We start from the raw sequence: 57,671 nt of genomic DNA, 5'->3' as shown, positions 1-57,671 counted from the left end.
TTCAGGTAGCGGCTTTGCATCTCCCGCCCCTGATAACGCTCCAAACTCATGGTCTTGGCGGCGGTCGGGTCGGCCAAGTCGGCGACCAACACTTCCGGGGTCTTGCCGTTGACTTGTCTTGCCGCCATCGCCGTACCGCCCAGATATTGAAAGAAGTCGTCGCCGTCCAGTGTGGCGTAAACGTTGCTGGAGCGGCTGTGGATCACCGCGTCGGTGTCTTTCAGAGACAATTTGAACAAATCCACCGCCAGTGTCGCGTCCTTGCTGGCCGCTTCGCCCCAATGGCCGCGACCATAAACATGGTGCATGCGGTTGAAGAACACGTCGGCCAGTTGTTTTTCGTCGCTCCAGGTGTTGGACAGCGGAATCGCCCGGTCCAGATTGGTGCCGTAGGCGCCAGACGGCACGCTGAACAAGCGCGCCGAAGCCATGTCTAGCGCTTCCTCGGCTTTCAAGCCGCGTTTCATCAGCTCGGCCTGGGTTTCCTGGATATGCCGGCGCAACGGATTGTCCGGCTCGTCCTGTTCCTGAGCCTTGGTTTCGGCCTGGTCCAGCAGTTTGATCACCGACGCGAACAAATCCCGGTACAAACCGGACGGAATGATAGTGACATCGACCCGAGGCCGGCCCAGCTTGTCGCGGGCGATTACGTCCACGCCCTGGGTGCGGCCGCGTTCGTCCCAATGCGGTTTCACGCCGAGCAGATGCATGATTTGCGCTTCCATCACGCCTTCATGGCGCGAGCTTTCCACGCCCCACAAATTGAACACCAAGCGCTCCGGATAATGACCGTGCTGCTTTTTAAAGTCGGCGACCACTTGCTCGGCCAGCCGCGCGCCTTCGTTATACACCGCCTCGCTGGGAATCCGCGACGGGTCGAAGCCGTACAAATCCTTGCCGGTCGGCAAGGCGTCCGGGTTGCGCAACGGATCGCCACCACTGCCGGCCGGGATGTAGCGGCCGGCCAGCGCATCGATCAGCGCGTTCATTTCGGCGTTGGCGCTATCGGCAATCAGTTTGGCCGTGGCCTGGACTTTTTGCTTTAAAGCCTCGCCTTTTAATTTCGGATCGCGGGCAACGATGGCTTCGGCGAAGCGCTGTCTGGTGGCTTCATCCGGCGCCTTGCCGAAGGTGTGCAAGCCCATCGGCACCTTTTTCTCGCGGATTTCCTTTAGGTAATGCTCCAGTTCTTCCAACTGGTCGCCGGTTTCGGCCCTATCCATTTTCAGGTCCTTCAACAAGCCCGCTTTACCGGCGATCTGATTGATCTCGTCCAGCCTGATCTTGGCCAGTTGCTCGCTTTTCTGCGCGGCGACATTGTAGTCGTCCAATAAACCCGCTAGTTTGACCAGTTCCGGATTCAAATCGGCCTTGTCCAGCGGCGGCGTCATATGCGAAATAATGGTCGCCATCGCTCGGCGCTTGGCCTGCAAGGCTTCGCCGACGTCGTCCATGATGTAGGGGTAAATCTGCGGTACATCGGTCATCAAGATTTCGCCGGGATCGGCGGCGGTAAAACCGACTTCCTTGCCGGACAGCCATTCGTGCGTGGCATGGGTGCCGAGATGAATCATCGCGTCGGCGCCGTAGCCTTTTTGCAGCCACAGATAAAACGCCACGTATTGATGGTGCGGCGGCATCGTCACATCGTGGTACAGCTTTTTGACATCCTGCTCCCAGCCGCGCGAGGGTTGCGGTGCTAGTAGCAGATTGCCGTATTGCAAGGCTGGCAGAATCAAAAAACGTTGGCCTTTGGCGTCTGTCCAGGCGCCGATTTTGCTGTCTTCCGGTTTGCCCCAGGCTTTCAGCATGGCGGCTTTAAAGGTTTCGGGTAACCCGGCGAACCATTTTTGGTAATCGGCCAGCGGCAACAACACCGCGCGGCCGCTGGCGGCGGCTTCGGCAATCGCGCCCGGTTCCCAGTTGCCCAGATTGATGCCGTGATTCTTCACGGCGGCTTTCAAGGCTGCGCCGTCGGTCGGCGCATCACCCAATTGGTAACCTTCCTGACGCATGCGCTGCATGATGTTCAACAGCGATTCCGGCAGCACGTTCAAATACGAGGCGCCGATGTTTTCCTTGCCGGGCGGGTAGTTGTAATACAGCAGCGCGACTTTTTTGTCGGCGTTGGCGATATGCCGCAACTTCGCCCACTTGTCCAGGCGGTCGGCATAGCGGGCTATGCGTTCGGGGATCGGGGTTTCGCGGACGAAATCCTGGCCGGTAGTTTTGTCGTGTACGGTTTCCTTGCTGGCCACCACAGTTGGGGCGATTTCGCCGGCAAATTCCGGCAAGGCCACTTGCCAAGCCCGCTCCATTACATCCAGGCCGGTGGCCGATTCGGTCCATTGGGCCTGGCTTTGGCTGTTCAAGGCAATGCCGTTTAGCACCGGTACGCCCAAGCGGGTCAAGGTCGGCACGGTTTTGTCCGGGCTGGCACCGATTTTAAGAGCCAACGCGGCGATGGCTTCGACGCGGGATTTGCCGTTGCCGTCGACCAGCATTTTTTCAAGGGTTTTGTCGTAGGGATAACCGAACGCCGGCAACACGTTGTAGCCCTTGGCTTCCAGTTGTTCGGCCAAGGTTTTGACCGTATCGGTCTGGCCGGACAGCGCCGAGGAACGGTAAAACAAAATCGCGATCCATGGCTGACCGGCTTTGAAACCGGCGTACGCTTTTTGGTAGCTGTCGAAATCGGCGAACAATTGCTTGCTGCGCACGTCGAAGGCGCCGATTTCCGGCTGAGCTTGCGGCGGAGCAATGTCGGCCTGGACGTTTTTGAGTTTGGCGACAGCCAAACGAATCATGTTGGCAGCATTGTCGGCGCCACCCGCCGACATATAGGCTTGCAGGTCCTTATCCAGTTGCAGGCCGTAATCGGCGAAATCGGCGTCGTAACTCAAACCCACCGCGTACAGCTTGCCGCCATGCGCGGCGATCTGTTTAAACACCTCGCCGCCCTCGCGCAGAATGCCGCGGCCGGTGATTTGCGCCAGCACCAGATTGGATTGTTGCAATTCGGCCTGATCGGCTTGCGCCAATTTGGAGCTGGAATACACCCGCAACTTGACGCCTTGCAACAGCGGATCATTTTGCAGTTTAGCGGTGGCGGCGACAGCGGTTTGTGAGTCCAGATCGCCGAGAATCAGGCTAAGGTTGAGCGGCGTTTCGGCGAAAGCGCTGCTTGCGGCCAGCCATAGCAGCAGAGCCGGCAGCCAAAGCCAGCACTTATTCCGGTACATAAACCACCTTACCGTCGTTCAAGCGGTACGCAGTACCTAATCGTTCGCCGGAACCGCTAAGTTTGCGGTCGGTGACTTTGGACACTTTGATTTGCGAGCCTTTCTTGCTGACGATTTCCATGGTGCCGTCGGCGTTTTCCTTGGTCATCGTCACGGTGGATTCCGGATTCATCAAATCCAGCATGTTGTAGGCCATGAATAAGGCCACCATCATGCTGACGATGAATACCACGCTGGCGTCGAACAGATTGGCGACGCCGGCAATCGGATCTTCCAGCGGCTCGCTGTTACGATGCAGACTAGAGCGTCTCAGATAGCGCATGGCCGTCCTCCTCGATTGTCAAATCCGGCGCGTCCAGAGTCCGGCTGGCGGCCAGCTCGGCTTGATGGCGCATAGCCGCGAAATCGGCGCGCAGCCATTGCTCGCGCACCAAAGCCACCAGATAGGTGATCACGCCGCAGCCCAAACCGGTGACGGTAGCGGTAAACGCGGTGACCATGCTACCGGCCATGCTGGGAATATTGCCTTGCGCCAAGGCCGCCAGCGAAATCCCCATCGGAATCAAAGTACCCATCAAGCCCAGCGCTGGCCCCAATTTAATGACGAAACGCACCTGATCCAGTTTGATTAATTGCCGATGTTCGTGGGTTTGCAACAGCAACTCCAATTCCACATCCAGCGGCGCGGCATTGGCGCGTTGCTGGCGCCCCAGCGCGACGGCCAGATCGAGATTAAATAAGCGCACGGTACGCGATCCGGCCTGGCGCCGCTCGAGCCATTCCTGGGCCAGACGACCACAGGTGTAGATCGAATACGCTGCCGGCTAGGTGACGATCAGCAATACCGGCAAGTAGAGCGACGACGAGATCATGTAAAGAATTTGTTCTAGCGTATGGGTGAGTTCCACGGCCTTCCTCCTCTATAAAATTGTTGTTGTTTTATTAAAAAATCTATTTTTCTCAAGCGCTTACCCAAAGCCCCATCACCGGTTTACCCAAACGACAGGCAATAGCAATCCGTGGCTCTTATGAACCGTTTTTTTGATAAGGATTGATCAGGCCAGCGGGAGCCGGCCTTGTGCCAGTTATTGCGGGTTAGCCTCCCGCCTTGGGCTTTCTTTACAGCATGGTTCTCTCCACCAACCAGAATGCGCCCATCAAACTGACCGCAATCGAACCGGCTTTCAAAAACTTCTCGGCCGTCTCTATCTTATTATTTAGCCACCAGATCATCGGCAACACGATAGCCGCGACGGCGATTTGCCCGGTTTCTATGCCCAAGTTGAACGACAATAAGGGCAACAAACTCCCGGTATCGCCGGACGAAATATCCATTTCCTGCAAAACCCCGGCAAACCCAAAACCGTGGATCAAGCCAAATCCGAAAGTCAGCCAATGCCGCCCTTTGGGATGGTCGCCGCGGATGATGTTTTCTACCCCCACATAGATAATCGTCGCGGCAATAAACGGCTCCACGAAACTGCTCGGCAGTTCAATCAGATTAAGCCCGGCGCAAGCCAGCGTGATGGAATGGGCAACGGTAAAAAACGTGATGATTTTTAAGGCCGGCCAAAAGCTGTGAGTGACCGCCAACAGTGCGAACAAAAACAGCAAATGATCGTAACCGGTGAGAATATGCTCGATACCCAGCTTAAAAAAATCGCCGAACGCCGCAAACGGAGCTTGGGGGGACTCCGCGGCCACGGCGTTGGCGATTGGTAAACTGATTTGATCGTCGTGTTTGCCCAGCATTTTTTCGCTGAGCGCTTTGCCGTTGGCGTCCCTGACCGTCAAATACTGCTGATGGCCGTCGGGCAGCAAAGCCAAAAACTTCGACTGTACCAACAAAGCGGTTTGCACAGCTCCCGGATAGTGCAGTTCCACCCGCGCATTATTTTGATCGTCAAAGCTGACCTGTCCTGGTTCGCTGGGCAGAGCATCATGGCTATCGATATTCACGCGCAGTTGCTCGGCCAATAGTTTGGCAATAGCCGGCTTGGCCGCTTCGCGCTCGGCTTCGGTCACCTCCGCGTCCAAATCGGCATCCATCGGCGCAAAGGCTTCGATGTCTTGTAAGGCAAAAGTCACCTTGGCATCGAGTTGCGCGGGGTTGATCGTTACATCCAGCGAACTTAGACCGGGTGGATGCGCATAAACCCCGGCGGATTGCAGCGTTAACAACACTGCAATCAAGCTGATAGCCCAGTGGGTTGAAGCAAATTTCATCAGGCTATCCTTAAAAATTGACCGTGATGGTGCCACGCACCATACGTGGCTCGACCGGATGTTTCATCAGGCCGGCGCCAGAAACGCCGTTTGGATAGTTATATTCATAGTTGTAGGCAATATCGTTGCTTTGTGAACCGAGAATATTGAAGATGTCGACCTCGAATTTGTATTGCTTTTGCTTATAACCCGCACCCAAGTTGACGATGTTGGTATCGCCGGCCCAAACCGCGCCGGATTCATCCAGCGGCACGCTGCCGAAGTGGCGGAAACGCAAGGTGCCGAACAGACCGTTGGGGGCTTCGATCAGGGCACCGGCACTAATGACCCGGCCCACGGAATTGGGGATGTACTTATTGGTCGCACCATCCGGTGCTTTGTTGAATTGCGCCGTGGTCAAGGCATAGTCGGCATCCAGCGTCAGCCATTCGGTGGGTTTGTAGTAATTGGTAAACTCGATACCGTAGCGTTGCGATTTACCATTCACTTCGGTCGTTCCGGCATCGCCGACGAACACCAGCTCCTCACTGGATTGCAACCACCACAAGGCAAAGGTGCTGTTCAAACCGGGGATGATATTGGTACGCGCACCCACTTCGCCGCCGCGCGACCAGGCCGCCGGGCGGATGCGCGGACTAACCGCATTGCCATCGGGGTCAAACTCGGTGCCGGTGACCGGATGCACTTGCAGCGTGGTGCCACGCGCGTCGTTGGAGTGATAGCCGTAACCGATATTCGCGAAGTATTCGGTGTTGTACCAGGGACCGACCACCAGACTCAATTTCGGGCTGATCATGGCTTTGCCGCGACTGCCGGAGTTAGCGGCGTTGGTCTCAGCCGTGCCACTGCCGCTGGCCAGCACTTCGACGTCATTATTAATGAAATCGCCGCGCAAACCGGCGATGGTGCGGACTTTATCGTGCCAGTGGGTAGTATTTTTGAAATAAGTACCCACGGTGGTCACACCAACATTGCTCTTGCTGACGGTATTGACGATCTGCCGGGCTGTGGTTTCGTATAGACCCAAGTCCATGATCTGGTCATTACGAAATTGCAGGCCAATGCTGTTGTCCATTTCAAAGCCGAACAGCTTGTTATAGCGGGTGTGTTCGAAATGACCGCCAGTTTGCACGCGGCGTTCGGTTTGCAAAATCTGGTCGCCGTCGCCGCCGCGGGTAAAGCCGCTGAAATTGGAGAACAAATTCAAATCGGTGTAGACCGCGTAGATATTCGCGTCGTTTTTCCAGTTACCGCCCTGGTTCCAGAAGCTAGCCGAAGCGCTATAGCGGTTGGTCTCGCCGCCGTCGGTCGGGTCCATGCTGCCGTACAGTCCGATGGCGCCGCTATCTATTGAGGCTTGCGGAATCTGGTTGGTGGCGGTCCAGCTATTGGTGTAAGCCTTGCCGTTAATCGCCATGCCCCAGTCGCCGCGATCCAGCGTGTAGCGCAACTGGCCGTTGAATTTTTTCGAATCTTCCGGCACTTCCCAGACGCCGTTGTAGAGATTGAATTCGCCGGCATACAGCAAATCGCCATCGCCGAGCTTGTTGGAGTTGGCCACCAGCGTTCGGTAGTAATCAAACGAACCGGCGGTAAATTTGGCAATGCCTTTATCCAACTTGTCCATACTGAACATTTTGGCGTAACCGGCCGCCGAGAAGTCCCCCACTTCCGCGTAATACGGGCCCTTGCCGTATTCCACTTTTTTCACCAACTCGGGAATGATGCTGTTGATGTCCATATAACCTTGGCCGTGGGCGTGGGTAGTCATATTCATCGGGATGCCGTCGACATAAGTCGTGAAATCGGTACCGTGGTCCAGGTTAAAGCCGCGCAGGAAGTATTGGTTGGCCTTACCCGAGCCGCTGTGCTGGGTGGCGATGGCGCCGGGTACTACTTCGACCAATTCGCCGTTACGCGAGAACGGCCGGTACTCAAATTGCTTCTGGCTGACTTCGCCTTGCGAAGCCGACGGCGCAATACCGATCAGATTCTTGCCGCGGCCGTCTTCTTCCACTTGCACCGCTTCCAGTTCTTCTGACTTAGCGGTTTTGACTTTCTTTGTGCTCTGTTGCGAGGTCTCTTGCGCCGTTTGTTCGACAGATTCCGCGTCGGCATTTGGTGCGGCGTTCAGATCCGCACAGGCCAGACCTAAAATAATTTCCAGGCCGATGACCAGGTGCTTCTTTTTGAAATAGGTATTGCAGGATTTCATCTCAGCTCCGGGAGGTATTTAGTAAAGGCGATGGGTGACGCGAAGCGCCGGCAGGGTGTTGCATAAGGTCTTCCTCGATGTGCGTTATTGTTTTAGTTGTTATTGTTTTTGGGGTATTGCCTGGACCGAAATCGGTCGAATTTTCTAAACCGCGCGCTATGAGCCGTTGAACGCCGACAGCGCGAGAATGAACCGGGAGGAATAAACGTGCCGAGCAAAGCGCTGGCTCGGGGAGCGAAAACTGCTTGCTGGAAACCACAGCCGCTAAAGCGTCGGGCTGTAACTCGTTAAATGATTGGGTATTAAAATCGCCGAGGAGAGTGCTGGCGAAAATCGGTTGAAGACGGGGCGCTTCAACAGTGGAAACCGGGGACTTGCGAAGAGTAAAAGAGGTGCTTACAACAAAGAAATTCGAATAGGCAGGCGGCGATGTGCGACCGACGCCACTGCTGGACAAATGCGTACCCGGCGTATGATTGATGTCCGGAAACAGCTGCCTGAAGTGTAAGTTGCCCAGTGCTGCCAGACCATCGAAATCGACGATAGCCTTGAACAGCACCGACAGATTCTGCAAATAAGCGCTCAATGAAGCACTGAGCCCAAGGGTTTGACCGTCCGTAGCGCAAGCCTTTGTCGCCGAATATCCGGCCGGACTACCCAATGCTTGACCGCCCGAAACCGCATCATCCAGCCCCATCGCAGCTACTTGCCGCTCAAAATCAGGCCGCTCGGCCAACGCTCCGGTATTGAATAAGTCCGTCCAGTTGCTCAACGCTGTTGAACTGGTATTCTGATTTAGCGTTGTAATGTTGCCGGTGTCGCTGACCATGGCGTCAGCGGCTCTGGCCATCGCGGCTTGCGAGAATAACAAAGTCAGCAAGCAGGTAACGGTCAACACCACCAATTTAGCCACCAGTATCCCGGCGCCGTGCAGCAACAGCGTCGCCAGCATAAAGCCCAGCGTGTAAGACAACAAACTAGCCGACGTAGATATTTCCTGGCCATGGGCAAAGCCGTGGAAAAACGCGAAAAAGGCGACGATAAAGACGTTGACCTTAGCGCTGAAACGAATTTTGCGGGTAATTAGCACGGCAAACACCGCGCAAGACAATAGGATGATGCCTTCGACACTGGGAATCGTCAGCCCGGCCGCGCCGGCCAATCCGCCCAAGCTCATCACGCCGACAAAAGCCAACGGCAACATCCAGATCGCTTGACCGCGTAATTGCGCGGCCCAGATCCCCACCGCCAACATGGTCAGCAGGTGATCCCAGCCCCCCAAGGGATGACTAAAGCCATTATTCCAACCGATATTGTCCAAACCGCCAGAATTATTGAGCAACGGAAATATCAACCCAAACGCCAAAGCCAGGCACGACGCAAGCCATAAACGGCTGCGGGCTGACTCTGTTAGCTTGGTTTGAAACTGAAATTGCATGAGATTTATCTGGGTTTATCGGTCTTAAAGCTCGATCTATGCGCCACGTAGGACAAAACGGAAAACCATCATACGATAGAAGTCACATTTTTTAAAATTATGAAGATTTAATAAAATATCTTATTATCTTCACCAACAAACTGCTCGTGCCGCTAACTCGGGCCTTCAAGTACGCGGATGAAAGTGGCTGTGAGCATGATCGTGGTGACCATGCTGGTGATGCGACATTGCCATTTTCACCGGCACCAAGTTTAGCGATGCGTGGCGCACACCGGTTTCGGCGGACATGTTGTCTGCCAGCGACCGAATTCGTTGAGTCATGCCGCGCAGGAACAAGGTTTCCATGCAGTCGTCGTGATCGAGATGCACATGCATGGACGACACGACCAGGTCGTGGGCGTTGTGTTGCAGGCTGGTTAGGCGTTCGGCTAAATTGCGTTCATGATGATTGTAGACATAGGACAGCGTGGCGATGCTGTAGATGGCTTCATCCTTGCTTAGGCGCTTGGTTTCGATTTCCTTGCGCAATAAATCGCGTACAGCTTCGGAACGGTTGGAGTAGCCGCGCGCTGCAATCCATTGATCGAATTCGGCGGCCAAATCGTCGTTGAGAGAAATGGTAAAACGTTCCAAAGTCGGCTCCTGTCGTTATTGTTATGGGATCGCCGATTATAACGCAAAGCCCTGATTCACTGGCGTTTACGCCGATATAGATACCCGCCGCACTGCCGGCGCGATTAAAACAACAAGAGGCATTTTTCATGTCCGCCGGACATTACATACACGACAACTTCAGCAAACTCGTCATTCGCAGCCAAGTCGGTATTGCCTTAACACTGCTGTTGATATTAACAGCTTCCGACTTTTGGTATCCGAGCGACTATAGCCTGAAGGCCGGCGTGCATGGCGTGAGCGCTATCCTCGCTGTCGTGGTCGGCACCTATCTTACCCATCGTGCCATTCCGTTGATAAAAGGCATGCACGTCAGACTTGAATCGTTGCGCCACTGGCTGCTGGCCGCCACCCTGCTAAATCTGGCCGGCGCGATTAGCGGCAACTGGATCTATATGCGCTACCGCGGACAGGACGGTCCGCGCGACTGGATATTGGCTCATGTGCCGGCAATTCATAACGTGCTGATGGAATTCAAGGAATTCGTCTCGCTATTCCCGTTTCCGCTGATGCTATTGGCAACCGCGACACTGTACTACTACGGCCTATCGATCCAAATGCGCCGCGACCTGACCCGCTTCGTCGGCATCACAATCCTGGTGTCATGGAGTTTTCTGATGATCGGCTTCGTGGTTGGCTTGGTACTGGCCAAACTGCGCTTTGTTTGACGGTGACCCGCGTGATACATAATCAAAACCAAACCGATTCCAATAACGAGCCCCTCTATTCCGGGCCGGTGGTAGCGGCCAGCCTAGCCCTATTATTGGCATTTTTGACCTTGATGGTCAGCCACCATATTTCGCGATTGTCGCCCGGCCTGGACAAGTTAGTGCATAGCTTCGGCTATTGGATTCCGGGTTCGCAAGGCAAGGGTCCGGACGGCAGCATAGGCTCGTATACGGGCAAGGAAACCCTGGCTATCGGCGTCTGGTTATTAAGTTGGCTGGCATTTCATTTGCTCTGGCGCAAACAGGATTTGGATCTGACGACCTGGACCCGGGTTTTCGTCATTAGTCTGGCGGCGATAACCTTGGGCTTCTTTCACCCCTTATCCGATCCGCTGGTACTGTTCATCGCCGGTTTCTTCGGCCTGCCCTAAGGAAACTCCATGCGTAAGCTTTTAAATCCATTCATCCCGGTGTTGCTGGCATTGGCCAGCCCAATTAGCCTTGCCGAAGGCGTGCTGTTAAAGTCCGACCCCAAAAATAACGCCGAAGTGACCGGTTTCGACGGCACGGTGAAATTCTGGTTCAGTGGTAACGTCGGCGAGCGTTCACCTTCGGTCGTCGTCGTCGATGCCCAAGGCAAGCGGGTGGACAACGGCGATGCCCGCCTAGTCCTCGGCGAACGCCATCGGCTAACCGCCACCACCCAAACATTGCCGCCCGGCGATTACGCCACCCGCTACCGGGTGATTACCGAAGACGGGCTAATCGTCAGCGGGGTTTCCAAATTTTCCATCGTCGCCGAATCGGCGCCCGGGGAGGCCAAACCATGATTCGTATCAGCCGACTTTCCGCTGCTTTATTGTTGTTCACGACCGGCTTGCAACTGGCTATGGCATCGGTGCCGCTGGGCGGTAACCGCAAAGGCGCCAACGGCAGCTACGATCTTTACGGTTGCATGCTGACCAATGACTATTACGTGGTCAATTTTGCCGCCTACCAGATCGATCCTAATCGTGCCAAGGACGACAAATCCGTACCTCAGGCCGAATGCGTCGATCTGCCGCACGTCGGCAAAACTCAGATTGCGATCGATTTGCTGGATCTGGATGTACGCAAGAAGCCGGTGGCATTGAAAATACTACGCGAAGACGGCCAATCCATAGCCGAATTACCGATGGCCGTGGTTAAGCAAGGCGTATTGACGACGACAGTGGATTTTAAAACGCCGGGTAAATACCAAGCCGTGCTGTTCGTCAAGGACGACGACTTGCATACGCCACCGGAGATCAGCGCGCTTCACATGCCGCTGACCGTTGGCTTGCTTGTGGAACCAACGGCCACTAGCGGCAATAGCCTATGGATTTTGGTGGGGTTGCTGGGCGGATTGATAGCACTGGCGGCCTACTTAGTGCCGCGCTGGCTAAAGCCCAATCCAGCTCATACACCGCGTTAACCCCGATTTCGTCGCTCCGACCACAACGGGCCTGCCTGCCGTAACCACATGCTAGGGGCCGAACGAAAAGATGCCGGCGCGCCGCGTATGTCGCGACCGTCGGTAGTCAATACCCTGCTTTCACTCTGTCTTGCAAAGGAACCCCCTATGACACCAATCCGATTTAAATCGACCATACTGGCCGCTTGCGTGTTATCGCTAACCGCCTGTGCCTCCCATCACCACCACGATGAACAGCACGCCGACGCCGGTTTCGTACCAGGCCTGGGTGAAATCATGGCGCAAACCGCCACTCGCCACGCCAAATTATGGTTTGCCGGTCAGGCCGAAAACTGGGCACTGGCGGCCTATGAAATCGACGAACTGCACGAAGGGATGGAAGATGCCGGTAAGTACCACCCCACGCATAAGCAGATCAAACAAGCGATTCCGGAATTGATCGCCCAATATGTCGACCAGCCACTCACAGCGCTGGAACAAGCGATAAACGCCAAAAACAAAGCTGAGTTTATTGCCAATTACGATAAGCTCACCGCTGGTTGCAACGCCTGCCACCAAGCCACCGAATTTGGCTTTAACGTGGTTCAACGCCCCAGTCTCAACCCCTTTGCCAACCAGGCTTTCTAACCAACGGTAAAAGCCAACTTCTGCCGTCATCGAAGTTGGCACACTCGAATAACAGTGGGAGGTATCGGCGTTTTTTGACGTTCATTTTCTTGCCTATCCCTGTGTAAAACGACCCGTTATTTCTTCATCGCGCTATTTTTTCCGGCCTCTTAAATTGTCCACGCCGACCCAGTCGGCGGCGACTTCCGGTATTTTCTTCCGCGCAAAAAAAAAGGGCAGCCTAAGCTGCCCAAACTGCATACATGAAGTATTTGTGTTGTCAAAATGCCATTACTGGAATTTTGTCAGACCGGCAAAGCCTTCTCTGGCTTCTTTAAGTTCTTGTTCTGCCGCAGCAAAATCCGACTTTTTAGCCAATTCTCTGGCTTTTTTCAATTTCAAAACTACTTTGTCGCGTTCGAATTCGAATTTATAGTTGGCGCTAAGTTCGCTGGCGCTTTGTGACGCTTCCTTGATCAACGTGGCTATTTTTGTCGAATCAGCGGACGGAATCGCATCCAAAGCGGCTTGCATATGCGCATCCACTTCTTTCAACACCTCTGGCACGGTTTTGTGGACTTCTTTTGCGTATGTCACGCTGGAAAAGCCCAGAATCGAAACCAGCAGAGTTGATGCGATAAAAATTTTCTTTAATGTCATGTGTTTCCTCTTAGTTAAAATGAAATGTAACGGGTAAAGCAAATTGTCCTGATCTGAGATTAAACGCTACTGAGCGGGCGACTCCTGTGGTTGAAATTATTTTCGAGTGCTTGGCGTGGCTATTTATTGGGGCATCCGGCCGGCCAGCTTAGCCAGTGACATCAAGATACCCAGGTTTACGGCAACGCCGATTGCCAATAGACTTGAAGTCGCCAAAGCGAAGCCGGCCGTATAGCCCAGCGCTTCAACATCCAGCCAAATAGCCAAAGCGTGCACATAACCGTGAAACACCGCGACGGCAGCAATCAGCAGCAACGAAAAAACCCAGTGCAATTTGCGTCCCGACGCCAACAGCAAACCCAAAACCAGCACGCTCGCATACATCAGCGTTTCAGCGTGGGCAATCTCCAACGGGATCAGGGTCAAACCGCCGCCCAGCAACAACATGCACAAGAACAATAACACCTGCCAAACAAACGATTTGCCGCTACCTGTCCGGCAAATCCACATGCCTACCGCGAGCATCGTCAAGATGTGATCGGAACTGGAAAAAGGATGGAGCAAACCGCTGCCAAAACCGACCGATTCTTCGGCCCAATGCAACGGGTGCGCCTGCACAGCTGACACAGACGCCAGCATTACAACTAAAAACCGTCGTAATAATTGTTGCGTCATGCTTCTGTCTCCGATAGCGGCAAGGTTGAGGAATTTTTATAGAAACGCCGCCATCGTAGCAGAAATAAGACGAATTAAAAATATTTCATAACCAAATTAAAATAAAAAACCCTGCCTCTCAAAACTCGTACTTAAACCCTGCCTGCACCAGACGCGACATGCCCGACTGAATACCGCGCACCCGGTCGGTGATGTAGGTGTTGTCCAGCATGTTTTTCAGCGACACGAACAGGGTCAAGTCCTTGCGCACCTTGTAGGAGCTGGCGAAGTTGACCACCACATAGTCGTTGATCTTGCCGTAGCTGCCACCCAAAGCCGCGCTGCTGGTCGGGCCGTTGGGATGGTCGACGCCGCTGTCCAGATTCAGAAAATCGGCGTATTGCTCGCTGACGAAGGCTGCTTCCAAGTGGGCATCGAAACCGGTCGGATGCGAATAGCCCAAGGTCGCGGTCAACAGGCTTTCCGGCGCATACGGCGCGCGCTTGCCGGGCGCGGAACCGAACACATGGCCGCCGGGGCAACTCGCCGGATAGGCGCCGCTGGACAACGGCACGCAGCGGAAGGCCGCAGTGGTCTCGGCGGTCGGCAGCCACATGTAGGCAATCTGCGCATAAGGATTATGGGTCCAGTCGAACACATCGCCGAAGTCGGCCCGCGCCATAAGTTCAATGCCTTCATACAAGGCCTTGCCTTGCGCGACCGGTACGGTGCCGCCGCCGACCGTGCCCAGTACAGTTAAGGAATCGAAGTCGTTGTGGAAATAGGTCAGCTCGGTTTTGACGCCGCGCACCGGTCTGGCCCGGACGCCGAACTCGGTGTTCCAACTGATCTCGGCGCCGACTTCGGCCGAACCGCCGGTATCGTTGTAAACCGCGTCCTCCACTCGGGGCGGCGCGAAACCGCGGTGAATGCCGAAAAACAGCTCGGCGCTATCGATGGGCGCATACGTCATCGCGAACGACGGCAGGATTTCGGCCAGGCTGCTTTGGCCTTGCGTGCCGTTCAGCAAATTCTTGCGCTCATAGCTGACCGATTCGACGCGCACGCCCGGCGTGAAGGTCCAATCGTTCCAGATGAATTTGTTCTGCACAAAGCCGGAATAGGCGTCGACAAAGCGTTCGTTATTCTCGGTCAGTTGACCGTAATTGCCGCCGTTGGGATTGCTGGCGTCGCGTGCATCCGCGGTACTGCCGCGAATCATGCGCCGATATTGATTCTCGAAATGCGCTCGAAAACCGGCGTCCAATTGGCTTTCGATGCCGAACAAATCGTGTTTGGCATGCAAGGTCGGCGCCACGCCCCAGGTTTCGTAGTTACGCAACCGGCCGGAGTTGTAATTACACAAATCCATATCGACCGGAAAACCGTTCTCCCGGTCTTGCACATAAGTGGGGATGCCTCGCCCAACGCACTGGTTCTCGGTCGGAAATTCATTCTGCTGTCGCCACCAGTTGCGCTCGTACGCCGACCAGTAAAAACTGGTTTCCAACGTCACGTCGTTATTAAAACTGTGCTCGTAGGTGGCCGAGGTTGACCAGCGGTCGTTGGTAAAATTGGCGTTTTTGTCCGGATTGTAACGCGCGCCGAGATTGCGGTATTCGGCATCGGTCAAACCGAAGGCCGCACCTTGTTCGTCCTGGTGGTAGAAATCGCCGCGCAGCGTCAAGCGATTACGGGCGTCGAAGTCGATGATGCTTTTTAAGTTGGCGTCGTCCACCACGGCAAAGGTATTGTCGCGGTTTTCCATGCCTTCCTTGTGGATGTAATCGACTACACCGCCGATGGCATCCAGGCCCTGGACGTTCTTGGCCATGCCACCGTAACGGGCGTGACCGTTCAGGTAATCGCGGTTGCCACCGGTAAAGCTGACGAAACCGCCGGGAGTGGTCGGCACTTTGGGGGTCAGATAATTGACCGCACCGTTGATGGTTTGCGGGCCGAATTGAGTCAAATCGGCACCCTTGTAAATCTCGATGCCGTCGTAGCGCTCAATCGGCGGATGGTAGTAGATGTCGTTGTCGCCGTAGGGCGCGAAGTTGAACGGGATACCATCTTCCAGGAACAACACCTTGGTGGAACGGAACGGGTTTTGGCCGCGAAAGGCGATATTCGGCCGCAGGCCAAAGCCTTCCTCGTCGCGCACATACACCCCGGGCGCCTTGCGCAAGGCTTCATTGACGGTAAAGACTTGGTCGCGCTCCAAGGTTTGCTTGTCGATCACCGAGGTCGAACCGGAAAAGGTCGCGGCTTTCTCGACGCTTTCTTCGACTTCGACGCTAGTCAGCGTGTCGACGGCATTCTCGGCTGAAGGCGAATGGGCTTCGGGTTCGACCGCCGCCACGCTCCCGGCCATCAGACCCGCTAGCAAAGCCGGCAATAATCCATGTTGTTTGGGCATATGATTCACTTCGGATTGAATATTGATTAATTGCGCATCCAAACCCCGGCAGGCCGAAACTGAATGCCGGGGCGCAATGTAACCAAGCCTGCTGAATCGAAACTGAAAATCCCGGCGCTTTAAATCCGGTTTTAGCGATGCAACGGCAAACTCACCGTTACCAAAAAGCCGCCCAGAACCTTACTGCGGCCAAAATATATTGCGCCATGGTAGGTGTTGACGATGTCCGACACGATACCAAGACCCAGGCCATGGCCCTGCACCGACTCATCCAGGCGCCGGCCGCGTTGAGTCAGGTAGGCCAGATCTTCGCTTTGACAACCGGGGCCGTCGTCGGCGACCCGAATCACCACCCCGCCTTCCAGCGCCAATTCGACATCAATCCGCTGCTTCGCCCATTTGCAGGCGTTATCCAGCAGATTGCCGAGGACTTCCATCAAGTCTTCCCGGTCGAAATGCAGCAGTTGTTTGGGTGCGGTGACTTGAATGTCCAGCGGCTTGTCGGCGTAAATGGCGCGCAGGGTCTTTTTCAAGGCGATGATTTCGCCATGCGGGTTGAAGCCCGGCGCCGCCTGCTGGTCGCCGGCGATCCGCGCCCGTTTTAACTCGCGTTCGATGCAATGGCGGATGGCTTGGCTTTGCTCATCCAAGCGCGACCGCAAGTCAGGCCGGCTATCGAAATGCGGGTCTTCGCCGGTTCTTAACAATAGCGCCATCGGCGATTTCAGCGCGTGCGCCAAATTACCCATCGCGGTGCGCGACTGTTGCAAGCGGCGCACCACCAATTCCAGCAAATGGTTGATTTCCTCGACCAGCGGCTGGACTTCGGCCGGCACCTCGCTGCCGATATGTTGCCTGCCGCCGCCGGCCACCTGCTCCAGTTCGGCGCGTACCATGGCCAGCGGACGTAGCGCGCGCTGGATGTCCCAGCGCAGCAAGCCGATGGCGCTGAACAATATCAGCAAGGTCAAACTCAAATAGGCAACGCGAATGGCGGTAATGTCGTGGTCGACCGCCGACAGGTCTTCGGCCACGCTGATGTTGATGCGATGCCCGAAACGGACCGCGCCCAAGGTCAAGACCAACAGCGGCGTTTGCTCGGGCCCGGCCGCATGGTACAGCATCGATTGCTCCGGCCCGACGGCCTCGACCGCCAACGGAAAATCCAGTAAAGACGGCGACGGGTAGGCCTGGGCATCGACCTTGACTAAGTAATAGTGGCCGGATAACCGGCGGTTGTAGACCGAACTGATATGGAAACTATTGAAAGCAACTTGGTCGGCGTCGCTGTAGGCCAGAGACTCCAGCAGCGAGTAACCGTCGTCGGCCAGACGGTTAGCCATTTGCTTTTCGGCGGCGCTGCGGATGATCCAGTCGGCAGCGATCCAGTGCAGGATAAAAATCGCCCCCAGCACCGCGATCAGGCCGCGGCCCAGGCGCTTGCGTAAGGACATCACGGCTTGAGACCGAACAGATAGCCCTGGCCGCGCCGAGTATGAATCAAATCGGCGCCGACAATCTTACGCAGGCGTTTGACATAGACTTCCAGCACGTTGCTGTCGGGTTCTGTGGATTCGCTGTAGACGTGTTCTCCCAGTTGCGCCTTGCTTAACACCTTCCCGGCATTCAGCATGAAATAGCGTAACAGCCTGAATTCGATGGCCGTCAGCGGTTGAGCTTCGCCGCCGTCAACCATGGCGGTTTGTTCGTCTTCGTCCAGTTCGACGCCGAACAGCTTTAGTTTGGCTTGGTTGAAATGGTGCACTCGCTTCAGCACCGCCTGCAAGCGGGCCAGCAATTCTTGGGAGTGGAAGGGCTTGCAGACATAGTCGTCGGCACCGGCTTTAAAGCCGTCGACTTTTTCGTGCCACGCATCGCGGGCGGTCAGGACAATCACCGGCATATGGTTGCCGGCGTCGCGCCAGCATTTCAGTACTTCCAGGCCGGCCAGCTTGGGCAAGCCCAAGTCGAGAATCGCGGCATCGTAGGGCTCAGTCGCACCCAGGAACTCGCCCTGCGCACCGTCGGTTGCGGTATCGACGACGTAGCCGGCGCCGCGCAAATCAGCCGCCAGCGGCAAAGCAAAGGCCGGATCGTCCTCGACCAGTAGCAGACGCATAAATGCGTGAGTTACATCGCGTGCATTTTGTAGTCGACGCGGGGGTAATCCTTTTTGTCGCGCGGATCGGCGCTGTCGGCGGTTTCTTGAGCGTTGCGTTGTTGCGCAGACTTAGCAATCATCTGCTCCCAATTCTCGTAACGGGCATATTCCTTGTCGCCGGCCGCTTTTCGCTTCGTAAAATTTTCCTTGCCCAGATCGATCAACTCTTTTGAAGTCTTACCGTCGATGAGTTGCAAGAACTCATCGTTATTCTTGATTTGCTCGCGCAATAACCAATAGGAAACCTCAAACGGCATACGTTCGGCTTCCGGTAAATGTTCTTTGATGTAAAAAACCGACTTCTGCGCAGTCTGTAAACTCCGGGCATTGATCTGATTCGCCTTGCTGCAAGCACCCATCACGCATACCAGCGATGCAATTAACACAATAGCCAAAACTCTCACATTTCCTCCTAATGACTACGCTGTAGCCCGTTCCCGTTCTCACGGATAAAAAATAAAGGACTCACTTTCGGACAAACCTAATCGGCCGCGAATTGTAGCATTATTAAGATAATTATTTTTTTAGTCTTACATCGAATGAAAATAGCGGAGGTTAAGGCGGGATTTCTGTCGGAACTGCCCAGTTGGGCTTTACGGAATTGCCAACGACAAGCCCGCAGGATAGGCAAGCACGGCATTCGATGCTCAGAACATCATAGGCACCTTTGCAAAAAATCCGCTCGGCGTTTGCCTATCTCAACAATAGCTTTTCGCCATCCGGCTTAATGGCACCACTTGAATCTTGCCGGCATGTCCAGCCGAACCGAATGCTTCGTAACGCGCCTGGCAAAGCGCCTGCATCGCATCTCTGGCGGCTTGGTAAATCTTGCGAGCATCCAATTCCGCGGCATGTTCCGGTTGGGCGACAAAGCGGCGAATCGCGCCGGTGGAAGCCATGCGCAAGTCGGTATCGATATTGACTTTGCGTACCCCGTATTTAATGCCTTCCACAATTTCCGCCACCGGCACGCCATAGGTTTCCGGAATATTGCCGCCGTGTTCGTTGATGACTTGCAGCCAGTCTTGCGGCACCGAACTGGAGCCGTGCATCACAAAATGCATATTCGGCAGACGCTGTTGCAAGGTTTTTAAGCGGCTGATTACCAACACTTCACCCGTCGGCGGCTTGCTACATTTATACGCGCCATGACTGGTGCCTATGGCCACCGCCAACGCATCGATTTGGGTTTGCTTGACAAATTCCACCGCCTCGTCGGGGTCGGTCAGCAAGCGGCTGTGATCCGCATCTTGCTGATTTTCCAACGAACCCAGGCAACCGATCTCCCCTTCCACCGACACGCCACAGGCATGCGCCATATTGACCACGCGGCGGGTCACCTCGACGTTATAGGCAAAAGACGCCGGGGTTTTCATGTCCTCCAGTAAAGAGCCATCCATCATCACCGAGCTAAATCCTGATTGAATAGCCTGGGCGCAAATGTCCGGCGATGGCGCGTGATCGCGGTGCATCACCACCGGAATATGCGGATATTGCTCGACGGCAGCCAAGATCAAATGCCGCAGAAACACTTCGCCGGCATAGCGATTAGCCCCAGCCGAACCTTGCATGATTACCGGGCTGTCACAAGCATCGGCCGCCTGCATGATGGCCTGCACTTGCTCCATGTTGCTGATGTTGAAAGCCGGCACGGCAAAGCTGTGTTCCGCCGCGTAATCCAAAAGTTGTCGTAAAGATATTAAAGCCACGCTTGGCTCTCCTTGGCGTTGTTGTATTAAATTCGATGGCGTCTGGCGGCATCTATACCGCCCGAACAAAAAAGCTACCGGCTCACAAGCTTTCCGCGTCGCGGCGAATCAGCCGCTTGTTGAGTGCTTGCCGGCTAATACCCAGCAAACCGGCGGCGACCCCTTGATTGCCTTGGGCGCGTTGTAAAGCTTCGGCAATCAGCGACTCTTCGGCTTCCTTCAGAGTCGGCAAGCGCTCCGGAAAACTGCCGGACGAGGCAGACATCCCGTCCATGACACTAGCATCGCCGGGCATCGGCATTTGCTCGGCAATGGCCTCCTTGAAACTCTGCAAGGACAGTACCCCGCCCTGGCTACGGGCGACCGCATCGAAGGCCATGCCTTCGAGCTCGCGGATATTGCCGGGGAACGGGTAATTATGCAACCACTGAAACAATGCCGGCGGCACGCTGGGCGCGGGCTTGCCCAGGCTGTCGGCGGCTTTCTCCACAAAATGCAGCGTCAGTTGCGGCAGGTCTTCCCGGCGTTCGCGGAGCGGCGGCAGTTGGATATGATGGGTCCGCAAGCGAAAATATAAATCCTTGCGAAAACTGCCGAGTTCGACTTGCCGTCTGACATCGCAATGGGTCGCCACAATGATGCGCGCCCTGCTCTGCCGGGGCCGATCCGCACCTATCGGATAAAACGAACCATCCTGCAATAAACGCAATAGCTTGACCTGCGAAGCGATGCTGAGGTCGCCGATTTCATCCAGAAACAGCGTTCCCTCGCCAGTGCTGGCCAGCAATCCGTCGCGGGCCCGTTCGGCGCCGGTGAACGAGCCCTTGGCGTGGCCGAACAGCGTATCGGAAAACAGCGTGTCGTCCAGGCCGGCGACGTTGACTGCCACCAAATCACCCGCGCGCCCGGACAGCCGATGCAAGGCGCGGGCAATCAGCTCCTTGCCCGCCCCGGTTTCGCCGGTAATCAACACCGGCTGCGGGGAAGCGGCGATGGCTTCGATATAGCGGAAGATGGCAAACATGGCAGGGCTTTGCGTGACGATCTCGGCGAATGCGCTGGGTTCGTGCGGGCTGTTGGTTAGCATCCGCTCTTTCAGCGACAAAAATTCCGCGCGCAACACCCGGCTTTCCACCGCCCGCCTTACCGCCGCCACCAGACAGTTTTGCTCGACCGGCTTGAGTAAATAATCGCTGGCGCCGCTGCGCATGCACTCCACCGCAATCTGCAAATCGTTAGTGGCGGTCATCATGATCAGCGGAATTTCCGGATACTCCGCGGCGATCTGCTCCAATAAGGCTTTGCCGGACAGATGCGGCATGGTCAAATCCAGCACGATTACGCCGATGGGCCGGCTCGCCAGCAACGGCAATACCGCTCGGCTGTCGTCCAGCGTCAGCACCTCGGTAAAACCGGCACTACGCAACACCAAACTGGCGCTGTGCAGCAATTGCGCTTCGTCGTCCACCAACAAAATAGGCAGGTTGCCCAGGTCTTTACATTGCATGATTGTCTGCCATCGCCGGCCCCGGATTAACCTGAAAAATAACCCGCGCACAGGTGCCTTGCCCCGGCTCGGATGAAAAACTTAAGCTGCCGCCTTGGGCGCGCAGCAATGAAGCGCTGATCGCCAAACCCAAGCCGGTGCCGCCATTAGCCTGTTTCGTGGTAAAGAATGGGTCGCAGAGTTGCTCGATATGTTCTGCGGCGATACCGACACCTTCGTCTCGAACTTCCACACTCAACTGCCGGCCGTCATTCAGCAGCTTGGTGGTAACGCTGACGGATTTCTCCGGGTCCGGAAGTGCTTCCAGGGCGTTGATCAACAGATTGACTAGCACCTGTTCCACCTGCTGCGGATTGCCGCGCAGTTCAGGCAAGCCCTCGGCCAAATCGGTTTTGAAATGCCGGGTTTTTTGTTCGATTAAATGCTTCAGTAAAGCCAGCGCCCGCTCCACCACGTCGTTAATAGCAAAAGATACCGGAGCCTCGCTGCTGGGCGGGCGGGCATAATTTTTCAGTTCCGCGACGATGCGTTCGATGCGTTTGGCGCCATCCCTGACATCGCGGATCAACACCGCCGCACTACTACGCATTTCGCTGTAAGGCAAACCGCCCAAGGAAAACTCGCCGGCCGCTTGATAATGCTCTTCCAACACCTCCAGCGCATCGCTCCAAATGTCGGCAAGTAAGCCGGAATTAAACAGAATCAGTTGATTGGGGTTATTGATTTCATGCGCGACGCCGGACACCAAAGTACCCAAGGCCGTCATTTTGTTGGCTTGAATCAGTTGCAATTCTTGCTGGCGGGCAACATCTTCCAAATGTTTACGGGCACTAATGTCGCGGATGATCGCAGTGAAATAGCGCTCGGCACCGCGCGTCCAACTAGATAGCGACAATTCGACCGGAAACCCACTGTTGTTCTGCCTTAACGCTTTCAATTCCCGCATTGGGCTACTAAGTCGATTTGCGCCTTGTGTTTCCTGGATTTGTGCAAAAAAGTCCGGCTGCGGGTTTGCCAACAACTGCTGAAATGGCTGACCGAGAATTTGGTCTGCCGGAAAGCCAAACATCAGTTGCGCGCCTTGGTTCCAGGACACGATATTGCCTTGCATGTCCACGGAGACAATCGCTTCATGCGCCGAGTCGGTAATGGCGCGCAGCCGGGCTTCGCTTTCCCGCAACCAGGATTCGGCTTGCAAGCGCTCGTTGGTTTCTTGTTGCAAATTGGCGTGGGCCTTTCGTAACGCCAGCGTATTCGCCCTGAGCAGGACAAATTGATACAGCAAATACGCCAACAGGACGACGGCGACTAAATACAACGCCAAACGATAGGCTTCGGCTTGTTGCTCCACGCTGCCGCTGTACTGGCGCAGGGCTTGTTGCAAATCATCGACTCGGCTGACGATGGGCTGGGCGATGATCTGCCGCAATAGCGAATCCACTTTGGGCGACACCTCGATAATCAACCGGCCGTGGGCGATCAGCACCCGATAGTCATCCGACTGCGCGGCCAATCCGGCCAGCCGGTCAAGCTCCTGCTTTATTTCCGCGGCCAATTCCGGCTGCGGGCTGTCCATGAAACTAAACATCAAGCGCCATAAATTGCCCAGCTTGGCGGCATCACCCGGCTTCGCGGCAGCGCGCAAAGTTTTACCGATTTCGTCGAAGGACATCACCGAATTACGCAGCAAGGCGTTATCGGATTTTAAGTATTCGATCTGCCCCAAGCGTTCCTGCACTGTTGCCGTTAGCTGATCAGCCAATGTACCCATGAGCCTCTCCGCTTCAGCATTCGCCGGTTGCAATTCGGTTTGCAAACTCTGCGTCAAACGCAAAAGTTCCTGGCCAGCTTTGGTGAGGGCATCGTAGTTAGCCAGCAGGCCGGCGCGGGCCAGCAAAATATCGCGCATCAGTTCCGCATCGCGCAATTCGATGATACGCAACGTGCTTTGCAGGCGGTTACGCCGCTCCAGTTCCGGACTGGCGCTTTGTAGCCAGAGATAGGTCAAGGCCAGCAACAGACCGGCGACGATCAGCCTGGGCCGCCAGGAAATCGCGGTCATGGCTTGGCTGCTTGGCTGGCGACCAAAGCCTTCCCGGCGTATTCCCCGGTCAATGTCTTTAGAAATTTGACGATAGCATCGCGCTGCTTCGCCGCCAGCCGCTTGCCCAATTGATGCTCGGCCATCGTATCCACCGCCGCTTCCAGGGTGGCGGCGCGGCCGTTGTGAAAATAGGGCGCGGTCACAGCGACATTACGCAAGCTTGGCACCCGAAACACGCCGCGGTCTCTGTCGTTGCCGGTCACGCTGTAGCGGCCCTCGTCCACCGGCTCTTGCGGCCCTTGCGGTGCGCCGAATACGCCGAACTTCTGAAATAGATTGCCGCCGATATTGACGCCCTGATGGCAGGCCACGCAGCCCAAGGCCTTGAACAAATGAAAGCCTTCCTGTTCGTCAGCGTCAAGCGCCGTGGTTTCACCGCGCAGAAAGCGGTCGAAGCGGGCATTGGGCGTGATCAAACTGCGTTCGAAATGGCTCAAGGCGTCTACCACATTGGCTTTGGTCAATCCGTCCGGGTAGATTCGGCTAAACGCATCGACATAATCCGGCACCGCGCGCAAACGCTCGATCAACTCCGGCCATTTGGCGTTCATGATTTTCGGATTCAGCATGACTTTTTCGGTGTGAGCTTCCAGCGTGGTGACAACCCCATCCCAATTAAAAAAGTAGTTGAACGAGACATTGAACAAACTGGGGGTATTGCGCAGCCGCGACACCCCGTCCGCCGCTGCGGCGCGGACTTTGCCGTCCATGCCGCCGCTGTCCAGCGGATGACAACTGGCGCAAGAGCGCTGGCCTTGGTCGGAAAGTTTGGGATCGTGAAATAAGCGTTGGCCCAACACCACGCGCGGGGCATCCAAAGCCACTGTGAGCGGCAATGGCGCCAGCGGTTCCGGGGTTTGCGCCCGCGCGGCCATCGTTAAGGCCATCCCCATGCCAACCGCTAAAAAAAGCCCAGCCATACTTTTCTGCGTCATGTTTACGTGTGTCAAAGCGTGGTTTACGAATCCGGTCTTCATTCTATCCTCGATTGAAATCAGGGTAAGGCTAAATTTCGTACTGGATCAACGGCCTTTTCTTTGATTATCACGCTACATTTAAGCTTTCCGTTACCCCCCTGAGACAAAAGTTGCTGAATAAGCCACTCTGTTAACCGCCCTCCGCCGCTTAATGACCGGCATCGCAGCGCTTTCCAGCACCTTTGCTGCAACTTTCGTCGCACCCACCCGCCGGCACAAACAAGGAAAAACCAAATCCTAACTAAATGATTTTAAACATATATTTATAAAAAACTTTCTTGGCACGCTACTCGCATTGTTAGAGACAGAAGCTGCCAGCAGTTTCTTTATCCGAGACCAATTCTCAGCACTTTAACCCTTTTAGGAGTACCGACATGCAAAGCAAATTAATCCCCTTTTTGGCCGTTTCCACCTTGTTCGCCGCCAACGCCGACGCCGCAGCCTTCTCGTTCAGCACCGGCGGTCCGGATTACCGAATCGCCACCGGCGCGCAAGCCGGCGGCACCAGCCGGGAAATAGAATCAGCCGACGACTTCGTACTGACGCAACACACCCAATTAAATCAGGCCACGTTCACCGGTTTGCTCGCCAACGGCGCCACGCTGAGTGACATCGCCAATGTGAATGTGGAAATCTACCGGGTATTTGGTAAGGATTCCGTAAACCCGCCCTCCGGCCGCGTGCCTACCCGCGTCAACTCACCTTCGGATGTGGCGTTTTTGGGCCGCGAATCGGCTGACAACTCCTTGAGCTACAGCGTCACCTTGCTAAACAGCAACGCCTTGGCCGGCAACTCGGTAATCAACGGCATTCATCCGCTGCCCAACCAAACCACCGGCGGCGAAGGCGCTGTTTCCGGGCAGGAAGTAAGATTTGACATTAATTTTAACGACGCCATCTCCTTGGCGGCCGACCATTACTTTTTCGTGCCGCAGGTGGAATTGAAAAACGGGAATTTCCTCTGGTTGTCTGCCGCCAAACCCATCGTCGGTGGCAGCGGCCCGTTCACGCCGGATTTGCAATCCTGGATACGCGACGGCAACCTGGACCCTGACTGGCTGAGAATCGGCACCGACATCGTCGGCGGCACCACGTTTAACCAAGCCTTCTCGGTATCCGGCGTTGCCGCCGTACCGCTGCCCGCTGCCACCTGGCTGTTTCTAAGCGGCATCCTGGGCGTCATGGGCTTGGGTAAACGCAAACAAGCCAGCGTTTAAATCGTCCTGCACTGCACTCCTCTCCTACCTGCCATGCCGTTAGCAAGCAAGTTGTTGGCGGCATGGGCTTTTTCTCTAGGAAACTAACTCAGCCTTTATTTACTTGCCGCCACGTAAAAAAGCCGGCACTAGGCCGGCTCTTCTAAGCTTAAGCGCTTACTGCACGAAAAAGCCGATTTCAGCGGGTGGCAACGGCTGCGGGTTTAAACTGACCGTGGAGAGCTTGCTGACCGCGCCACTAAACAAGTCGGGCAGCGGACCGGGTTTTGGCCCTTTCCAGAAACCGGGATAAGGCGTTCCGCACCAACCGCCGGCTACCTGTTGCAGTTCTTCTGTATTCAGAACCCTAAAATTTTGCGTTACTTGCGTGTTCATTTGACTGGCTCCTTTGAAATATCAATAAATTCCCACCGCTAAAAGGTGGTTCCAAACCGCGACTTGAACCGATCCGTGTCTAAACGAAGCGTTCATCCGCCTGCCGTTTTGGGCACACCCATTCAAATCGCTGATGCTCTTGGCCAGCGCCTCCGTTTGCCGGCCGGAGCCAAAAAGCAATGCCTATTGCAATCTGACCGGCGGCGACCATTGATCGGTCGGGTCGCCAACCCTTGCTGTTTGCCGGCATAAGCACTTTACAAGCCGCCCGCCCTTACATCTGTGGCAAATTACCGGCAGCCGGACGCAATAATCCACAGCATCAGCAATGACGCGCCTTTAGGTTTTGTTGGGGAATACGGCATGGTTCATGAACCGCACCGAGTGTCTTGTACACCGGCCACATCGGCTGCGCCCAGCACAGACCCGCTCAGCGGACGATATAGCGACGGCCCATGGGTATAAACGCTCGGAAAAATGATTGAAGGCGGCTTTCTATTCAGGCGTTGAGCAATACATCACGACATGATGGCCCGCTCAACCATTCCATCCGCCAGCTTTTGCTGTAATTGATTGGCGGCGGCGAGGCGGGATTTTAGCTGGTCGCAGAGGGCCATTAGTTCTTCGACTTTGGCGACTATGCGGTGTTGTTCCATAATGGGAGGCAAGCCAATTGGCATTTTTTTCAGAATGCCATGATTCAAGTTCACCATGGTTGTTCCAACAGCTTCTCCAGCAAGGTAAACGCGAACATAATCGCATCGAAAAAGTATCTTTAAGTAATCTCGACAAACTTCGGAACAAAATCTAAGAACAAAACTACCTGTACCACATAGCCATCCATTTTCATTTTTTGTCACTAGTGCAATTCGACCAACTTCCCCTCTACGCGCCATAACAATATCGCCATCGTAAATTGCGTAGGGATCCAGGGTTTTTGCCATCATCCTTGAAACCGTAATCATTTCATCCGCAATAATTTTATCGTCAATCATGTGCGATGGATTTATCAACGGTACACCACCCTGAACATAGTCTGACTGATGAATCATCGAACCAAATGGTCCAGTGGCTATATCTGTAGCATAATCAATAAACCTCAGCCATTCCCACCCCGTCGGTAATTCAAACGGCTTTTCATCCTCGGTTATTGGTGGCAGCGGTTTATCTTTTTTGATCCTCCCTTCCGCAATCAATTTAGTTTTTTCAGCCTGGATGCGCTTGAGTAATTCGCTGGCCGGTTCATCGTTTGGGTCTTGCGGCACCAGCTTGCCCATTACCGCCAGTTGCAGCAGGGTTTGCTTGAGGGCTTCGATGCTCGCTTCGGTGGTGAACAAGGTGTCGAAATGCGCGGCGATGCGTTGCCAGTCTAAATCCCCCCCAGCCCCCCTTTTACAAAGGGGGGAAGCTGTTTTTTGCGATTGCGTGAGCGTGCCGAGCAAATGGCTGACCAGTTTTTCGTGGGCTTCAGCGGCGTTATTGTGCTGGCTTTCCAGTTGGTCACACAGCGCCATCAACTCATCGACTTTGGCGACGATGCGGTGTTGTTCGGCGACGGGTGGCAATGGAAATGGATGTGAAATAACTGTAGAGGTATTTAATTCAATTTGATTGGTCGTTCCCGAGGCGGCACTTTCTATCTTGGACTGGACGGAAGGACTTTGAATCCATCGCCATAAAAAAACACTCAAAAAGGAGATCGGTCTGATTACCGTCACATGAGAATCTGCAACGAGAATTTGCTTATGTTCCAACTCAGGGATAACACATGCGCGCCCGATAGTGCCTGTTCCGGTGGAATTCCATAAAACATCTCCCTCGCAAAGCATCCTTATAGCTTCGTATTTATGTATCGAGTCTGAATCGATAAATCGTGCTTGGGAAAGATCAAGCCCAGTCCACCTAACGCATTTTTGGGATATAACCGAATAGTCAGATTTACCGGTATAAACAGGACCTTTGCCGCGTTGAATGTAAGAACAAACTTCACCAAGCCTCACCCACTCCCACCCTTGCGGCAATTCAAACGGCTGCTGTTCATCAGAAATCCCCCCCGGCCCCCCTTTTGCAAAGGGGGGAGGATTTGAAGTTGACGTTGATGTCGTTGCTGTGACTGCCGTTGAATTTGATCCCCCTCTTTGCAAAAGGGGGGTTAGGGGGGATTTGCTGTTCTTGATCTTGCCTTCCGCAATCAACTTGGCCTTTTCCGCCTTTATCCGTTTCAGCAATTCACTGGCCGGCTCGTCGTTAGCATCTTGCGGCACCAGTTTGCCGCGCACGGCCAGTTCCAAAATCAGCTCGCGCAGTTTCTTGATGCCATAGACACTGGCCGCCGTGCCGGCCCCACGGCCCCGGCCTGACTTTTTAACGGTGTCGGCAGCGGTCCAGAGATCCAGGTGTTCGGTCAACAGTTGCTGAATGGCGCTCATACCTTTAAATATCCGCAAATCAGCCTGCATAGCCCCATGCTTTGAATTGCAGTTGAAGGTGAGGGTCATCCTTAAAGGCCTGGAAGTAAACGAATTCCGGAGCCAGATCTAAGCCATTCGGCCAGCTAATGGTGTCCAGTTCTTCATCCACTCTGAGTTTGGCAAACTCGGTTTTGTCTTGCAGCACCTTAAATACGCCAGCAGTGAGCGCAGAGGAGAGATCGGCCACGCCGGATTTGCCGTCATTGAACGTGACAGCGACCTTGTATTCGTCGAGATATTTAGCTTCATTAATATGCAGGAACATGGCGTTACTCCAAGGGTTCTATGGGTTTAGGTAATTGCGATTTGCGGCATAGCTCCCAGTCTTCCAACAATTCCGCCTGATGCAATTCATACCAATCCAATACGTGGCGCAAAGCGCGGCGTGGGAATTGGCCTTCTACTACGCCAGTATGAATGTTGACGGTAATTTCGTAATCGCCATATTTGGCGTGAAAGTGCGGTGGAGCATGGTCATTCCAGAACATGGAGATGACGACCCCCAGAAATCGACTAATGATCGGCATGGCTAATCTCGCTTTCCTGTAAATGCGGCAGTATGCATACCGGCATTTTCCAATATAGCCCGGTCGCGTTGCAATTCGGGTTGTCATTCTCTCCATGCCGTGGAGAGAATTGGGAATTCAAGATAAAACTGACGGAAATTCCAAAGATTTTGCGGTGAAAACCCCTTGCCGTATTCGGCGCTGAGTTTCTCCGATAATTGTTTTAGCGTTTGCTTGCCATATTCCGCACGGTGCGCACCGCCTTGTTCGTCGTCGATAATCAAGCGACCGATGTGCCAATAACTTTGCACCATGAGATCGTTGACAGTATGGCGTAGTTGTTGATGGGCGTGGTCGATGACCTGCCGGACTTGATCAAATAAAGGCTGAATATTCACCGGTGTATTCATCATGCCCTCCTGTCCGCTAACGCTTGTGCCAGTATATTTTTCAATTGCCCGCGCAAGGCGGCAATGTCGGCTTGCATGGTTTGGTATTGGGCCAGCAGTTGTTCGGGGTCGTGGATTTCCTGCTCGCCGACATGCGGGTTTTTGCAATCCAGGTTGTAGTTGCGGGCCTGGATGTCTGCCAGGCTGACTTGCCAGGCTTGCGGGTTTTCCACGCGCTGACTGAAACCATCCGCTTCACTGCCCCACCAGGCGGCCTCCGCCGCAAACTCTTCGATCTTCATCGGCTTGGTTTTGTTGTAGCTTTTGACGCCGGGCGGATAGGGGTGTTCGTAAAACCAGATCTGTTGGGTGGGCGCCCCTTTGCTGAAAAACAGCAAATTGGTCTTAATGCCGGTGTAGGGGGCAAATACGCCGTTGGGCAGGCGGACGATGGTGTGCAGGTTGCATTCTGCCAGCAGTTTTTCCTTGATGCGGGTTTTGATACCTTCGCCAAACAGAAATCCGTCCGGCAATACCAGTGCGGCGCGGCCACCGGCTTTAAGCAGTTGCATGATCAGCACTAAAAACAGGTCGGCGGTTTCGCGAGTGCGGAAGCTGGCCGGAAAATTGGTTTCGATACCGTCTTCTTCCATGCCGCCAAACGGCGGGTTGGTGACGATGACATCGACACGGTCTTTGGGCGTCCAGCTGATTAATGGCCTAGCCAGGGTGTTGTCGTGGCGGATATTGCTGGGGACATCCATGCCGTGCAGGATCATGTTGGTGGTGCAAAGCAAATGCGGCAGCGGCTTTTTCTCGATACCAAAGATGCTGGCTTGCAGTTGGGCTTCGTCATCGACGGTTTTTACATCCTGTTTGCGGATGTGTTCGATGGCGCAGGACAGAAACCCGCCGGTGCCGCAGGCCGGGTCCATGACTTTTTCACCCAGGCGCGGGTTGACCATGCGCACCATGAATTCGGTGACTGCGCGCGGGGTGTAAAATTCGCCGGCATTGCCCGCGGACTGTAAATCGCGCAGCAATTGCTCGTACATATCGCCGAACAAATGCCGTTCCTGGGCTTTGTTGAAATCGACGCCTTCCTGAATTTTGTTGATGACTTGCCGGATCAACTGGCCGGATTTCATGTAGTTGTAGGCGTCTTCAAACACTGAACGGATGACGTAGGCGCGCTGGTCGCCGCCCTTGGCCGGCAGTTGCTGCAAGGAGGGAAACAGCTCGTTATCCAGGAACGATTTCAGCGCATCGCCGGTCATGCCTTCGGCGTTAGCCGCCCAGTTACGCCAGCGATAGGGTTCCGGCAGCGGCGATTGATAGTTGTCTTGCAATATCTCCCATTCGGTTTCGCGGTCGTCAAAGATTTTTAAAAACAACATCCACACCAATTGACTGAGGCGCTGGGCGTCGCCATCGACACCCACATCTTTGCGCATGATGTCTTGGATGGATTTAATGGTGGCGGAAATGCTCATAAATGGGGGCTTATCATGTCTGTTAAGAGGGATATTCTAAGGGTGGGTGGACAAGTTTTCCTGCCCACGCGAATCGACTACAAAAATTATAAAAACCGGCGTTTACGCATACAGATGGGCTTCTAATTCTTGCAGCGCGGCCAGGTAGGCGGGCTTGCCGCCAAAGGCCGAGACCAGTTCAGTGGCGGTACCCATGTTTTTGAATGGGTCCAGGGTGAGGATTTTGATGTCTTCAATGTTTTCTATGCCGGTGTCGGCGTATTTTTCCAGCAGGGTTTCCAGTACCTGACGGGCCTGCTCGCCGTATTTGGCAAAGTAGTTGCGCTTTTTGACTTGCTCGGCGCGCTCGCGACGAGTAAGCGGCGGTTGGTCAAAGGCGACGTGGCAGATCAGATCGAAGGCATCGAAATCCTTACCCACTTCATCAGCCAGCGGCTCCAGCAACAGGCCGTGTTGCTCCAGTTCTTGCAAGATGGCGGCTTTGCGTTCGGCTTTAGTCCAGCGGCGCAGGAAGTCATCGAGCGAAGCATAATCCTTGCGCACGGTGGAGCGCGTGTAATCCTTGAGCGATTCTGTGATCAGTTTGCCTTCCGGGCCGTAATACTGCACCCGTTCGGCAATCACATAGACGCTGACATCGCCGAGCACGTATTTTACTCGACGGTGTGGTTCGTCGTCGCCCTCGTCTGCAGTGGCATCGCCGGTATTTCCGGTAGTTTCTGAATCGGGATGATCGGTTTCAGCGCCGGGATTGTCGTCAGGCGGCACGGGGGATGCTTCGCCTTCGGGCGCGTAAATCATCACTGGCTCGCCATCGAAATCCTGGTCGGCAAATAGCTCGGTGGCTTTTTTGAAGTCCATGATGGTGAACCAATATTTGTCGTAATCCTCGTTGATGCGGGTGCCGCGACCGATGATCTGCTTGAACTCGGTCATCGATTTAATATGTTGATCCAGCACCACCAGTTTGCAGGTTTGCGCATCCACGCCGGTCGTCATCAGTTTGGAGGTGGTGGCGATGACCGGGTAACGCTGTTCGGGGTTGATGAAGTTATCCAGTTCGGCCTTGCCTTCGAGTTCATCGCCGGTAATGCGCATGACGTATTTGCGGCTTTCCTTGACCCGCTCCGGGTTCAGGTTAACCAAGGCTTGGCGCATGCGTTCGGCGTGGTCGATGTCATCGCAAAACACGATGGTTTTGGCGTAAGGATCGGTGGCAGTCAGAAATTCGGTGATTTTCTTGGCGACCAGTTCAGTGCGTTTTTCCAGTACCAGGATGCGATCCATATCGATCTGGTTATACACCCGATCTTCTATCAGTTGGCCATTTTTGTCGGTTTGACCTTTGCTGGGTCGCCAACCTTGCAGGTCTTTGTCGATGTCGATGCGCACCACTTTGTAGGGCGCTAAAAAGCCATCTTCAATACCTTGTTTAAGGCTGTAGGTATAGACCGGTTCGCCGAAGTAAACAATACTGGATACGTCTTTGGTTTCTTTGGGCGTGGCGGTTAAGCCGATATGGGTAGCGGAGGAAAAATAGGCCAGAATGTCGCGCCAGGCCGAGTCTTCTGCTGCGCTACCCCGATGGCATTCGTCGATGACAATCAAATCGAAAAAGTCGGGAGAGAATTGTTTGTAGATATTTTGCTCTTCTTCGCTGCCGGTGACGGCTTGATATAGAGACAGGTAAATCTCGTAACTTTTATCGACCTGCCGCTTGCTGATTTTGGTCATCGCCGCGGCAAACGGTTTGAAGTCGTTGTTTTTGGTTTGATCCACCAAGATATTACGGTCGGCTAAAAACAGGATGCGTTTTTTCGCGCCGGATTTCCATAAGCGCCAGATGATCTGGAATGCGGTGTAGGTTTTGCCGGTGCCGGTCGCCATCACCAGCAAGATGCGCTGCTGTTGTTTGGCTACCGCTTCCACCGTGCGGTTGATGGCATTGGCTTGATAATAACGCGGCGCGCGGCCGGTGCCGTCATCGTAGTACGGCATTTCTAAAGTGTGACGAGCGGCGTCTGTCTCCAAGCCTTTCCATCGGCAATAACGCTGCCATAGTTCGGCCGGTGACGGGAAGGCGTCCAGCGCCAGCCATTGCTCGGTCTTGTCGGACAGTCCGGTGCGATCATGCATCAGAAAGCCGTCGCCATTGGAACTGAATACGAATGGCACGCTGAGAGTTTCGGCATAACTTAGCGCTTGCTGCATACCGGCACCCACGCTGAGGCTGTTGACCTTGGCCTCGATGACGGCCAGCGGCATATTCGCTTGATGGTAGAGGATGTAATCCGCGCGTTTTTGTTCACCGCGCGTATGCAGTTTGCCGCGCACGATAATGCGGCCTTTGGTGAAAGCGACTTCTTCCCGAATCTGGCTGAGCAAATCCCAGCCGGCGGCCGTTAGGGCCGGCGTGATAAATTTGGTGCAGATGTCACGTTCGCTGAGGTTTTTTTTGTTATTCATTTCCGGGAAAAATCCTTGTAAACCTTGAATAAGTCCTGACTCGCCGCTGATGAAAACATCCCTGTACCTAAAACTGCAACCTCAAGTTTGGCTGAGTCTGAAGCGCTGAATATTATCTTAAAATCCCTACGACGTGCTGTGTGTGGCTGCGCGCTAGAGGCAGTGGCAAAGCATAGGCTATTCACATGGAAACAATCAACGGTTTTGCCAAGCCACGCAATTGCCTTCATCGCTCGCTTGGACGACTCTAACTTCGGCATTCTAAATTCACGCTTTCACGAATTATGGGCTTTAGAGCAACTGCGAGGTGCGATTAGAGCATTATCCACTGCTAAAAAGCTCGCTGTGTAGTATGGCCTTTGTGAAAACCCGGCAGAAAGTCTTGGTGGCCGCAAATTGGAAGATGATTTCAATGTGCTGCACGATATCGATACGTTTGATCCGTTTCTTGAGTCAATATGCGATGACTTACAGCCCGCCATGTAATCCGGCGGCCCTTTGAAATCGAGTGACTTAGAAATCGATGATTAGTGATTCATTACATCCCAAGAAGATTCCAATACCAAAGGGAGCGCCGACTTGTCAGCCACCCCATGGTGGTTATAATACACACCATGAATAGCAGGCAACTAATCAAGCTACTTGAAGATGATGGGTGGACGCTGCGTAGCGTTAAAGGTAGTCATCACATCTTTGTTCACCCGGTTAAGCCGGGGCATTTGACGGTGCCGCATCCAAAGCGCGATTTAGGCAAAGGGTTGGTAAACAAGCTGTTAAAACAAGCGGAGTTGAAGGTATGAGATTTTTTGTTGCGATAGAACCAGGTGATGAGGATCATGCTTTTGGCGTAGTGGTGCCCGATTTGCCGGGTTGCTTTTCGGCAGGCGACACCCTGGACGAGGCATTCGAAAACGCGAAAGAAGCCATTGATCTATGGTGCGAAACAGTTATCGAAGATGGTGCAATGATTCCACCCGGCAAAACGCTAGCGGAACACCAAGCAAACCCAGAATTTGCCGGATGGGTGTGGTCTATCGTAGAAGTGCCGGTAGAACGGTATTTAGGCCCCGCCGAGAAGATCAATATTACATTGCCTAAGCTGTTGCTGACTCGTATTGACGAATACGCCAAAGCTCATGGCGCTACCCGTTCCGGGTTCTTGGCTCAAGCCGCGCGGCAGGCGATGCGCTAAGTCTTACCCTTGTTTTCTGAACAGTATTACTTGAGTGCCGGCCTTCAAGCCATCGAGGTAATCAGCCCAGCTCTGCATCATCCGCCGCCGCTCTTCGAGGTATTGCGCTCGATTATAGGGGGCCCTTACCTGGTCACGTGGAGCGTGAGCCAATTGTCGTTCAATAGCATCGGGTGACCAACCTTGTTCATTTAGCAGGGTTGATGCCGTGGTTCTGAAGCCGTGTGCTGTCATTACGTCTGAATCATAACCTAACGATTTATGTGCTGTTCTGATAGTGTTATCCGACATTCGCCGTCCATCGCCCCGACTTGACGGAAAGACATACTGGCCGCCACCCGTGAGCGGTTGGACGGCTTCCAGTATGTCAATAGCTTGGTTTGATAGCGGCACGATATGATGAAAGTCTGTTTTAGACACATAGGGCCGCCATTCCCGCGCCACTAGGTCAACATCAGCCCAAAGCATTTGTCGGATTTCGCCGGGCCGTTGAAACATTAGAGGCGAAAGCCTGAATGCCGATTGCACAACAAAGGTTCCCTGATAGTTGCTTATATCCCTGAGCAATTGCGCTACAAGTTTTGGGTCGATGATTGCAGCTCGGTGTTCAACCCTTTGCGCAGGCATCTGTTTGGCGACGGATTGCGCCGGGTCGTAGTCGGTAAAGTTGTGGACAATCGCATAAGCAAAGATCGAACTGATTTCAGCGTGGAACCGGTGGGCCGTTTCAAGCTGCCGTTTATCAACATCGGCTTTAGCACTGCCAATATTTCAGATGATTTGACTTCCTTGATTGGCTTATTCCTTAACCGTCATTTTGTTACCTTTTTTCAGGCACTATAGGCTCGGTAGCAAAAAAGTAATATTTTTAGTTGTATGTCGCTGGACAATAAAAAACCCGCGAGCCCAGAAGATTCGCGGGTTTTTGCACTTCTTTGCACTTGCGTGCATCTTCAAATGGTACCGACGGGCGGACTTGAACCGCCACGACTTGCGTCACCACCCCCTCAAGATGGCGTGTCTACCAATTTCACCACGTCGGCTTTAATTGTTGCTAACTTATTTTGCCGCTGGCTTTTCGACTTCTTTGATAGCCGGCGCTGCAGGCAAAGTCGCATCCTGGATCGGCAAGCTGCCGTCTGCCGGCATGCCTTGCGTTAATGGTACATCAGACTTAACGGGTTCAGCAGCAGGTGTCGAATCCAATATGACGTCGGTTTTTTTACCTTGATAGCCACTTAACACGGCCAGGCCTAAGCTGGTAATAAAAAACAAGGTGGCGAAAATAGCGGTGGTTCTGGACAAAAATGAGGCAGAACCTTGCGCGCCGAATACCGAACCGGATGCGCCGCCGCCAAAAGTCGCGCCGGCATCCGCGCCTTTTCCTTGTTGCATCAGGACCAAGCCAACGATGCCTATACCCAGGAAGATGTGAATAATTATTATAATTTGGTACAACATAAAGACCTTAATCGGATGAGACTAAACCGAATGGCAAATCTGCAGGAAGCCTTTTGCATCCAGCGATGCGCCACCCACCAAACCACCATCAATGTCAGGCATCGCAAACAAGCCTTTTGCGTTATCTGGCTTGACGCTTCCGCCGTATAAAATTTGTACTTTTTCCGCGATTACCGGATTTCTATCGGCAATCCGTTGGCGAATGTACTTGTGTACTTCTTGCGCTTGCTCGTCGGTCGCCACTTTACCGGTGCCGATAGCCCAAACAGGTTCGTAAGCAATCACGGCGGTTTCGAACGCTTCGATGCCTGCGGCGGCAATCACGGCGTCCAGTTGCTCGTCAACAACTCGGAAGGTTCTGTCTTGTTCACGCTCTTCCAGTGTTTCGCCCACGCAAAGTACCGGGACGACACCTTTGCTCAAGGCTTGGCAAAAACGTCTGGCAACCGACTCGTTGGTGTCGCCGTAGTAGCTGCGACGCTCGGAGTGACCAACCAATGCATATTTGCAGCCGACTTCGCTCAGCATTGCTGCTGATACTTCGCCGGTATAAGCACCGGATGCTTGGTCGGCAACATTTTGCGCGCCCAATGCGATGGGGGATGCCGCCAATACGCTACGAATATCTGACAAATAGACGAATGGAACACAAACCGCTACTTCTTGCTGAACATTACCAAGACCGTCAGCTAAAGCTTGAGCAAGTTTTTGCCCATCTTCCCGAGAGCCGTTCATTTTCCAGTTACCCATAATCAAAGACCGACGCATTACATCCTCCGAGCTAAATAAGACCGCATATAATATCGAGTTAAGCCTTTTAGTTCAAGCCGGAATAGCTTTCTTGACATCGGCGGCCAGTTGGTTGGCAAACTTGACCACCTCGTCTTGATCTACACCTTCCACCATCACTCGGATCAATGGCTCGGTGCCGGAGGATCGCAGCAACACTCTACCTCGTTCACCCAGTTTTTTCTCTACTGCGTCCACGGCTTTTTTGATGCTGTCGATCTCTTCGATTTTGACTTTTTTATCGGTTTTGACGTTAATCAGCACTTGCGGGTATTTGCTCATACCGGATTTAAGCTCATTCAGGCTTTTGCCAGTACGTTGCATTTCCGCCAACACTTGCAAGGCGGAAACAATACCGTCGCCCGTGGTGGTTTTATCCAGACAGATAATATGTCCGGAGCCTTCGCCACCGAGCATACCTTTGTGCTCAGATAACATTTCCATCACATAGCGGTCGCCTACTTTGGCGCGCAGCAGAGGCACGCCGACGGCTTTCAGCGCATGCTCCATGCCAAGGTTTGACATCAGTGTACCAATCACGGGCCCGAACAATTTGCCTTCTTCCAAGCGCGATTTAGCAATGATGTAAATCAACTCGTCGCCATCGACAATTTCACCTTTGTGATCGACCATGATAATCCGGTCGCCGTCGCCATCCAGCGCTATTCCCAGATCGGCGCGGAATTCCAGCACTTTGGCAGCCAGATTTTCCGGCTTGGTAGCACCGCATTCGTCGTTAATGTTCAAACCATCCGGGTCGGCGCCGATGGTGACAACTTCGGCTCCCACTTCGCTAAAAACATGCGGTGCGATGTGATAGGTCGCACCGTTGGCACAATCGATAACAATCCGCATGCCTTTAAAATCCAAATGCGGCGGTACCGTTGCCTTGCAAAACTCAATATAACGCCCGGCCGCATCGCTGACCCGTTTGGCTTTACCCAGTTTTGCCGATTCCACCGTAGTCATCGGCGCATCCAGATACTGTTCGATCTGGTGCTCCACGTCATCCGGCAATTTGGCGCCATCCACCGAGAAAAACTTGATACCGTTGTCATAGTACGGATTGTGAGAAGCACTGATGACAATGCCGGCTTTTGCTCTCAAAGTACGAGTCAAGTAGGCAATACCAGGCGTGGGCATAGGCCCCAATAAACGGGTATCCACACCCGCCGCCGACAACCCAGCTTCCAACGCTGATTCGAACATATAGCCGGAAATGCGCGTGTCCTTGCCCACCAACACGAAACCACTGCCTTCCTTGGCAAAGACTCTGCCTGTCGCCCAGCCCAGTTTTAGCATGAAGTCGGCAGTAATGGGGTACTCACCGACTTTGCCGCGGATACCGTCAGTGCCAAAATATTTTTTTGCCATACTCAAATTCTCTTAACTAAATCCCAAAAAAAAGAGAGGCCGGAGCCTCTCTCGCTTTTGCCGTTACAGCATCAGCCTTGCTCGGCTGCGCCTCCGATTGATGGGTCGGTATCTTTTTGATCCCAATGATCATTTTTGATGCCACCACTGGAAGACGGCGTATCGTCCTCCCAACCTTTCGGCTCTCTCACCGGTTTTCTTTCCATTAAATCATCGATCTGATATTTATCGATGGTTTCGTACTTCATCAAGGCATCTGCCATTGCATGCAGAATATCTTCGTTTTCTTTCAGAATCGTTTCCGCTCTTTCGTAATTTCTATCAATGATAGACCGGATTTCTTCATCAATGGTGTGTGAAGTCTCTTCCGCAACCGATTTATGCTGGGTGACTGAGCGGCCCAAGAAAATTTCGCCTTCTTCTTCGCTGTACGCCAAAGGACCAAGACGTTGCGACAAACCCCATTTGGTCACCATGTTTCTGGCCAGCTCGGTGGCACGTTCGATGTCGTTGGAAGCACCGGTGGACACTTGTTCCCAGCCAAAAATCAATTCCTCGGCAATCCGGCCACCGTACAAGCTGGAAATCATGCTATCGAGTTTACGTTTGCTAGCGCTATATTGATCGCGCTCAGGCAAGAACATGGTTACACCCAACGCACGGCCACGCGGCATGATGCTGACTTTGTAAACAGGATCGTGCTCAGGCACCAAGCGGCCGACGATAGCGTGACCGGCTTCGTGATACGCAGTCATTTTCTTTTCTTTCTCGTCCATCACCATGGAACGTCTTTCCGCCCCCATGATCAGTTTATCCTTGGCTTTTTCCAAGTCCACCATGCTGACTAAACGCTTGTTGTAGCGCGCGGCGAACAAGGCCGCTTCGTTAACCAAGTTGGCTAAGTCAGCACCGGAAAATCCTGGCGTACCTTGGGCGATATATTTGATTTTGACATCGTCCGCCGCAGGCACTTTTTTCAGGTGCACGTTAAGAATTTGTTCGCGGCCTCTGACGTCAGGCAATCCGACCACCACTTGACGGTCGAAACGGCCTGGACGCAACAAGGCTTTATCCAGCACATCGGAACGGTTGGTTGCGGCGATAACGATAATACCTTCGTGACCTTCGAAACCGTCCATTTCGACCAGCAATTGGTTCAAGGTTTGTTCGCGCTCGTCATTACCGCCGCCTAAGCCGGCACCACGTGAACGACCAACCGCATCGATCTCATCAATGAAGATAATGCAAGGTGCGTGCTTTTTGGCTTGTTCAAACATGTCACGCACCCTGGAGGCACCGACACCGACGAACATTTCCACGAAGTCCGAACCGGAAATAGTGAAGAACGGCACTTTAGCTTCGCCGGCAATCGCTCTGGCCAACAAAGTTTTACCGGTACCCGGAGGGCCAACCATCAAAGCACCTCGCGGCACTTTACCACCTAATTTTTGGTATTTTGCCGGGTCTTTAAGGAAGTCGACCATTTCCTCGACCTCTTCCTTGGCTTCATCGCAACCGGCTACATCAGCGAATGTGACCTTGTTTTGATCCTGATCCAGCATCCGTGCCTTGCTTTTACCAAAGCCCATCGCACCGCCGCGACCACCGACCCCGCCACCTTGCATTTGGCGCATGAAGAATACCCAGACGGCAATCAGCAATAAAATCGGCCCGAACGACACGAATATTTGCATCAGCATCGAAGGTTCTTCGGGAGGCTGAACGGATATTTCCACACCGTTAGCCAACAGATCGTCGATCAAATGCGGATCGTTAGGCATATAAGTCTTGAACTTATCGCCGGAGACCATTTTGCCTTTCACAGTATTATCGGAGATCGCAACCTGCTGAACTTGTCCAGCTTTCACAGCGTCGATCAATTGCGAGTATGAAAACGTCGCGTCGCTACGAATCGCCCGCGACCCGAAACTGTTGAATACAGCCATCAACACTACGGCGATGACCACCCACAAAATTAAATTTTTAATCATATCGCTCAAGTTACGCGCTCCGGCCTGGAATGGCCTCAAAATTTAAAAACCGAGTAATTGTATCAGGACTACTCGCATCCCACCGCCATCATAGCCCTATGAAAGGCGACTTTCGCAGTTTTATTTAAAACCTTTCGCCAAAATATACACTTCATTACTTCTGGCCCGTGAAGCTTTCGGCTTTCTAATCACCACACTGCTGAACTGCTGACGCACTTGATTATAGTATTCATCAAATCCGGCGCCCTGAAACATCTTGATCAAAAAGGTGCCACCCTTAGCCAAAATGTGTTGCGCGGCGTCCAGGGCCAATTCGCCCAGGTAAATGGCCCGTGGCTGATCCATTTCCCGGCTACCACTCATATTGGGGGCCATGTCCGACAATAACAAGTGCACCGGTTCGCCATCAAGCACTTTATAGAGTTGTTCAAGCACTTCGTCTTCCCGGAAGTCGCCTTGAATAAAATCCACGCCGTCGATAGGATCGATAGCCAACAAATCCAGCGCAATCACCTTATTTTTTTTACCGACGATTTTGCTGACATATTCCGACCACCCGCCCGGTGCGGCGCCTAGGTCGACTATATTAATACCAGGTTTTATGATTTTGTCTTTTTCTTGGATTTCTATCAGTTTGAATACGGCACGAGAGCGATAACCCATTGCCTGCGCTTTCTTGACATACTCGTCTTGGAAATGTTCCTGCATCCATTGCTGGCTACTTTTGCTGCGTGCCATATTTTCTATTCGTGTAAAATTGCCGGGTTTTTAAAGTTTAAGGAAACAGAGTGAATCCTATCCAAAAGAAAAAGCTGAAGGCCCTAGCTCACCCACTAAATCCCGTGGTGATTATCGGCCAGGCCGGCTTGACCGACGCAGTTATCAAGGAAATTAACGTGGCGCTGAACGCCCACGAACTGATTAAAATCAAAATTCGCGCCGAAAGAGACGAACGCGCAACCATCAGAGAACAAATCTGCGAGCAGACCAAGGCCGAATTAGTGCAATCGATTGGCCAAATTGCAGTTATTTATCGCTTGAACCCAAAAAAATAACGCCAATGGGGAGGCGTTTCCTCCCCATCAACCAATCAGCTTAAATATATTGAACCGAGATTATCTCGTACTCGATATCGCCGCCCGGCGCTTTTACCGTCACGACATCCTCCACTTCCTTGCCAATTAATGCCCTGGCAATCGGCGATCCCACGGAAATACGGCCTTCCTTGATATTAGCTTCATCTTCGCCGACGATTTGATAAGTCACCGTCTTGCCGGAATCAAGATCTTCGATTTCCACCGTGGCACCGAATACCACTTTGCCGTTGGCTTCGGTTTTTGTGACATCAATGATGTTGGCGTTGGATAATTTGCCTTCAATTTCAGCGATGCGGCCTTCGGCAAAACTTTGCTGTTCGCGCGCCGCGTGGTACTCAGCATTTTCCTTTAAATCACCGTGCGCGCGCGCCTCGGAAATAGCCTGAATGATACGCGGCCTGGTCACGGTTTTAAGCTCTTCCAGTTCGGCCCGTAATTTATTGGCCCCGACCACTGTCAGTGGAAATTTTTGCATTTACTGCTCCCCTTTTGAATTCAAATTCATCCGTTAAAATGTTTTATGCAAGTCCTGCAAGCAATTGACATCGCCGGCATCCAGCTCGCCCAAGGCATAGCAAGCAGCGCGCGCGCCAGCCATCGTCGTGTAATAGGTGACCTTGCGCTGCAACGCTTCACGGCGCATCGTAAACGAATCGGCTACCGCTTTGACCCCTTCGGTCGTGTTGACGATCAACTGCACCTCGCCGTTTTTGATCATATCTACAGTATTGGGCCGGCCCTCGTTAACTTTGAAAATTTCCTTGCAAGCAATGCCGGCTTCCTTCAAAACTCTAGCCGTACCACGGGTTGCGACGATTTCATAGTTTTTCGCGATTAACATATTCGCCAATTCGGGCAGCTTGGGTTTATCGGCATCACGAATACTGATTAAGACCTTGCCGCTGTGGCTCAAATCCACACCGCACGCACGTTGCGACTTGGCGAATGCCTCCCCAAAAGTCTTACCGACCCCCATCACTTCACCGGTGGACTTCATTTCCGGTCCCAACAACGGATCGACGCCAGGGAACTTAATGAATGGGAACACAGCTTCTTTCACCGAAAAATACTCGGGAATACGCTCTTCGGTAATGCCCTGCTCTTTCAGGGATTTGCCCACCATCACCCGCGCGGCGATTTTCGCCAGCGGATAACCGGTAGCCTTGGACACAAACGGCGCAGTCCGCGAGGCGCGCGGATTCACCTCTAAAACATAAACCGTCTCCCCCTGAATCGCAAACTGCGTATTCATCAAACCGCGCACACCCAACGCTTCAGCCATTTTTGCGACTTGCGCCCGCAACTGGTCTTGAATAGGTAACGGCAAATCGTAAGGCGGAATAGAACACGCGGAGTCGCCGGAATGCACGCCAGCCTGTTCGATATGCTCCATCAAACCACCGATCAACACGGTTTCGCCGTCGTAAATCGCGTCGACATCCATTTCCACGGCATCGTCCAAAAATCTATCCAGCAATACCGGCGAATCATTGGAAACGCTGACCGCTTCTTTCATATAGCGGCGCAAGCCTTCCTCGTTGAACACGATCTCCATCGCCCGCCCGCCCAATACATACGACGGACGCACTACCAGCGGATAGCCAATTTCCTTCGCGGAATTCACGGCTTGTTCAACCGAACGCGCGGTGGCATTGGGCGGTTGCAGCAAATTCAAACGCTCCAGCAATTTCTGGAACCGTTCGCGGTCTTCCGCCAAGTCTATCGAATCCGGCGAAGTGCCAATGATCGGCGCACCGGCCGCTTCCAAGGCCCGGGCCAGTTTCAACGGTGTTTGGCCGCCGTATTGGACGATGACCCCCTTGGGTTTTTCCAGCTCGATGATTTCCAGTACGTCTTCCAGCGTCAAAGGCTCGAAATACAAACGGTCGGACGTATCGAAGTCGGTGGACACGGTTTCCGGATTACAGTTGACCATGATGGTCTCGTAACCATCTTCGCGCAGCGCCAACGCGGCATGTACGCAGCAATAATCAAACTCGATACCCTGACCGATCCGGTTCGGACCACCACCGAGAATAATGATTTTTTCCTTGTCGGACGGATTGGCCTCGCATTCCTGTTCGTAAGTCGAGTACAGATAAGCGGTATCGGAGGCAAACTCCGCCGCACAAGAATCAATCCGTTTGTAAACGGGACGCACGCCCTTTTTGTGGCGGACGCTGCGCACTTCGGATTCCTTGGTTTCCAGCAATTTGGCCAGACGTCTGTCAGAAAAACCTTTGCGCTTCAGCCGCATTAATTCGCCCGGCTCCAGAGTTGCCAAGGTTTTGGTGGACAAGGTTTTTTCGGTATTAATCAGATCCTCGACCTGCGCCAAGAACCACGGATCTATTTTCGACGCCTGATGAATGTCCGCAAAACTCAAGCCGCTACGGAACGCATCGGCCAAATACCAAAGACGTTGCGGACCGGGATAGCGTAATTCTTTCAGAATGGTGTCTTCGCTATTAGCATCGTTCAAATCGGCAATTTCATCCAGACCATCGACACCGACTTCCAAGCCACGCAAAGCTTTTTGCAAAGATTCCTGGAAGGTGCGGCCTATCGCCATCACCTCGCCGACCGACTTCATTTGCGTGGTCAGCCTATCATTGGCTTGCGGGAATTTTTCAAAGGCAAAGCGCGGCACTTTGGTAACCACATAATCGATGGACGGCTCAAATGAAGCCGGTGTCGCACCGCCGGTGATTTCGTTGCGCAATTCATCCAACGTATAGCCCACCGCCAATTTGGCCGCGACTTTAGCAATCGGAAAGCCGGTGGCCTTGGAGGCCAATGCCGATGAGCGCGACACCCTGGGGTTCATCTCAATGACGATCAGCCGTCCAGTGTCGGGATTGATGGCAAACTGCACATTGGAACCGCCGGTATCCACGCCGATTTCCCGCAATACCGCCAACGAAGCGTTACGCAGGATTTGATATTCCTTGTCGGTCAGAGTTTGCGCCGGAGCGACGGTGATAGAATCGCCGGTATGCACCCCCATCGGATCGAAGTTTTCGATCGAGCAAATGATGATGCAGTTATCTTTGGAATCCCGCACCACTTCCATTTCAAACTCTTTCCAGCCCAGAATCGATTCTTCGATCAACAATTCGCTGGTCGGCGACAAATACAGGCCGCGCTCGCAAATTTCGATGAACTCTTCGCGGTTATAGGCGATACCGCCGCCGCTACCACCCATCGTGAAGGAGGGACGAATCACAGTTGGGTAGCCCACTTCTTCCTGCGCCGCAAAGGCTTCTTCCATGCTGTGTGCGACTTTGGCTCTAGACACTTCCAAACCAATGCGCGCCATCGCCTCATTGAACAGCGCGCGATCCTCGGCCATATTAATCGCTTCTTTGGTCGCGCCTATCATTTCCACGCCGTATTTCGCCAATACGCCGTGTTTGTCCAGCGCCAACGCGCAGTTGAGCGCGGTCTGGCCGCCCATCGTCGGCAGGATGGCGTCGGGACGTTCTTTTTCGATGATTTTTTCGACGGTCTGCCAGTCTATAGGCTCGATGTAAATCGCGTCGGCCATATCCGGGTCGGTCATGATCGTCGCCGGATTGGAGTTGACCAGAATCACCCGGTAACCCTCTTCCCGCAAGGCTTTACAAGCCTGGGTACCGGAATAGTCAAACTCGCAAGCCTGGCCGATGACAATCGGCCCTGCACCCAGTAATAAAATCGATTTTATGTCGGTTCTTTTTGGCATATCACTCTGTATAAAACTTAAGCGGAACGAGGCTGGTTCATCATTTCCAGAAAAACGTCGAACAAGGACTCGACATCGTGCGGACCGGGGCTGGCTTCCGGATGCCCCTGAAAGCTGAAGGCCGGCACGTCGGTGCGGGCGATGCCCTGCAAACTGCCGTCGAACAGCGATACATAGGTTGCTTTCAGATTGGCGGGCAAAGAATCCGGGCTGGCGGCAAAACCGTGGTTTTGGCTGCTGATCATCACCCGGCCGGTTGCCAGTTCTTGCACCGGATGGTTGGCGCCGTGATGACCGAATTTCATTTTCTCGGTTTTCGCGCCGCTGGCTAAAGCCAATAATTGATGACCCAAACAAATACCGAATACCGGCACTTTTTTGTCCAGGATGGTTTTGATCGCTTCGATGGCATACGTGCAAGGCTCCGGATCACCGGGGCCATTGGATAGGAACACGCCGTCCGGATTCATTGATAACACTTCGGCGGCGGGCGTTTTGGCCGGAACGACCGTGACCTTGCAACCGCGGTTGGCCAACAACCGCAGGATATTGCGCTTGATACCGAAATCGTAAGCCACTACATGCTTGGTCAAATCAAGCGCTTGTTGATGACCTTCGCCCAGCTTCCAGACGTTTTCGGTCCAGACATAGGCTTGCGCGGTAGTCACTTCCTTCGCCAGATCCATACCTTTCAAGCCTGGAAAGCCTTCGATGGCCTGTTTCGCAGCGTCTAAATCAACCGACTCACCGGCCATGATGCAACCGCGTTGCGCACCTTTGTCGCGTAGCAAGCGGGTTAATTTGCGGGTGTCGATGTCGGCAATCGCCACCACGTTGTGCTCGCGCAGATATTCCGGCAGGGTTTTCGCGTTACGCCAGCTGCTGGCCAGCAAAGGCAAATCCCGTATCACCAGACCACTGGCAAATACTTTGACAGATTCGTCGTCTTCAGGATTAGTACCGACATTGCCGATGTGCGGATAAGTCAATGTAACGATTTGCCGTGCGTATGACGGATCGCTGAGAATTTCCTGATAACCGGTCAATGCCGTGTTAAAAACCACTTCTCCCACGGAACAGCCGTCGGCACCTATCGAAATGCCGTGAAACGCCGTCCCGTCTTCTAGTACCAGTAATGCAGGTTTGTTCAAGATTGGCCACCTTAGATGTAGAAAACGGGATAAATCTTGCGACTCATCCCGTTCCTGATAGATAAAAACTTAGGTGATTTTACGAAATTATGGCTGTTTGGTCATTAACAATTTTCTAACTTGGTGCGTCACCGAGATTCCGCTGTTTCACAAAGACACTGTATTTATTGCCAATTCCGCCTTATCCGGATTGGCCGGGCGCCAGCAGCCACTGCACCGGGCTGTGTAAGGACAACAGGTTCAGTCAATGTTCGAATCTGCCGATTTCGGCTTGCAGTTTTTCTTGCTGCGCGGCCGTTAACAGCATAAACACGTCATGATCCAGCTTGGATTTTTCCAAGGCCATCTGCTGATGCATCGCTGCAGATTTCTCAAGCAACGCTTTGGCCTGTTCCTCATTGTAATCAGCGGAAAAACTCAAAGCGTGCAATTCGGCTCGCAGCGCATGCTCTTGTTTAAATCGACCCTGTCCGTCACCGAATCGGGTTTTCATTAAATTCTTGATATCGGCTTCCTGTTTTTCGCTGAGATCAAGATTTTTTAAAAATCTCGGCAAATGTTGCTCGCCGTCCGCCTCGCCAAACCTATGCATCGGCGGTTTGCCGCCGCCGTGGTGCCCGCCGTGCGGCGGCTCAGCCATTGCAGTTAGGGGTAACAAGCCAAGCACTAACACTAATTTTTTCATAACACTCTCCACAAAACGATGATAAATCCAAGGACAAAACTTGTTCAATTTCGTCGTAGCCAGTATTTCAAATCAGAGGTTAAGTGCTGTTAGTGCTGTGTAAAATCAGGTAAACCGCGCTGGTTGTCTGCAGAAGCCGCGGCTATGATGATGAACACACAGCCAACGAGCGAGAACCATGCACAAAGTGTTAATTATCGATGACGACGTCGAACTGGCGGGATTATTCCGAGAGTATCTGACGCAGGAAGGTTTTAATGTGGACGTCAGCCATACCGGCGCCTCCGGACTGCAACATGCCCTATCCGGCGAATATCAACTGGTCATTTTGGACATCATGCTGCCGGATATCAAAGGCACCGAGATATTGACGCGCATCCGCCTGGAAAGCCGGGTGCCGATACTGATGTTCACCGCCAAGGGCGATGACGTGGACCGCATCATTGGCTTGGAATCCGGCGCCGACGATTACGTCCCCAAGCCTTGCACGCCCAGAGAACTGGTCGCCAGAATCCGGGCAATTTTGCGTCGAACCCAGCCCGCCGCCAGTCTGTCATCAGGACCGATTGTCGCCGGGCCGTTAAAACTGTGGCCGGAAAAACGCAAAGCTGCCTGGTTTGAACAAGACCTGGACCTAACCAGCACCGAGTTCAATTTGCTGGAAACCTTAGCCAGTCAAGTGGGCCGGGTGGTCAGCAAAAACGAACTCTCCGAAAAAGCTCTGGGCAGGCCTCTGGCGCGTTTCGACCGTAGCATTGACGTCCATATGAGCAGCATCCGCCAGAAACTTGGCAGCCAGCCGGACGGCCGCTCTTACATTCAGACCGTGCGCGGCCAAGGCTACCAGATGATCAAGGCATAAGATGGGCAGATTGTTTTGGAAGTTTTTCTTTGCTTTCTGGCTGGCTCTATTAACCGCAGGCATCGGTGTGGGTACCGCCGTCTGGCTAAGACACTCCGCGCAGCAAAACCTGTCGGCCAAGCCAGCCGATGTCGTCGATGTCAGACGCGCTTCGCTAGTCAAGCTGGCCGCCAGCACCCTGCCGCATGGCGGCGTCAAGGGCTTGCACGATTTTATTCAGACCTTGCAAAACACCCGTTTTCCACCGATATACGCGGTAGACGATACGGATCGGGAATTACTGGGCAGACCCTTAGCGACAGAGGTATTGCAGCAGGCCAGAGCCTTACAGCGAAAAAACGCCTACCCGGATGCCATCCAAATGATTGCGGCCGACGACGGCCATCGTTATCTACTTTTCGTACCCTTGCCGGAACACGGTTTTGGCAGCCTGTTCAGGCCGTCATTTCCGGGCAATCCCGAACTGCCTGCATTTGGCTTCGACGGCCCCCTTTTTGGAGACCGGCCGCCCCCGTCGAGCGGTAACCCGGAAGAGCACGGCCCTCGCCCGCGCCGCGAGCCGCCCACGCCGATTTTACCGATAATCTCCGGCAGCTTGGCTAGCCTGCTGTTCAGCGGACTGTTGGCCTGGTATTTCGCCAAACCCATTCGCAGCCTGCGCGACGCTTTAAGCGCTGTAGCTCAAGGCCGGCTAAATACCCGCATCGGCAATGCAATGGGTAGACGGAGCGACGAATTGGCGGACCTGGGTCGTGACTTTGACCATATGGCGCAACAAATCTGCTCGCTAATCAACGCCCAGCAACATCTGCTGCACGATGTGTCTCACGAACTTCGCTCGCCGTTGGCGCGTATCCAGGCGGCTATCGGCCTGGCTCAACAACAACCGGAAAAATTGCCGGCCACGCTGGAACGCATCGAACGGGAATCGCAACGCATCAGCGATTTGGTCGGCGAACTATTGATGCTATCCAAGCTGGAAGCGGGCGTTGCGCCAGGAAAACTGGATGCACTCAATCTCGACGACCTACTGGCCGACATTGTCGCCGACGTGCGTTTCGAGGCGGAACCGAAGCGTATCGAACTGAGGTATCTCAGCGATGTTGACGTGGAGGTCGAATGCCAAAGCGAACTATTACATCGCGCTATCGAAAACGTGCTGCGTAACGCCGTGCAGCACTGCAAAGCCGACGGCACGGTATGCATTGCCGCCGATTTTGATAGCGCTAATCGTCACTTAAGAATACGGGTGGACGATGACGGCCCTGGGGTACCCGATCAGGATTTGACGGCCATTTTTCAGCCGTTTTTCCGCAGTGGTCAAGCGCAAAAACCGCACAGCACCGGCCTGGGACTCACCATCGCCCATAGAGCCGTCGATGCGCATGGCGGGAGCATCAGCGCTGGCAACCGACCGGAAGGTGGTTTAAGTGTTCTGATTGAAATCCCGTTTCCAATACGGCACGCAAACGAGAGGTAAGTATGTTTAAACTCAAAAAGTGGCTGTCAGCCACGCTGATAGCTTTACTGTCGGCATGGACGCTAAGCGCGAGCGCCGACCCGTTTCATCATTACGGCGGCCGGCATTTTGGCGGACACTTCCGTCCGGGTTTTGGCTTCTACTTTGGTGCGCCACTGTATCCCCGACCGTTTTACCCGTCCTATCCTTACTACCCGGCTTATCCGTATTACCCGCGGGAAATCATCACCGTACCGGTGCAACCCCCGGTCTACATCGAGCGCGAGCGCAGCCAGCCTCAGAACGCCCCTTTAGCAGAAGGCTATTGGTATTACTGTAACGACCCGGCTGGCTACTATCCCTATGTAAAGGACTGTGCGAATGGCTGGCAACAAGTTGAGCCGACGCCGCAAAATTAGCAGGAGACCGCAAACATGAACAGTAAAAACCCAATAACAGGAATCTGCGTAGCACTGGCCTTGAGCGGCTGCGCCCATATGCCTTCAGGCCCGAGTGTGATGGCGCTGCCCGGCACCGGCTTATCATTCGAACAATTTCGCCAAGACGACTACCAATGCCAGCAATACGCGGCCGGACAAGTGGGGGCCACACCGAATCAAGCCAGCACCGATAGCCAAATCGGCAGTGCCGCAGTCGGCACGGCAGTGGGAGCGGCCGCCGGCGCCGCTATTGGTGGCGGCGGCGGAGCGGCAATCGGCGCGGGCACGGGATTAGTGGCCGGGACTATCGTCGGCAGTGGCGAATCAAGACGCTCCGGCTATGCCACCCAACAAGGTTACGACAATGCCTATGTGCAATGTATGTATGCCAAGGGGCACAGAGTACCGGTATCCGGGCAGTTTTCTTACCAATCGCCGGCGCCCAAAGCCTCACAACCCAGCATTCCGCCACCACCACCCGGCTTGCCACCACCACCTCCTTACCAATAACCAGCAGGAAGGGCTTGCGTAACTAGAAAGTCATCCGCAAGCCCGCTTCGAGAATGTGGTCGGAAATATTGGTTTGGCCCAAGCGGGTCTCATAACGCACGAACCCTGAGCCGCCATTGGGCAATGTAGCGCTGAGCGAACCGCCGAGGTTGACATAATCGCGGTCGGGCTCGCCGGTTTGAATCGTAAAATTACCCTGCCCCGGCTCGGCCTGAGCCAAGCGCATGTGAATCAGCCGATTGTCGTTGAGGTATTGATGCTCCCATTCCACGCGCACGGCCGGCGTGAATACGCCCCATGAGGTGCTGAGCGCATAACTGATTTGGGTACCGAGATTGCTGACGAAAGAATGATTGATTTGCTCGCCGGTGATGATGTCGAAACCGTTGCCGCTGTGCTCCTGGTATTGGGCGATGTTCATGCCCAGGTACTCTAAACGCAGATAAGGGCCGATGGCCCACTCGTCCCAATTGAAGTCTTTGCCGCTGCTTAATGCAAAACCGTATTGATTGCCGGTGGTTGTGGATGCGGATTGGCCGGCGAATCCGGAAAAGGCGTATTGGCGGTTAAAGGCATAGTCATTACCGCCGTAGTTTCCCACCCAATCCAGATAAATATCCTCGGGCAGATAATAGCTGCCGTATAGCGCGCCCAGATAAGTATCGCTGCTCATATTGCCGGCCGAATCGGCATATTGGGTGGAAGAATGCGTGTAGTTAAATGCCGCACCAACCACCAATTTGTCGCTTAGCCGATAATCCGCGCCGCCCGTTACGGTGCGCGCTTGCGAATCAAAGCCGCGATCCCACGCATCACCGCGCAGATTGGCAAAATTAAAGCGGGTTTGTAAAAACACACCCAGCGGTGAATCACGGAACAGCTCGTCATCGCCCGCCGCGCCGCCTAGCCCCTGAGAGCCCACAGGGTTGGCGGATAATTGGATCCCGTTAAAATTCACCGACAAAGGCGCACCGCCGCCGCCAGCGCGTAAGCTCGCCAATCGGGTCAACGGGCCATCCATGCGCGTTGCGCCCAATTTCACCGGCCCGGCCATCTGGCTCGGCACCTGATCCGGCGTTAATGCTGCAACAGCGGTGGTTTGCTGTTCCGGACTGAGTGCTTGCAGTTGCAGGCACCGGGTCGCCAAAATCCCGCTTGGGGTCGCGCAAGCCTCGTTCAAGGCGGGCGCGAAAGTCTGCTGGTTAAAGGTTAATTCCGGTGAGGTGCTGGTTTCGGTCGTAAAAGGTTGCAGACTCCAGGGTGCCAATTGGCCTCGACCGCCACCGAAACTGCGTATCGCTCCCAATAAGTATTGGTTTTCAGGCAGATTGGGATCGATGTAAATGTTGTAGTCGCTGCTAATGCTGCTTAATTGGTTCACGCCATCCGCCAATACCAGTCGACTGGCATACAATGCGGCGCCCGGCGTGCTATTGCCATCGACCAAGCTCAAACCGTTGCCGCTCGCTACCGTTACAGAACCCCAGGCAAAATTATTGACCGCACCAGCAGTGGTCTGCCCCTGATCGCTACCCACCAAGCTCATCGCATGCTGCGTCGCGCTCGGGCCGCTGAAAACCAGATCGGCATTTGCGGTATTCCACAGGGTATTTTGCGTGCTGGCATTAATAAAATCGCCGGTTACGATGAAAACATCGCCGGCACCGCCCACCAAATAACCGCTGGCACCTATGGACAGATTGTTGAATTGGTTGATCGACGGGTCGCTCTCATAGCGGCCGTTATTCGTGAAGTTACCGGTAAACGCTACCGAGGTATTTACCGTTCTGAAAACACCGTCGTTACTGACATTGCCATCAAACCGATGCGTGTTGTTACCGGAAATATCGACGCGCCCTTGCCCGCTGTTATAGAAATCGCCGGTCCCGGTAATTAGACCGGTTTGCGCCAGATTGAATTGGCCGGTATTGCTTATAGTGCCGGTATTGTTCAGCACGCCGTGATTGCTGAAAGTACCTTGGTTACTCAGTTGCCCGGCGTTGCCGAAATTTCCCTGATTGACCAGTGCGCCGGCGTTTGTCAGCGTATTTCCCGTTACATTGTCGATGCTGCCGCTATTGACCATCTGTCCGGCGTTCTCGATTACACCTTGGTTGTTGATGGCGCCGAAATTGGCGAAAACGCCTGAGCCATGACTGAACGTGGCGCTGTTATTGACTAATGTGCCATAGTTGTTGAAATCGCCGCCGGTGTTGTAATAGTAACCGGGCAAAGTGCTGAAACTGTCATTCGCGCTAATAGAACTAACGGCTATAGGTATGACAGTTACCTGAAAAGGCGCGAAACCGGATATGCCATTCTGGTCTTTCCCAAACCCGCCGGCAGTATTCGGTTGGTAAACATAGTCCAGCGTTGCGCCAAGACCGATAAAGTAAGTCCCCGGCGTTTTAGGGGCCGTGAGTTGACCGGAAAACGATCCGCTCAGGCTACCGAAACCGGGACCGATTCCACCGGAGTAAAACCCGGCCGAGCCAGCCTGTGCCGGGGCAATCCAAGCGGTATAAAGCTGGATAATGCAGCCTGGGCAGTAACTGGTGTCGCCTTCCTGGATGCTGTAACCACCCGCCAAATTAACGGTGGCCCCCGAACCTACCGTTGCCGAATTTCCGGCAAAACTCCCCCTGTCTGCGCCGGCAAAGAACGGCTGAGTAATCGTGACATTACGCCCAATCACCGACCAGGACACATCGGATGACAACGCATCGGCTAGCGCAGACCCGGAGGCGCAAGCCAACAAGCCAATCCGTATCGGACCCTTTAATTTCATCACACTGTTAATTTGCTATGCGCTTGGATTGCGGGATTTGAAGAACTATGTACATAAGGTTAGCCGAATCATTCAACAAAACAACCGCATCGTTAGGTACTCTCAACGATGCGGAATATCAAATAATTTACAAGGACCCCAAATAAGCGGCCACCGCCTTGATGTCGTCTTCGCTAAGCGATTGTGCCAGAGCATTCATTTGCGGGGCCTTGCGCGCGCCTTTTTTGAAATCGGTTAGCTGTTTGGCTAAATATTGCGGATGCTGTCCGGCCAGTTTCGGCACCATACCCATACCTTGCGCATTGTTGCCGTGGCAACCCAGACACATAGCGGCTTTGTCTTTACCCTGCTTAACCAAATTGGCGTCGCTGCTACCGGCCGATTTGCCGTGCAAGCTGGCGTAATACGCAGAAATATTTTGAATGTCGGTGTCGCTCAAGCCTGAAGCCAACGGCTTCATCACCTCGTTATCACGCTGACCGTTGCGGAATTTATTCAGCTGACTCTCGATATACACCGCGCTCTGCCCCGCCAGACTGGGCCATAACGGGCTGCTACTGACGCCGGCCGCACCGTGGCAACCTTGGCAGGCCGCCGCTTTCGCCTTGCCTGCTTCGATATCCGCTGCATTGACGCCTGCGGCAAACAGCCCCAGCATGACGATATATTTCATTTTATGATATTTATTATTCATCGGAATCACCCTTGGTTGGCTTGTTGTACAATCCTGACCACATAATGCGCTATCAGGCTTCTGCATCATAGTCAGGCGACATTGACTAAGCAAACCTAAATCCCTTCAACCCACTCGAACCAAAGGAATAGGCCATGTCGTGGTTGCTATCGCTTTTTAATCAAGATTCCGTGCCGCACACACTACTAATTATCAGCCTGGTAGTGGCAAGCGGCCTGGTGTTGGGCAGAGTAGCGCTGGCCGGTATTCAACTGGGCATCGCCGGCGTGCTGTTTTCCGGACTGCTATTCGGGCATTTCCAACTGAGCATTAATCCGGAAGTGATGCATTTCTTGCGAGAATTCGGCTTGGTACTCTTCGTTTACGCGATTGGTTTGCAAGTCGGCCCCAGCTTTGTCAGCTCGTTTTTTCGTTACGGCTTGCGGCTGAACGGCATGGCCGCCGCGATTGTGCTATTGGGCGCATTGATCACGGTCTTGATCAGCATTGTCGGCGAGATTCCGATGCCGGTAGCGGTGGGCCTGTTTTCCGGCGCCACCACCAATACCCCATCGCTGGCCGCCGCCCAGCAAGTACTGGGCGGGATTGCCGGCATCGACAGCGAAACCTTGAAAATGCCGGGCTTGGGCTATGCGGTGGCCTACCCATTCGGTATCGCCGGCATCATTCTGGCCATGCTACTAAACAAACGCTTGTTTAAAGTCGATATAGCCGACGAAGCCAAAAGCTTTGCCGACCAACAACAGCAAGACACCCATGTACCGATCTGGAAGGATTTGCGGGTGGAAAACCCTAATCTGAACGGTTTAACGCTGAGCCAAATTCCGTTTTTCGAAGGCATGAACGTCGTTATGACCCGGATTCTGCATAACGGTGCCGTCGATGTTGCTGGCCAGGAAAGCCGCCTGGCAATTGGCGACACCATCCGCCTAGTCGGCGAACGTGAACCTTTGGAACAACTGAAAATTCTGATCGGTCCGGAGTCGGATATCGATCTAAAACAAATTGCCACCAATTTGCAAAGCAGACGATTGGTAGTCACCAACAAATCCGCGATCAATCAAACCGTCGGCAATCTGTGCATGCTTTACGGCGTCACCATTTCCCGAATTCATCGGCCTGATGTCGAGTTCTCGCCTACCAGCAATGTGCATGTCCACTTCGGTGACGAGCTGAATGTGGTGGGTCATCAGGAAGCGTTAAACAGTATCGAAAAAGCCCTGGGTAACTCGCTGGAAGAACTCAACCATCCGCAGATCATGCCGATTTTTATCGGCATCTCGCTGGGAGTTTTGCTGGGCAGTCTGCCGATGTATTTACCCGGCATTCCTTCCGCGGTAAAGCTGGGTATGGCCGGCGGGCCGCTCTTGGTGGCGATTATGCTCAGCCGGGTGGGTAATTGGGGCACGATGACCTGGCATTTACCGAAAAGCTCCAACATCATTTTAAAAGACATCGGCATTGTGTTGTTCCTGGCCTGCGTCGGTTTACACTCCGGCGATCAATTCGTCGAGACGTTGGTAAAAGGCGACGGTTTTTACTGGATGGCCTGCGCGGCGATGATCACCTTACTTCCGCTCCTGATCATCGCCGCCGTGGGCCGGATAGTCTATAAACTCAACTTCCTGACGCTTTGCGGCTTGCTGGCCGGCAGCATGACCGACCCCCCCGCGTTGGCGTTCGCCAATAACCTCAGCCCGGCAGCGGCTGTGTCGATGGCCTATGCGACCGTATACCCGTTGGTCATGATTCTGCGGATCATTGCCGCGCAGTTGATTATATTGTTGGTGCATTAAATCCGACTCATTTACCGGATTATCTGGTTCGGCGGCTAAAATCCCCGAGCCAGCGAAGACGGGTACTGCGATGACATCGAGCTTAAACATCAACTACCAAAATCTGGCGACCCGTGATGGCGAGTTATATCTACTGCCTGCTTTCTACCCAACCGGCATTGCAGACAGTTATTTGCACAGCTTATTGCAAAACCTGGCCTGGCAAACCGAGCAAATCCAACTTTTCGGGCGTTGGGTGCCGGTACCGCGATTGATGGCCTGGTACGGCGACCCAGGTGCCGACTACCGCTATTCCGGGGTTGATCACCAACCCTTGCCCTGGACCAGCGAGCTACAATCCATACGAAGCGACGTCGAAACCGTTTGCCAGCAGTCTTTCAATAGCGTCCTCGCGAATCTGTATCGCGACGGCCGGGACTCGATGGGCTGCCATGCCGATAATGAAAAAGAGCTGGGAGCGAACCCGCTGATTGCTTCACTGAGTTTCGGCGAGACGCGATTGCTGCGCTTTCGACACGCCCGCAGCTGCACGGTGCTGGATATCGAGCTAAGGCACGGCGATTTGCTGATCATGGCCGGCGAGTTGCAGCACCATTGGCGCCACGAACTTCCCAAAACTCGCCAAGCCAAGCAAGCCCGGATCAATCTGACTTTTCGGCGGATTGTGTCAACGCCCACTTCGCCCGCGCTATCCGCAGCGCGTTAACCTTATCGACCACCAACTGTCTGAAATCCTGTTCCGCCGGTAGCTTGCTGATTACGCGAGTATTGTCACCATCCAGTTTCACCAGATAGTCTTGGTTTTCGGCAAATACACTAACCATATCCCGGTTGTCGCCGCGCCGATGAATGATGTATTTGGGCGAGGTTTTTGCTGCGCCGAACAATATCCCGTTCCAATCCGAATAACATTGTTTGCCCGCCGCCAAGCCCTGCAAAGTATTAAAAACATCTATTTGTTGATATTGATTGTTTTCCACGCTTGCCGACTGATCACCATGGGCAATCACTAAAGGCACTTTGGCCGACGCTTTATACTGGCCATATAACTCAACTTCGGCTTTTTTTAAGGGCGTCATCGAATGATGGTCGCCGACAATAACCAAGAGACCATTCTTGAAAAAACCGTTATTTTGTAGCTCTCGATAAAACCGGCCTATTTGCTTATCGGTATAGGTAATGGCTGCCGATTCGGATTTTTCCTTAGTCTCGGGATTAATATAGGGATGATGGCTGCTAACCGTTTTGATAAACAGCAAAAAATTATTTCTCTTATTTTTCTCTATCCTGTCCAAGGCTCTTAAATATAAGGCCTCATCCGGCGCGGCCTCAAAATGAAACCGTTCCCACTTATCGTACTCCGGCTGGTCGTGGCCTTCGACATAATCAAACCCCACACTTTTTGCCCAGACTCCGGTATTACCAAACTCCAAATCTGCAGTCGTTAAAAATTCGGTTTTATAACCGTGCTTTTTAAGGATATTGGGCAGGGAATTTTTTATATTATAAAAACTATAAAACGACGTACCGCCGTCGTCGGTGTAACTGGAGGGCGGATAGAGCGGCTGCAAGCCCGTCAGCAGCGCGACTTCGCCATCTTCGGTGATAAAACCGTTGGCGTAAAAATTCTTGAACGCTTGATGTTGGCGAGCAATTTCATCCAGATTGGGCGTCCAATCGTGGATGCCGGAGAAAAACCGGCTTTGATAAGCGGAAAGGGACTCCACCATCAAAATAATAATATTCTTAGTGTCTACCGGCTGAGTTTGGCAGTCTATATGCTCTTGAAAACTGAAGTTATCGACATAGGCGGCGCTATACGGCGCAGCCTCGGATAATATGGTTAAGTTATAATCAATGACATTTTTATAAATCCAGGCATGGGCGTATTTTTCATTATCGGCAAACGCCGCGGCCAACGGTAAACCGAGAATTAAGCAGAAGGGCCACTTTTTGATATAGGGATTTATGGATTTAAACCTTACCCACGAAAAATATAACGGTACAGCCAAGACTAATGCGCTAAGCCC

53 protein-coding genes and 1 tRNA gene (2 of these 54 only partly in view) are annotated in these 57,671 nt (G+C 53.6%); 16 read left to right on the top strand and 38 right to left on the bottom strand.

Annotated features, from left to right (window positions below):
- The 7 genes from CWO84_RS20425 to nikR form a co-directional block, all read right to left on the bottom strand.
- Positions 1-3,242, bottom strand: partial view of a cobaltochelatase subunit CobN gene (locus CWO84_RS20425; protein ID WP_240618107.1) — the 5' portion only. Its footprint begins 712 nt before the window's first position; only the first 3,242 of its 3,954 coding nucleotides appear in the window; it begins with the start codon at positions 3,240-3,242; its stop codon lies off the left edge, out of view.
- Positions 3,229-3,564 carry a DUF2149 domain-containing protein gene (locus tag CWO84_RS20420; RefSeq protein ID WP_026147208.1) on the bottom strand — a complete coding sequence of 112 codons (336 nt, stop codon included), beginning with the start codon at positions 3,562-3,564 and terminating at the stop codon, positions 3,229-3,231. Before CWO84_RS20420 ends, CWO84_RS20425 begins: the two co-directional genes overlap by 14 nt.
- On the bottom strand, positions 3,542-3,988 hold the full coding sequence (locus tag CWO84_RS20415) for a MotA/TolQ/ExbB proton channel family protein (RefSeq protein WP_205800433.1): 447 nt from the start codon (positions 3,986-3,988) through the stop codon (positions 3,542-3,544). Before CWO84_RS20415 ends, CWO84_RS20420 begins: the two co-directional genes overlap by 23 nt.
- Positions 3,989-4,361: 373 nt before the next feature.
- Positions 4,362-5,468, bottom strand: coding sequence for a HupE/UreJ family protein (locus CWO84_RS20410; RefSeq protein ID WP_101054837.1), 1,107 nt, complete (start codon positions 5,466-5,468; stop codon positions 4,362-4,364).
- Between the two features lie 10 nt (positions 5,469-5,478).
- Positions 5,479-7,683, bottom strand: coding sequence for a TonB-dependent receptor plug domain-containing protein (locus CWO84_RS20405; RefSeq protein ID WP_101054834.1), 2,205 nt, complete (start codon positions 7,681-7,683; stop codon positions 5,479-5,481).
- Position 7,684: 1 nt separating this feature from the next.
- A complete protein-coding gene (locus tag CWO84_RS20400) occupies positions 7,685-9,121 on the bottom strand; it encodes a HupE/UreJ family protein (RefSeq protein ID WP_101054831.1) in 1,437 nt (478 codons plus the stop codon).
- A 165-nt stretch (positions 9,122-9,286) separates the two neighbouring features.
- Positions 9,287-9,754, bottom strand: a complete 468-nt coding sequence (nikR, locus tag CWO84_RS20395; protein WP_101054828.1) for a nickel-responsive transcriptional regulator NikR — start codon at positions 9,752-9,754, stop codon at positions 9,287-9,289.
- A 128-nt stretch (positions 9,755-9,882) separates the two neighbouring features.
- Here nikR and CWO84_RS20390 point away from each other — a divergent pair, with 128 nt between their 5' ends.
- From CWO84_RS20390 to CWO84_RS20370, 5 genes are all read left to right on the top strand, one after another.
- Positions 9,883-10,461, top strand: coding sequence for a hypothetical protein (locus CWO84_RS20390; protein ID WP_033155587.1), 579 nt, complete (start codon positions 9,883-9,885; stop codon positions 10,459-10,461).
- 11 nt (positions 10,462-10,472) lie between these two features.
- Complete coding sequence (locus CWO84_RS20385) at positions 10,473-10,892, top strand: hypothetical protein (RefSeq protein WP_033155796.1); 420 nt, start codon at positions 10,473-10,475, stop codon at positions 10,890-10,892.
- Positions 10,893-10,901: 9 nt separating this feature from the next.
- A complete protein-coding gene (locus CWO84_RS20380) occupies positions 10,902-11,291 on the top strand; it encodes a copper resistance CopC family protein (RefSeq protein ID WP_033155588.1) in 390 nt (129 codons plus the stop codon).
- The gene (locus tag CWO84_RS20375) at positions 11,288-11,914 is read left to right on the top strand and encodes a hypothetical protein (RefSeq protein WP_033155589.1); all 627 of its coding nucleotides are present in this window, start codon (positions 11,288-11,290) and stop codon (positions 11,912-11,914) included. Before CWO84_RS20380 ends, CWO84_RS20375 begins: the two co-directional genes overlap by 4 nt.
- Positions 11,915-12,061: 147 nt before the next feature.
- Positions 12,062-12,541 carry a hypothetical protein gene (locus tag CWO84_RS20370; RefSeq protein ID WP_033155590.1) on the top strand — a complete coding sequence of 160 codons (480 nt, stop codon included), beginning with the start codon at positions 12,062-12,064 and terminating at the stop codon, positions 12,539-12,541.
- A 270-nt stretch (positions 12,542-12,811) separates the two neighbouring features.
- Here the strand turns inward: CWO84_RS20370 and CWO84_RS20365 are convergent, their stop codons facing one another.
- The 10 genes from CWO84_RS20365 to CWO84_RS20320 all read right to left on the bottom strand — a co-directional run bounded on the left by CWO84_RS20365 (position 12,812) and on the right by CWO84_RS20320 (position 24,711).
- The gene (locus CWO84_RS20365) at positions 12,812-13,180 is read right to left on the bottom strand and encodes a hypothetical protein (RefSeq protein ID WP_033155591.1); all 369 of its coding nucleotides are present in this window, start codon (positions 13,178-13,180) and stop codon (positions 12,812-12,814) included.
- Positions 13,181-13,303: 123 nt separating this feature from the next.
- Positions 13,304-13,855: a HupE/UreJ family protein gene (locus CWO84_RS20360; RefSeq protein WP_051669675.1), complete on the bottom strand. Its 552-nt coding sequence runs from the start codon at positions 13,853-13,855 to the stop codon at positions 13,304-13,306.
- Positions 13,856-13,973: 118 nt separating this feature from the next.
- Positions 13,974-16,253 (bottom strand): TonB-dependent receptor, encoded by a 2,280-nt coding sequence (locus CWO84_RS20355; protein ID WP_101055057.1) that lies wholly within the window; start codon positions 16,251-16,253, stop codon positions 13,974-13,976.
- 131 nt (positions 16,254-16,384) lie between these two features.
- Complete coding sequence (locus CWO84_RS20350) at positions 16,385-17,707, bottom strand: sensor histidine kinase (RefSeq protein ID WP_240618106.1); 1,323 nt, start codon at positions 17,705-17,707, stop codon at positions 16,385-16,387.
- A complete protein-coding gene (locus CWO84_RS20345) occupies positions 17,707-18,372 on the bottom strand; it encodes a response regulator transcription factor (protein ID WP_101054822.1) in 666 nt (221 codons plus the stop codon). The genes CWO84_RS20350 and CWO84_RS20345 overlap by 1 nt, the downstream gene beginning before the upstream one ends.
- Positions 18,373-18,383: 11 nt before the next feature.
- On the bottom strand, positions 18,384-18,818 hold the full coding sequence (locus tag CWO84_RS20340) for a hypothetical protein (RefSeq protein ID WP_033155594.1): 435 nt from the start codon (positions 18,816-18,818) through the stop codon (positions 18,384-18,386).
- Between the two features lie 294 nt (positions 18,819-19,112).
- Positions 19,113-20,123: a class II fructose-bisphosphate aldolase gene (gene fba / locus CWO84_RS20335; RefSeq protein ID WP_101054819.1), complete on the bottom strand. Its 1,011-nt coding sequence runs from the start codon at positions 20,121-20,123 to the stop codon at positions 19,113-19,115.
- A gap of 82 nt (positions 20,124-20,205) precedes the next feature.
- Complete coding sequence (locus CWO84_RS20330) at positions 20,206-21,630, bottom strand: sigma-54 dependent transcriptional regulator (RefSeq protein WP_101054816.1); 1,425 nt, start codon at positions 21,628-21,630, stop codon at positions 20,206-20,208.
- On the bottom strand, positions 21,620-23,692 hold the full coding sequence (locus tag CWO84_RS20325; protein WP_101054813.1) for a DAHL domain-containing protein: 2,073 nt from the start codon (positions 23,690-23,692) through the stop codon (positions 21,620-21,622). The genes CWO84_RS20330 and CWO84_RS20325 overlap by 11 nt, the downstream gene beginning before the upstream one ends.
- A complete protein-coding gene (locus CWO84_RS20320; protein ID WP_240618105.1) occupies positions 23,689-24,711 on the bottom strand; it encodes a cytochrome c peroxidase in 1,023 nt (340 codons plus the stop codon). Before CWO84_RS20320 ends, CWO84_RS20325 begins: the two co-directional genes overlap by 4 nt.
- A gap of 374 nt (positions 24,712-25,085) precedes the next feature.
- Between CWO84_RS20320 and CWO84_RS20315 the strand changes: the two genes are divergently transcribed.
- Positions 25,086-25,928, top strand: coding sequence for a PEP-CTERM sorting domain-containing protein (locus CWO84_RS20315; RefSeq protein ID WP_101054810.1), 843 nt, complete (start codon positions 25,086-25,088; stop codon positions 25,926-25,928).
- 156 nt (positions 25,929-26,084) lie between these two features.
- On the opposite strand, the gene CWO84_RS20310 is transcribed toward CWO84_RS20315, so the two are convergent.
- The 7 genes from CWO84_RS20310 to CWO84_RS20280 form a co-directional block, all read right to left on the bottom strand.
- On the bottom strand, positions 26,085-26,303 hold the full coding sequence (locus CWO84_RS20310) for a bacteriocin (RefSeq protein WP_101054807.1): 219 nt from the start codon (positions 26,301-26,303) through the stop codon (positions 26,085-26,087).
- 518 nt (positions 26,304-26,821) lie between these two features.
- On the bottom strand, positions 26,822-28,762 hold the full coding sequence (locus CWO84_RS20305; RefSeq protein ID WP_240618104.1) for a restriction endonuclease subunit S: 1,941 nt from the start codon (positions 28,760-28,762) through the stop codon (positions 26,822-26,824).
- A complete protein-coding gene (locus CWO84_RS20300; RefSeq protein ID WP_033155599.1) occupies positions 28,752-29,039 on the bottom strand; it encodes a DUF2442 domain-containing protein in 288 nt (95 codons plus the stop codon). The genes CWO84_RS20305 and CWO84_RS20300 overlap by 11 nt, the downstream gene beginning before the upstream one ends.
- Positions 29,040-29,043: 4 nt before the next feature.
- Positions 29,044-29,301: a DUF4160 domain-containing protein gene (locus CWO84_RS20295; protein ID WP_033155600.1), complete on the bottom strand. Its 258-nt coding sequence runs from the start codon at positions 29,299-29,301 to the stop codon at positions 29,044-29,046.
- An 83-nt stretch (positions 29,302-29,384) separates the two neighbouring features.
- Entirely contained in the window at positions 29,385-29,690 is a 306-nt protein-coding gene (locus tag CWO84_RS20290; protein WP_033155601.1) for a DUF1016 N-terminal domain-containing protein, read from the bottom strand.
- The gene (locus CWO84_RS20285) at positions 29,690-31,162 is read right to left on the bottom strand and encodes a class I SAM-dependent DNA methyltransferase (RefSeq protein ID WP_101054804.1); all 1,473 of its coding nucleotides are present in this window, start codon (positions 31,160-31,162) and stop codon (positions 29,690-29,692) included. Before CWO84_RS20285 ends, CWO84_RS20290 begins: the two co-directional genes overlap by 1 nt.
- A gap of 102 nt (positions 31,163-31,264) precedes the next feature.
- Positions 31,265-33,628: a DEAD/DEAH box helicase family protein gene (locus CWO84_RS20280; RefSeq protein ID WP_101054801.1), complete on the bottom strand. Its 2,364-nt coding sequence runs from the start codon at positions 33,626-33,628 to the stop codon at positions 31,265-31,267.
- A 593-nt stretch (positions 33,629-34,221) separates the two neighbouring features.
- On the opposite strand from CWO84_RS20280, the gene CWO84_RS20270 reads away from it, so the two are divergent.
- Entirely contained in the window at positions 34,222-34,428 is a 207-nt protein-coding gene (locus tag CWO84_RS20270) for a type II toxin-antitoxin system HicA family toxin (RefSeq protein WP_346426973.1), read from the top strand.
- Positions 34,425-34,820 (top strand): type II toxin-antitoxin system HicB family antitoxin, encoded by a 396-nt coding sequence (locus tag CWO84_RS20265; protein WP_033155605.1) that lies wholly within the window; start codon positions 34,425-34,427, stop codon positions 34,818-34,820. Before CWO84_RS20270 ends, CWO84_RS20265 begins: the two co-directional genes overlap by 4 nt.
- 3 nt (positions 34,821-34,823) lie before the next feature.
- On the opposite strand, the gene CWO84_RS25065 is transcribed toward CWO84_RS20265, so the two are convergent.
- Positions 34,824-35,288 (bottom strand): site-specific integrase, encoded by a 465-nt coding sequence (locus tag CWO84_RS25065; protein ID WP_051669679.1) that lies wholly within the window; start codon positions 35,286-35,288, stop codon positions 34,824-34,826.
- A 54-nt stretch (positions 35,289-35,342) separates the two neighbouring features.
- Here CWO84_RS25065 and CWO84_RS25060 point away from each other — a divergent pair, with 54 nt between their 5' ends.
- On the top strand, positions 35,343-35,663 hold the full coding sequence (locus CWO84_RS25060; RefSeq protein ID WP_240618115.1) for a hypothetical protein: 321 nt from the start codon (positions 35,343-35,345) through the stop codon (positions 35,661-35,663).
- A 115-nt stretch (positions 35,664-35,778) separates the two neighbouring features.
- Here the strand turns inward: CWO84_RS25060 and CWO84_RS20255 are convergent.
- The 6 genes from CWO84_RS20255 to rlmE all read right to left on the bottom strand — a co-directional run bounded on the left by CWO84_RS20255 (position 35,779) and on the right by rlmE (position 41,173).
- Positions 35,779-35,863 (bottom strand) — tRNA-Leu (locus CWO84_RS20255).
- Between the two features lie 16 nt (positions 35,864-35,879).
- Positions 35,880-36,281, bottom strand: coding sequence for a preprotein translocase subunit SecG (gene secG / locus CWO84_RS20250; RefSeq protein ID WP_171696150.1), 402 nt, complete (start codon positions 36,279-36,281; stop codon positions 35,880-35,882).
- Between the two features lie 21 nt (positions 36,282-36,302).
- The gene (tpiA, locus tag CWO84_RS20245; RefSeq protein WP_033155613.1) at positions 36,303-37,049 is read right to left on the bottom strand and encodes a triose-phosphate isomerase; all 747 of its coding nucleotides are present in this window, start codon (positions 37,047-37,049) and stop codon (positions 36,303-36,305) included.
- Between the two features lie 54 nt (positions 37,050-37,103).
- Complete coding sequence (gene glmM / locus CWO84_RS20240) at positions 37,104-38,444, bottom strand: phosphoglucosamine mutase (protein ID WP_033155614.1); 1,341 nt, start codon at positions 38,442-38,444, stop codon at positions 37,104-37,106.
- 71 nt (positions 38,445-38,515) lie between these two features.
- Complete coding sequence (gene ftsH / locus CWO84_RS20235) at positions 38,516-40,435, bottom strand: ATP-dependent zinc metalloprotease FtsH (protein WP_192393468.1); 1,920 nt, start codon at positions 40,433-40,435, stop codon at positions 38,516-38,518.
- A gap of 120 nt (positions 40,436-40,555) precedes the next feature.
- Positions 40,556-41,173 (bottom strand): 23S rRNA (uridine(2552)-2'-O)-methyltransferase RlmE, encoded by a 618-nt coding sequence (gene rlmE, locus CWO84_RS20230; RefSeq protein ID WP_020485127.1) that lies wholly within the window; start codon positions 41,171-41,173, stop codon positions 40,556-40,558.
- A gap of 50 nt (positions 41,174-41,223) precedes the next feature.
- Between rlmE and yhbY the strand changes: the two genes are divergently transcribed.
- A complete protein-coding gene (yhbY, locus tag CWO84_RS20225; RefSeq protein ID WP_033155617.1) occupies positions 41,224-41,490 on the top strand; it encodes a ribosome assembly RNA-binding protein YhbY in 267 nt (88 codons plus the stop codon).
- A 40-nt stretch (positions 41,491-41,530) separates the two neighbouring features.
- Here yhbY and greA read toward each other — a convergent pair whose 3' ends face one another.
- The 4 genes from greA to CWO84_RS20205 form a co-directional block, all read right to left on the bottom strand.
- A complete protein-coding gene (gene greA, locus CWO84_RS20220) occupies positions 41,531-42,007 on the bottom strand; it encodes a transcription elongation factor GreA (protein WP_033155618.1) in 477 nt (158 codons plus the stop codon).
- A gap of 33 nt (positions 42,008-42,040) precedes the next feature.
- A complete protein-coding gene (gene carB, locus CWO84_RS20215; protein ID WP_101054795.1) occupies positions 42,041-45,256 on the bottom strand; it encodes a carbamoyl-phosphate synthase large subunit in 3,216 nt (1,071 codons plus the stop codon).
- A gap of 17 nt (positions 45,257-45,273) precedes the next feature.
- The gene (gene carA, locus CWO84_RS20210) at positions 45,274-46,407 is read right to left on the bottom strand and encodes a glutamine-hydrolyzing carbamoyl-phosphate synthase small subunit (protein ID WP_101054792.1); all 1,134 of its coding nucleotides are present in this window, start codon (positions 46,405-46,407) and stop codon (positions 45,274-45,276) included.
- A 244-nt stretch (positions 46,408-46,651) separates the two neighbouring features.
- Positions 46,652-47,092, bottom strand: coding sequence for a periplasmic heavy metal sensor (locus CWO84_RS20205; protein ID WP_101054789.1), 441 nt, complete (start codon positions 47,090-47,092; stop codon positions 46,652-46,654).
- Positions 47,093-47,270: 178 nt separating this feature from the next.
- Here CWO84_RS20205 and CWO84_RS20200 point away from each other — a divergent pair, with 178 nt between their 5' ends.
- Genes CWO84_RS20200 through CWO84_RS20185 form a run of 4 tightly spaced genes read left to right on the top strand, consistent with a single transcriptional unit; the run spans position 47,271 to position 50,363 of the window.
- Positions 47,271-47,954, top strand: coding sequence for a response regulator transcription factor (locus tag CWO84_RS20200; RefSeq protein ID WP_033155622.1), 684 nt, complete (start codon positions 47,271-47,273; stop codon positions 47,952-47,954).
- A gap of 1 nt (position 47,955) precedes the next feature.
- Positions 47,956-49,434, top strand: coding sequence for an ATP-binding protein (locus tag CWO84_RS20195; protein ID WP_033155623.1), 1,479 nt, complete (start codon positions 47,956-47,958; stop codon positions 49,432-49,434).
- A gap of 2 nt (positions 49,435-49,436) precedes the next feature.
- Positions 49,437-49,832 carry a hypothetical protein gene (locus CWO84_RS20190; protein WP_033155624.1) on the top strand — a complete coding sequence of 132 codons (396 nt, stop codon included), beginning with the start codon at positions 49,437-49,439 and terminating at the stop codon, positions 49,830-49,832.
- 15 nt (positions 49,833-49,847) lie between these two features.
- The gene (locus CWO84_RS20185; protein WP_033155625.1) at positions 49,848-50,363 is read left to right on the top strand and encodes a glycine zipper family protein; all 516 of its coding nucleotides are present in this window, start codon (positions 49,848-49,850) and stop codon (positions 50,361-50,363) included.
- Positions 50,364-50,385: 22 nt separating this feature from the next.
- On the opposite strand, the gene CWO84_RS20180 is transcribed toward CWO84_RS20185, so the two are convergent.
- Complete coding sequence (locus CWO84_RS20180; protein ID WP_033155626.1) at positions 50,386-53,151, bottom strand: autotransporter outer membrane beta-barrel domain-containing protein; 2,766 nt, start codon at positions 53,149-53,151, stop codon at positions 50,386-50,388.
- Positions 53,152-53,278: 127 nt separating this feature from the next.
- Complete coding sequence (locus CWO84_RS20175) at positions 53,279-53,845, bottom strand: c-type cytochrome (RefSeq protein WP_033155627.1); 567 nt, start codon at positions 53,843-53,845, stop codon at positions 53,279-53,281.
- Between the two features lie 134 nt (positions 53,846-53,979).
- Between CWO84_RS20175 and CWO84_RS20170 the strand changes: the two genes are divergently transcribed.
- Both CWO84_RS20170 and CWO84_RS20165 read left to right on the top strand, forming a co-directional pair.
- Positions 53,980-55,641: a putative transporter gene (locus tag CWO84_RS20170; protein WP_051669687.1), complete on the top strand. Its 1,662-nt coding sequence runs from the start codon at positions 53,980-53,982 to the stop codon at positions 55,639-55,641.
- 70 nt (positions 55,642-55,711) lie between these two features.
- The gene (locus tag CWO84_RS20165) at positions 55,712-56,347 is read left to right on the top strand and encodes an alpha-ketoglutarate-dependent dioxygenase AlkB (RefSeq protein WP_033155628.1); all 636 of its coding nucleotides are present in this window, start codon (positions 55,712-55,714) and stop codon (positions 56,345-56,347) included.
- Here the strand turns inward: CWO84_RS20165 and CWO84_RS20160 are convergent.
- Positions 56,283-57,671: the 3' portion of an LTA synthase family protein gene (locus tag CWO84_RS20160; protein ID WP_165786387.1), read on the bottom strand. 330 nt of this gene lie beyond the right edge of the window; the window shows 1,389 of its 1,719 coding nt (coding positions 331-1,719); its start codon lies beyond the right edge, outside the window; the stop codon is at positions 56,283-56,285. The two genes, CWO84_RS20165 and CWO84_RS20160, sit on opposite strands and share 65 nt — an antisense overlap.

Origin of the sequence: Methylomonas sp. Kb3, from assembly GCF_002834115.1 — a bacterium.
Taxonomy (GTDB): Bacteria; Pseudomonadota; Gammaproteobacteria; order Methylococcales; family Methylomonadaceae; genus Methylomonas; species Methylomonas defluvii.
Note: the sequence above shows the minus strand (reverse complement) of the source record. Positions and strands in the feature narration are given on the sequence as shown.

Excerpts from the sequence above, each read along its gene's own strand:
- tpiA (WP_033155613.1), bottom strand. The coding sequence starts at position 37,049 with ATGCGTCGGTCTTTGATTATGGGTAACTGGAAAATGAACGGCTCTCGG.
- CWO84_RS20405 (WP_101054834.1), bottom strand. The coding sequence starts at position 7,683 with ATGAAATCCTGCAATACCTATTTCAAAAAGAAGCACCTGGTCATCGGC.
- CWO84_RS20420 (WP_026147208.1), bottom strand. The coding sequence starts at position 3,564 with ATGCGCTATCTGAGACGCTCTAGTCTGCATCGTAACAGCGAGCCGCTG.
- CWO84_RS20400 (WP_101054831.1), bottom strand. The coding sequence starts at position 9,121 with ATGCAATTTCAGTTTCAAACCAAGCTAACAGAGTCAGCCCGCAGCCGT.
- ftsH (WP_192393468.1), bottom strand. The coding sequence starts at position 40,435 with ATGATTAAAAATTTAATTTTGTGGGTGGTCATCGCCGTAGTGTTGATG.
- CWO84_RS20270 (WP_346426973.1), top strand. The coding sequence starts at position 34,222 with ATGGTGGTTATAATACACACCATGAATAGCAGGCAACTAATCAAGCTA.
- CWO84_RS20360 (WP_051669675.1), bottom strand. The coding sequence starts at position 13,855 with ATGACGCAACAATTATTACGACGGTTTTTAGTTGTAATGCTGGCGTCT.
- CWO84_RS20380 (WP_033155588.1), top strand. The coding sequence starts at position 10,902 with ATGCGTAAGCTTTTAAATCCATTCATCCCGGTGTTGCTGGCATTGGCC.
- secG (WP_171696150.1), bottom strand. The coding sequence starts at position 36,281 with ATGTTGTACCAAATTATAATAATTATTCACATCTTCCTGGGTATAGGC.
- CWO84_RS20195 (WP_033155623.1), top strand. The coding sequence starts at position 47,956 with ATGGGCAGATTGTTTTGGAAGTTTTTCTTTGCTTTCTGGCTGGCTCTA.
- CWO84_RS20290 (WP_033155601.1), bottom strand. The coding sequence starts at position 29,690 with ATGAATACACCGGTGAATATTCAGCCTTTATTTGATCAAGTCCGGCAG.
- CWO84_RS20180 (WP_033155626.1), bottom strand. The coding sequence starts at position 53,151 with ATGAAATTAAAGGGTCCGATACGGATTGGCTTGTTGGCTTGCGCCTCC.
- greA (WP_033155618.1), bottom strand. The coding sequence starts at position 42,007 with ATGCAAAAATTTCCACTGACAGTGGTCGGGGCCAATAAATTACGGGCC.
- CWO84_RS20205 (WP_101054789.1), bottom strand. The coding sequence starts at position 47,092 with ATGAAAAAATTAGTGTTAGTGCTTGGCTTGTTACCCCTAACTGCAATG.
- CWO84_RS20410 (WP_101054837.1), bottom strand. The coding sequence starts at position 5,468 with ATGAAATTTGCTTCAACCCACTGGGCTATCAGCTTGATTGCAGTGTTG.
- CWO84_RS20200 (WP_033155622.1), top strand. The coding sequence starts at position 47,271 with ATGCACAAAGTGTTAATTATCGATGACGACGTCGAACTGGCGGGATTA.
- CWO84_RS20300 (WP_033155599.1), bottom strand. The coding sequence starts at position 29,039 with ATGTTCCTGCATATTAATGAAGCTAAATATCTCGACGAATACAAGGTC.
- CWO84_RS20285 (WP_101054804.1), bottom strand. The coding sequence starts at position 31,162 with ATGAGCATTTCCGCCACCATTAAATCCATCCAAGACATCATGCGCAAA.
- CWO84_RS20165 (WP_033155628.1), top strand. The coding sequence starts at position 55,712 with ATGACATCGAGCTTAAACATCAACTACCAAAATCTGGCGACCCGTGAT.
- CWO84_RS20265 (WP_033155605.1), top strand. The coding sequence starts at position 34,425 with ATGAGATTTTTTGTTGCGATAGAACCAGGTGATGAGGATCATGCTTTT.
- CWO84_RS20190 (WP_033155624.1), top strand. The coding sequence starts at position 49,437 with ATGTTTAAACTCAAAAAGTGGCTGTCAGCCACGCTGATAGCTTTACTG.
- CWO84_RS20330 (WP_101054816.1), bottom strand. The coding sequence starts at position 21,630 with ATGCAATGTAAAGACCTGGGCAACCTGCCTATTTTGTTGGTGGACGAC.
- CWO84_RS20365 (WP_033155591.1), bottom strand. The coding sequence starts at position 13,180 with ATGACATTAAAGAAAATTTTTATCGCATCAACTCTGCTGGTTTCGATT.
- CWO84_RS20315 (WP_101054810.1), top strand. The coding sequence starts at position 25,086 with ATGCAAAGCAAATTAATCCCCTTTTTGGCCGTTTCCACCTTGTTCGCC.
- CWO84_RS20325 (WP_101054813.1), bottom strand. The coding sequence starts at position 23,692 with ATGACCGCGATTTCCTGGCGGCCCAGGCTGATCGTCGCCGGTCTGTTG.
- CWO84_RS20175 (WP_033155627.1), bottom strand. The coding sequence starts at position 53,845 with ATGAATAATAAATATCATAAAATGAAATATATCGTCATGCTGGGGCTG.
- CWO84_RS20320 (WP_240618105.1), bottom strand. The coding sequence starts at position 24,711 with ATGAAGACCGGATTCGTAAACCACGCTTTGACACACGTAAACATGACG.
- CWO84_RS20295 (WP_033155600.1), bottom strand. The coding sequence starts at position 29,301 with ATGCCGATCATTAGTCGATTTCTGGGGGTCGTCATCTCCATGTTCTGG.
- carB (WP_101054795.1), bottom strand. The coding sequence starts at position 45,256 with ATGCCAAAAAGAACCGACATAAAATCGATTTTATTACTGGGTGCAGGG.
- CWO84_RS20310 (WP_101054807.1), bottom strand. The coding sequence starts at position 26,303 with ATGAACACGCAAGTAACGCAAAATTTTAGGGTTCTGAATACAGAAGAA.
- CWO84_RS20355 (WP_101055057.1), bottom strand. The coding sequence starts at position 16,253 with ATGCCCAAACAACATGGATTATTGCCGGCTTTGCTAGCGGGTCTGATG.
- CWO84_RS20350 (WP_240618106.1), bottom strand. The coding sequence starts at position 17,707 with ATGTCCTTACGCAAGCGCCTGGGCCGCGGCCTGATCGCGGTGCTGGGG.
- CWO84_RS20390 (WP_033155587.1), top strand. The coding sequence starts at position 9,883 with ATGTCCGCCGGACATTACATACACGACAACTTCAGCAAACTCGTCATT.
- CWO84_RS20375 (WP_033155589.1), top strand. The coding sequence starts at position 11,288 with ATGATTCGTATCAGCCGACTTTCCGCTGCTTTATTGTTGTTCACGACC.
- glmM (WP_033155614.1), bottom strand. The coding sequence starts at position 38,444 with ATGGCAAAAAAATATTTTGGCACTGACGGTATCCGCGGCAAAGTCGGT.
- CWO84_RS20345 (WP_101054822.1), bottom strand. The coding sequence starts at position 18,372 with ATGCGTCTGCTACTGGTCGAGGACGATCCGGCCTTTGCTTTGCCGCTG.
- CWO84_RS25065 (WP_051669679.1), bottom strand. The coding sequence starts at position 35,288 with ATGCTTTGGGCTGATGTTGACCTAGTGGCGCGGGAATGGCGGCCCTAT.
- CWO84_RS20370 (WP_033155590.1), top strand. The coding sequence starts at position 12,062 with ATGACACCAATCCGATTTAAATCGACCATACTGGCCGCTTGCGTGTTA.
- CWO84_RS20185 (WP_033155625.1), top strand. The coding sequence starts at position 49,848 with ATGAACAGTAAAAACCCAATAACAGGAATCTGCGTAGCACTGGCCTTG.
- rlmE (WP_020485127.1), bottom strand. The coding sequence starts at position 41,173 with ATGGCACGCAGCAAAAGTAGCCAGCAATGGATGCAGGAACATTTCCAA.
- CWO84_RS20170 (WP_051669687.1), top strand. The coding sequence starts at position 53,980 with ATGTCGTGGTTGCTATCGCTTTTTAATCAAGATTCCGTGCCGCACACA.
- CWO84_RS20280 (WP_101054801.1), bottom strand. The coding sequence starts at position 33,628 with ATGAATAACAAAAAAAACCTCAGCGAACGTGACATCTGCACCAAATTT.
- CWO84_RS20305 (WP_240618104.1), bottom strand. The coding sequence starts at position 28,762 with ATGCAGGCTGATTTGCGGATATTTAAAGGTATGAGCGCCATTCAGCAA.